Genomic DNA, 55,045 nt, shown 5'->3' with positions numbered 1-55,045 from the left:
CCTGCTGCCCGAAGCGCTGGATACGAACGAGACGGAGACGTTCGGGGTCCCTGTCCCGTTGCTTCTTTTCATCGCCGGTTTCCTCGTACTGCACATAACGGAACGCTGTGTGGCCATCCACCGCGCGCATGAGAAGGAGTACGCGCCTCACTCGCACCCGTTCTCACCGCCTCATCACCACGGTCACGCATCGTCGGACAGACCGGTCCACGGACTGGGAATCGTCGCCGCGGGCGCGTTGGTGGGACACAGCTTTCTTGACGGATTCGCGATCGGAGCGGCGACTCAGGCGGGCGGGACCACGGGCACTGTGGTCGCCATCGCCGTGATCTCCCACGACTTCGCGGACGGGTTCAACACCTTCACCATCACCCAGCTGTACGGCAATGACCGACGGAAAGGTCTCGCACTTGTCGCGGCTGATGCCGCGGCTCCGCTCGCAGGCGCGTCGGTGACGTTGGCCTTCACGATCTCCGAAAAAATCCTGAGCATATTCCTGGGCTTCTTCGCCGGTTTCCTTCTCTACCTGGCGACTTCGGACATTCTGCCCGAGGCGCACAGTCCGCATCCGACCCGGGCGACCCTCTTGTTCACGATTGCGGGAGTGGCGTTCATGTGGCTGGTCATCGGACTGGCCAGCTGATCTCGAGTCAGCCGGCGACGCGCCCCACAGTCGCCGCAGTTGACGCACAAAGGGCGGCACCCCCGCACAGGGTGCCGCCCTTCTTCGTGCTCCGGAGTCGCCGCCCATCGGTACTGAGGGTCGGGGACGGACGGCGACTCCGGGTTCGGGGTGGGTCAGCGGTGGTCGCTGCCCTCCGACTGGGTCGCCGCGCGGCCGGCCTCCAGGCGGGCCACCGGGATGCGGAACGGGGAGCAGGAGACGTAGTCCAGTCCCACCTCGTGGAAGAAGTGGACCGACTCCGGGTCACCGCCGTGCTCGCCGCAGACGCCGAGCTTCAGGTCGGGGCGCGTGGCGCGGCCGGCCTTCGCGGCGGCGGCGACCAGGGAGCCGACGCCGTCCTTGTCGATCGTCTCGAACGGGCTGACGCCGAAGATGCCCTTCTCCAGGTACGCCGTGAAGAAGGAGGCCTCCACGTCGTCGCGGCTGAAGCCCCACACCGTCTGGGTGAGGTCGTTCGTGCCGAAGGAGAAGAACTCCGCCGCCTCCGCGATCTGACCGGCGGTCAGCGCGGCGCGCGGCAGCTCGATCATCGTGCCGATCGACAGCTTCAGCTTCGTGCCGGTCGCGGCCTCGACCTCCGCGATCACCGCGTCGGCCTCCTCACGCACGATCTCCAGCTCCTGGACGGTGCCGACGAGCGGGATCATGATCTCGGCGCGCGGGTCGCCCTTGGCGTTCTTGCGCTCGGCGGCCGCCTCCGCGATGGCCCGGACCTGCATGGTGAACAGGCCGGGGATGACCAGGCCGAGGCGTACGCCGCGCAGGCCCAGCATCGGGTTCTGCTCGTGCAGGCGGTGCACGGCCTGGAGGAGGCGCAGTTCGTTCTCGTGGGGCTCCTGGCGGGACTCCGCCAGCGCCACGCGGACCGACAGCTCGGTGATGTCCGGCAGGAACTCGTGGAGCGGCGGGTCGAGGAGGCGGACCGTCACCGGGAGGCCGTCCATCGCCGAGAACAGCTCGACGAAGTCCTTCTTCTGCAGCGGCAGCAGCTCCGCGAGGGCGGCCTCGCGGTCCTCCTGCGTGTCCGCCAGGATCAGGCGCTCGACCAGCTCGCGACGGTCGCCGAGGAACATGTGCTCGGTGCGGCACAGGCCGATGCCCTGGGCGCCGAACCGGCGGGCGCGCAGCGCGTCCTCGGCGTTGTCGGCGTTGGCGCGCACCCGCAGGCTGCGCTTGCGGTCGGCGAACGCCATGATCCGGTGCACGGCCTCGACGAGCTCGTCGGCGTCGCTGGCACCGGCGTGCATCCGGCCCTCGAAGTACTCCACGACCGGGGACGGGACGACCGGGACCTCGCCCAGGTAGACCTTGCCGGAGGAGCCGTCGATGGAGATGACGTCGCCCTCCTCGACCACGTGGCCGCCCGGCACCGTCATCCGGCGGCGCTTGGTGTCGACCTCCAGCTCCTCCGCGCCGCAGACACAGGTCTTGCCCATGCCGCGCGCCACGACGGCCGCGTGGGAGGTCTTGCCGCCGCGCGAGGTGAGGATGCCCTCGGCCGCGATCATGCCGTCGAGGTCGTCGGGGTTGGTCTCACGGCGGACCAGGATGACCTTCTCGCCCGAACGCGACCACTTGACGGCCGTGTACGAGTCGAAGACCGCCTTGCCGACCGCCGCGCCCGGCGACGCCGCGATGCCGCGGCCGACCTGCTGGACCTTGGCCTGCTCGTCGAACTTGGGGAACATCAGCTGCGCGAGCTGGGCGCCGTTCACCCGCTGCAGAGCCTCCGTCTCGTCGATCAGGCCCTGGTCGACAAGCTGCGTGGCGATGCGGAAGGCGGCGCCCGCGGTGCGCTTGCCGACGCGGGTCTGGAGCATCCACAGCTGACCGCGCTCGATCGTGAACTCGATGTCGCAGAGGTCCTTGTAGTGGTTCTCCAGCGTCTCCATGATCTGCATCAGCTGGTCGTACGACTTCTTGTCGATCGTCTCCAGCTCGGCGAGCGGCACGGTGTTGCGGATGCCCGCGACGACGTCCTCGCCCTGCGCGTTCTGGAGGTAGTCGCCGTACACGCCCTGGTGGCCGGAGGCGGGGTCGCGGGTGAAGGCGACGCCGGTGCCGGAGTCGGGGCCGAGGTTGCCGAAGACCATCGAGCAGACGTTCACGGCGGTGCCGAGGTCGTGCGGGATGCGCTCCTGGCGGCGGTAGAGCTTCGCGCGGTCGCCGTTCCACGAGTCGAAGACCGCCTTGATGGCGAGGTCCATCTGCTCGCGCGGGTCCTGCGGGAAGTCCCGGCCGGCCTCCTTCTTGACGATCTTCTTGAAGGCGGTGACCAGCTTCTTGAGGTCGGCGGCCTCCAGGTCGGTGTCGACCGTGACCTTCTTGGCCTCCTTGGCCTTCTCCAGCGCCTCCTCGAAGAGGTCGCCGTCGACGCCGAGGACGGTCTTGCCGAACATCTGGATGAGGCGGCGGTAGGAGTCCCACGCGAAGCGGTCGTCGCCGGCCTGCTTGGCGAGGCCCTGCACCGACTTGTCGGAGAGACCGATGTTGAGGACGGTGTCCATCATGCCGGGCATCGAGAACTTGGCGCCGGAGCGGACCGAGACGAGCAGCGGGTCGTCGGCCTGGCCGAGCTTCTTGCCCATCTTCTGCTCGAGGGCGTCGAGGTGCGCACTCACCTCGTCACGCAGTGCCGCCGGCTCCTCGCCGCTGTCGAGGTAGACCTTGCAGGCTTCGGTGGTGATGGTGAAGCCGGGAGGTACGGGAAGTCCCAGGTTGGTCATCTCGGCGAGGTTGGCGCCCTTGCCACCCAGGAGGTCCTTGAGGTCCTTGTTTCCCTCGGTGAAGTCGTAAACGAACTTCGTTACGTGAGGATCTTTGTTTTCCGACACGGCTCGACTCCCTCGAGGACGTGGTGGCTGCCCTGACGGCGAGGAACATACCCAGATCGAAGGCGCCTGGGTACGTCCACTGACGCGTCATGCGCCTGTAACCACCCGTCCGCCAGTGGATCGAAAGTCAAAGCTTGGCAAGCCGGGACGGGCGTATGTTTTCACTTCTTGAACGCAGGACCGCCCAGAAGCGGACTTCATTGCTCAGATGAGCGAGCTTGCCGCACGTCTGAGTTCGATCGATGAACGATCAAGGGGTGGCACCCAGTGCCACCCCTTGGAGAAGTGCAGCCGCTCAAGATCCGCTCATCTGAGCGTCACCCTTATCAGGGGTGGCGAGAATCACGCTGTCACACCGCCGCGGATTTCACCATGCGGACGTGTCGCGGAGTGGAAACGCGGCCGTCACACCCCCAGCGCCACCAGCCGCTCCTCCACCCGCTCCGGCGCGTACAGATGCTCCACGACCAGCGCCCCGGCGCCCACCAGCCCCGCCCGCTCCCCCAGCCGCGAGGTCATCACGTGCAGATGAGCGGTGGAGCGCGGCAGGGCCCGCTGGTACAGCAGCTCCCGCACCCCCGTGAGGAACGCCGTTCCGGCCAGATCTCCGGCGATCATCAGCACCCCGGGGTTCAGCAGCGTCACCACCGTCGCCAGGACGTCCCCGACCTGCCGCCCGGCCTCCCGGGCCAGCGCGGACGCCGCCGGGTGCCCGGCCGCGAGCAGGTCCCGCACGTCCGAGCCGGAGGCGGCCGGCACCCCGTCCTCGGCTAGCCGCCGGGCCACGGCACCCCCGCTCGCGACGGCGGCGAGACAGCCGTACGAACCGCACCGGCACCGCGCCTCCGCGCCGACCCGGATGTGCCCGATGTCGCCGGCGCCGCCGTCGACGCCCCGGAAGAGCGAGCCGTCCACGACGACCCCGGCGCCGATTCCGGTCGAGACCTTGACGAGCACGAACGCCGAGCAGTCCGGGAAGCCGGTGCGCTGTTCGCCGTACGCCATGAGGTTGGCGTCGTTGTCGACCAGGACCGGGACCGGCGGAGCGCCCGTGGCCTCGGTGAAGGCCCTGGCCAGCCGCTCTCTCGTGTCGTAGCCGTCCCAGCCCGGCATGATCGGCGGTTGGACGACGCGTCCGGACGCGGTGTCGACGGGGCCGGGGACCGCGAGCCCGATGCCGCAGACCTCCTCGGCGCGGTGCCCGGCCTTCTCCAGCAGTTCGCCGAACCAGCGGCCGAGGTCGCCCAGCACCACGTCCGGCCCGTCCTCGACGGCCAGGGTGCCGCTGTGCTCGGCGAGGATCTCTCCGGTCAGCGACAGGACGGCGGCGCGCGCGTGCCGGGTCTCCAGGTCGGCGGCGAGGACGACGGCGTGGGAGTCGTCGAACTCCAGGGTGATGGAGGGGCGCCCGCCGAGCGGCGAGTCCACCGGCCCTCCGGCGCCCTCGCGCAGCCAGCCCGCCCGGAACAGCCGGTCGAGGCGCTGTCCGACGGTGGCCCGGGACAGCCCGGTCGCCTGCTGGAGCGCACCGCGTGTGACGGCCCGTCCGCTCCGCACCAGCTGGAGCAGCTCGCCGGCGCTGACCTGACCCCGTGCGCTCATGCACACCCCCTTGTGCTTCTCAAGTTTGCACCACATATTGAGTTTTGCGTGTTAAATGGACGTAACTCTACGGTGGCCCTGACCGAACCCGGTCGGCCGGACGTCTTTCGGGGAGTCCCGAGTGGATCGCACCGCCCAACTCACGGCGCTTCGCGCGGCAGCTGACATCGCATACGATCCACCCCCGGACGCGGACGCGCCGCACATCAGGGCGGCCCGCGTGCTGGCGGACAACTGGACCGGCGCCTCCACCGTGCCCGCCCGCAGCCTGTATCCCCACCAGTGGTCCTGGGACTCGGCGTTCATCGCGATCGGCCTGCGGCACGTCTCGCCGTTACGGGCGCAGACCGAGCTGGAGACGCTGCTCGACGCCCAGTGGGGCGACGGGCGGATCCCGCACATCGTGTTCAACCCCTCCGTACCGCTCGACGCGTACTTCCCGAGCCCCGACTTCTGGCGCTCCTCCACCGCGGGGCGCGCGGCGGGCTCCCCGCGCACGGTACAGACCTCCGGCATCGTGCAACCACCGGTGCACGCCCTGGCGGCCTGGCTGGTGCACCGCGCCGACCCCGGGCTGTCCCGCGCGCGCGGCTTCCTCACCCGGGTGTATCCCCGGCTCGCCGGCTGGCACCGCTATCTGCTGCACCGCCGCGACCTGGGCGGCGGCGGTCTGGCGTCGGTCGTGCACCCGTGGGAGCAGGGCATGGACAACAGCCCGGCCTGGGACGCCCCGCTCTCCCGGATCACCCCGGCCCCGGCCCGTACGTTCCGGCGTGCCGACCTCGACCACGGCGCCCCGGAGGACCGTCCGACGGACCTGGACTACGGACGGTACGTGCGGCTGGCCGCCGGCTACCGGGACGGCGGATACGCCGACGGCGGCGGGGAGTTCGCCGTCGAGGACCCGGCGTTCAACGCCCTGCTGATCGCCTCCGAGCAGGCGCTCGCCCGGATCGCGCGGGAGCTCGGGGCGACCGGCACGGCCCGGTGGGCGCGCGCCGAGCGGCTCACGGCGGCGCTGATCGAGCGGACCTGGGACCCGGCGCGCGGGATGTTCCTCTGCCGCGACGTGCGCGGCGGCGGCCTGATCCCCGAGCGCTGTGTGTCCGGGCTGATCCCGCTGCTGCTGCCGACGCTGCCCCGGGACATCGCCGCCCGGCTGGTGCGCACGGCCCACGGGCCCCACTTCGGCCTCGGCACCACGACCCGCCTCGCCCCGTCCTACGACCTGCTCGGCGAGGCCTTCGACCCGCACCGCTACTGGCGCGGCCCGGCCTGGTTCAACACCAGCTGGCTGCTGGAGCGGGGCCTGCGCGTCCACGGCGAGCACGAGCGGGCCGGCGCCCTGCGCACGGCCCTGCTGGACCTCGCCGCCGCCTCGGACTTCGCCGAGTACGTCGACCCGTACACCGGCGCCGCCTGCGGGGCCACCGGCTTCGGCTGGACCGCCGCGCTCACCCTCGACCTGCTCCACGACGAGGCCGACGGGGCCGGCGGTGCCGGCACGTCCGCCGCCGTCGGGGAGCTCGAGGACGTCAGGGAATTCAGGGGAGTCAAGGGAGGGGACCGGCGATGACGGACCGGCATCATCTGCTCGTGTACGGAGGGACGTTCGCGGCCGTCGGCGACGGCGGGGACATCAGCGGGGTGCGAGGCATGGGGTCCCCGGACGGGCTGTTCGTCCGTGACGCCCGGCACCTCAGCCGCTGGCAGCTCACCGTCGACGGGGCGGTGCCCGAGGTGCTGACCCCGGTCGCCGAGGGGGACACCACGCGCTGTGTCCTCGTTCCGCGCGGCGGGCGCTCCGAGCCGCCCGCGTACACGCTCTTCCGTGAACAGGCCGTGGGGGACGGGTCGTTCGTGGAGTGCCTGCGGGTGACCAGCAACCGGCCCGTCCCGACCACGATCCGTCTCGCGGTCACCGCCGACGCCGACTTCGCCGACCAGTTCGAACTGCGCTCCGACCACCGCACGTACGTGAAGTCGGGAGCCACGCGTTCCCGTCACGTCCTCGACCACGGCGTGGAGTTCGGCTACCGGCGCGGCACCTGGCGGTCGACGACGACCGTGACGGCCGAGCCGGAACCGGACGCCGTCGAGGAGACCGGGACCGGGGCCCGCCGTCTGGTCTGGTCCCTGGACCTGGAGCCGCACGGCACGACCGAGCTGACCCTGCGCGTGATGGCCCGCCCGCACGGCGACACGCGGGCCTTACGCGTGCCCCGCTCCCCCGGCGCGCTCGCCGAACAACTGCTGGCGCAGGAGGGCGAGTTCGCGGAGGGCGTGGCCTTCCCCACCGGCTGGCCCGAGCTGGCCGCCGCCTGCGCCCGGGGGCTGGCGGACCTGGCCGCGCTCCAGGTCCCGGCGACCGGTCTCGACGGGGAGGACCTGCGGGTGCCGGCGGCCGGTGCCCCATGGTTCCTGACGCTGCTGGGCCGGGACGCGCTGCTCACCTCGCTGTTCGCGCTGCCGTACCACCCGCGCCCCGCCGCCGCCGTGCTGTCCGCCCTGGCCGCGACGCAGGCGACGACGACCGACGCCGAGTCCGTCGCCCAGCCCGGCAAGATCGTGCACGAGGTGCGGCACGGCGAGCTGGCGCACTTCGGGCAGGTCCCGTACGCCCGTTACTACGGCTCGGTCGACGCCACGCCTCTCTTCCTGGTCGTCCTCGGCTCGTACGTGGAGCGGACCGGGGACGCCGCTCTGGCCCGGCGGCTGGAGCCGCACGCCCGCGCGGCCGTCGGCTGGATGCTGGACCACGGCGGGCTGACCTCGCGCGGCTACCTGGTGTACCGCGCCGACCGGGGCGGCCTCGCCAACCAGAACTGGAAGGACTCCCCCGGCGCCATCTGCTCCGCCGACGGCACCCGGCCCGGCGGCCCGGTGATGGCCGCGGGCGCCCAGGGCTACGCGTACGACGCCCTGCGCCGCACGGCGGTGCTCGCGCGCACGGCGTGGGCCGACGAGACGTACGCCGCGCTGCTGGAACAGGCGGCCGGTGATCTGCGCGACCGTTTCCAGCGGGACTTCTGGATGCGGGAGCACGACTTCCCCGCGCTGGCCCTGGACGGCGACGGCAACCGGCTCGACGCGCTGGCGTCCGACGCGGGGCATCTGCTGTGGTCGGGGCTGCTGGACAAGGAGTACGGGGAGGCGGTGGGGCGGCGGCTCCTGGAGCCGGACTTCTTCTCCGGCTGGGGCGTGCGCACCCTGGCCTCGGGCCAGGCCGCCTACCATCCGCTCTCCTACCACCGGGGTTCGGTCTGGCCGCACGACAACGCGCTGATCGCCCTTGGCCTGGCCCGCTACGGGCTGCACGACGAGGCGCGCACGGTCGCGCACGGGCTCGTCGACGCGGCGACGGCGAGCGGGCACCGGCTGCCGGAGGTCATCGCCGGGTACGGCCGCGACACACATCCGGCGGGCCCGGTGCCGTACCCGCACGCGTGTGTCCGCGAATCCCGGTCGGCGGCGGCCCCGTTGGCGCTCCTGACCGCGGTCGGGGGTGCCTGACACCGGGGAGCCGCCGGAGTTGGCCGAGTGTTTGCGCGCTGTTTGCCGGGTTCCGGCCCAGCCGCCTGAACGCCCCCGGTCACCCGCCCGTACGGACTGACGGCGGACCCGGGCCCCCACGCCGGGTCCGCCACCCCACCGGGTTTCGTACGGGAAGGACCTCCGGGTGCCTGTCTTCACACGCCTCAGCCGACGCCGCCCCGACGACGACTCCGGCGGAGCGGCGGCCTCGGCGGACGGCGGGAGCTCGGACGGGGCCGTGGGGGCGGCCGAGGAGGGCCCGCTCCCCTCCGGGTCCCGTCTCGCCCGCCTCCGCGCCTGGCGCATCCGGTATCCCACGGCCGCCCGGGTCCTGAGCCTGTCGGTCACGGCGCTCGCCGCGCTCCTCGTGCTCGGTGCGCTGCTCCTGCCGAACACGTTCCCCGGGCTGCGGCCGGACCGGTTCACCCGGATCCCGGCGGAGGCGATCCTCGGCGTCGCCGTGATGGTCGTGCTGCCCCGGCGGCCACGGCTGGTGGCGGCGGTGCTGTACGGGGTGGGGCTCGCCGTGGTGACCCTGCTGAACCTGCTCGACATGGGGTTCAACGAGTACCTGGGCCGCGGCTTCAACGCGGCGCTGGACTGGAGCCTGCTGCCCGACGCCAAGTCGTACGTCGCCGACACGCTGGGCGGTGCCGTGGCGACCGGCGCCGCGGTCGGTCTCGCCGTGCTGGCGCTGCTGCTGATCGCCGTGATGGCGGCGGCGACGGTCCGGCTGGCGGAGGTGCTGGCCCGGCACCGGGTCCGGGCCGGCCGGGGCGCGCTCGCCGCCGGGGTGGTCTGGGTCGTCTGCGCCGCGCTCGGGCTGCGGATGGCGGGGCTGCCGGTGGCCTCCGACCGCGCGGCCGGCGTCCTCAAGGCGCACGCGGTGCGGACGGTGGAGTCGCTGCGGGACGAGGCCGCGTTCGCCGAGACCGCCAAGGCGGACACGTTCGGGAACACCCCGCCCGATCAGTTGCTGCGTGATCTGCGGGGCAAGGACGTGATCTTCACGTTCATCGAGAGCTACGGCCGCAGCGCGCTGGAGGACCCGGTCATGGCGCCCGGCGTGGGCCGTACCCTCGACGCGAGCACGGAGGAGCTGGCGGCGGCCGGCTATCACGCGCGCAGCGGCTGGCTGACGTCGGCGACGTACGGCGGCGGCAGCTGGCTGGGGCACTCCACGACCATGTCGGGGCTGTGGATCGACAATCAGCGGCGCTACCGCACCGTCACCGCGGGCGACCACCTCACGCTGACCCGCGCCTTCCAGAAGACCGGCGCCTGGGACACGGTCGGGGTGATGCCGGGGGTGCAGAAGGGCTGGCCGGAGTCGGAGTGGTACGGCCTGGACCGGGTGTACGACGCCCATCAGCTCGGGTACCGGGGGCCGAAGTTCAGCTGGTCGACGATGCCGGACCAGTACGCCCTGGAGGCGTTCCAGCGGCAGGTGCACGGCCGCCCGCACGACCGGCCGCTGATGTCGTTCGTCATCCTGACGTCCAGCCATCAGCCGTGGGCGCCGATCCCGGAGATGGTCGACTGGGACGACGTCGGCGACGGCTCGGTGTTCGGGCCGATCGAGAAGGCGGGGCGCAGGCCGTCGGACATCCTCACCGACTCCGGCGAGTCCCGGAAGGAGTACGGCCGGTCGATCCAGTACTCGGTCACCAGCCTCACGCAGTGGCTGGAGCGCTACGGGACGAAGGACACCGTGCTCGTCTTCCTCGGCGACCATCAGCCGATCGCCCGGGTCAGCGGCGAGCGGGCGAGCCGTGACGTCCCGATCTCCGTGGTGGCGAAGGACCCGAAGGTGCTGGACAGGATCGCCGGCTGGCACTGGTCGGAGGGCCTGAAGCCCGCGAAGGACGCCCCGGTGTGGCGGATGGACGCCTTCCGGGACCGGTTCCTGACAGCGTTCGGCTCGACCCCGCACCGGTCGAAGGGCTGACCCGGGGGGCCCTTCCCGAGGGCTGACCCGGGGGGCCGACCCGAGGGGCTGACCGAGGCGGATGGCCCGCAGGGCCGGCCCGAGGGGGCCGGTCAGCCGCCAGAGGTGTCCAGCTCGGCGTCCTCGCCGACGCCCGCGCAGTCGTAGGGGTCCTTCAGCCAGCCGTCGGGCAGGACGACCCGGTTGTTGCCGGAGGTACGGCCGCGGGGGCCGTCGGCGCCGGTGGGCCAGGGCTGGTCGAGGTCCAGCTCGTCCAGCCTCGCGCGCAGCTCCGCGAGGGAGGACGTGATGGCGAGCCGCTTGCGCATCTCGGAGCCGACGGCGAAGCCCTTGAGGTACCAGGCGACATGCTTGCGGAAGTCGATGACGCCGCGAGCCTCGTCACCGATCCACTCGCCGAGCAGGGTGGCGTGCCGGACCATGACGTCGGCGACCTCGCGCAGCGACGGGCGGGCGATGTCGTCGGTGCGCCCCTCGAAGGCGGCGACCAGGTCGGCGAAGAGCCACGGCCGGCCCAGGCAGCCGCGCCCCACCACGACTCCGTCGCAGCCGGTCTCGCGCACCATGCGCACGGCGTCCTCGGCGGACCAGATGTCGCCGTTGCCGAGGACGGGGATCTCCGGGACGTGCTCCTTCAGCCGGGCGATGGCGTCCCAGTCGGCGGTGCCGCCGTAGTGCTGGGCGGCGGTGCGGCCGTGCAGGGCGATGGCGGTGACGCCCTCCTCGACGGCGATCCGGCCGGCGTCGAGGTAGGTCATGTGGTCGTCGTCGATGCCCTTGCGCATCTTCATCGTGACCGGCAGGTCGCCGGCGCCGCTGACGGCCTCGCGCAGGATGGCGCGCAGCAGGTTCCGCTTGTACGGGAGTGCGGAGCCGCCGCCCTTGCGGGTCACCTTGGGGACCGGACAGCCGAAGTTCAGGTCGATGTGGTCGGCGAGGTCCTCTTCCGCGATCATGCGGACGGCCTTGCCGACGGTCGCCGGGTCGACGCCGTACAGCTGGATGGAGCGGGGCCGCTCGGTCGCGTCGAAGTGGATGAGCTGCATGGTCTTCTCGTTGCGCTCGACCAGGGCCCGGGTGGTGATCATCTCGCTGACGAACAGCCCCTTGCCGCCGGAGAACTCCCTGCACAGGGTGCGGAAGGGCGCGTTGGTGATCCCGGCCATGGGGGCGAGGACGACGGGCGGCCGGACGGTGTGCGGGCCGATCTGCACGGGCGGGACGATCGTGGGCATCCACCCATTGTCGCGTACGGCGAAGGGTGCCGAAGGATGCCCCTGTCATTAGTTAGACGCACTATTGAAGTCGGCGTACGCTGAGCCGCATGCCCGAGCTGTCCCACCGCCGACGTCTGCTGGTCCTCGCGATCTGCTGCATGAGCCTGCTGATCGTGAGCCTCGACAACACCGTGCTCAACGTCGCCCTGCCCGCGCTCCAGCGCGATCTGCACGCGAGCACGTCGGGCCTGCAGTGGACGATCGACGCCTACACCCTCGTCCTCGCCTCCCTGCTGATGCTGGCGGGCTCGACGGCGGACCGCATCGGCCGCAAGCGGGTCTTCATGGCGGGCCTCGTCGTCTTCACGATCGGCTCGGCCCTCTGTTCCCTCGCCCCGGACCTGAACGCGCTGATCGCCTTCCGCATGGTCCAGGCCGTCGGCGGGTCGATGCTCAACCCGGTCGCCATGTCGATCATCACCAACACCTTCACGGACCCGCGCGAACGGGCGCGGGCGATCGGGGTGTGGGGCGCGGTGGTCGGCATCTCCATGGCGGCGGGACCGCTGATCGGCGGCCTGCTCGTGGAGACGGTGGGCTGGCGGTCGATCTTCTGGGTCAACCTGCCGGTGGGGCTCGCGGCGCTCCTGCTGACGCTGCGCTTCGTCCCCGAGTCCCGGGCCGCGAAGCCGCGCCGTCCCGACCCGCTCGGGCAGGTGCTGGTCATGGTGCTCTTCGGCACGCTGACCTACGCGATCATCGAGGCACCGACCGCCCCGATGGCCGAGGTGGTGACGTTCGGCGCCATGGCCCTGGCGGCCCTGCTGACCCTCCTGGTCCACGAACCCCGCCGCGCCGAACCCTTGATCGACCTGCGGTTCTTCCGCTCGGCGCCGTTCAGCGGGGCGACGGTGATAGCGGTCAGCGCGTTCGCGGCGCTCGGCGGGTTCCTGTTCCTGTCGACGCTGTACCTGCAGAACGTGCGCGGCCTGGACGCCCTGCACGCGGGCCTGTGGATGCTCCCGATGGCCGCGCTGTGCTTCGTGTGCGCCCCGCTCGCGGGCCGCGTGGTCGGCAACCGGGGACCCCGCCTTCCCCTCCTGATAGCGGGCGTGTCGATGACGGTCTCGGGGGTGCTGTTCGCCGCGTTCGAGGCGGAGACGTCCGACGTGACCCTCGTCCTCGGCTACGTCCTGTTCGGCCTCGGCTTCGGCTTCGTGAACGCCCCGATCACCAACACGGCGGTCTCCGGCATGCCCCGCGCCCAGGCGGGCGTCGCCGCCGCCGTCGCCTCCACCAGCCGCCAGCTCGGCCAGGCCCTCGGCGTCGCCGTGGTCGGCGCGGTCCTCGCCTCCGGCGTCGGCACGGCCACCTACCGCACCGCCTTCGTCACCGCGGCCCGCCCCGCCTGGTGGATCGTCGCCGCCTGCGGCCTCCTCGTCCTCCTGGTCGGCCTCCTCACCACCGGCCCCTGGGCCCGCAGAACAGCCGCCCGCACGGCGAAGTCCCTGGAGGCCCCGGAGGTACGGGAGGCTTCCCGGGCGGGGGCGTAGCCGTAGGGGGGATCGCCCCGGTTGAAGCATCAATGACCGGGTGTGCAGGGGCTGTTACTGTTCCGCGCTGCCGATGATCACGAAGTCATCGCACGACCCAGGGCCCGGCCTGACCAGTCGGGGCCCTTTGGCCTTCGGGGGACACGATCAACAGCCGTGCGTCCAGTTCCATGTCCGGGTCCTCGCCCGTCCTGCGCGCTCAGGACGTCGCCTTGGCCTACGGCTCCACGCCTGCCGTGCGGGAGGCGGATCTCGCGCTCGCGCGGGGGGAGGTCGCGGCGATCACCGGGGCCAGTGGTTCCGGGAAGTCGTCGTTGCTCTACTGCCTGGCCGGGGTGCTGCCCGTGGACCGGGGGACGATCAGCTTCGAGGGCCGGTCGCTCGCGGAGCTGGACGACGACGGGATCAGCGCGCTGCGCCGGGAGCGGTTCGGGTTCGTCTTCCAGTACGGCGAGTTGCTGCCCGAGCTGACCATCGAGGAGAACACCGCCCTGCCGCTACGGCTCGCCGGCCGGCGCAGGCGGCCCGCGCTGAAGGCCGCCGTCGAGGTGCTCGACCGGCTCGGGATCGCCGATCTGCGGGAGCGGCGGCCGTCGCAGGTGTCCGGCGGGCAGAACCAGCGCGTCGCCGTCGCCCGGGCCCTGGTGCACCGGCCCGCCGTGGTGTTCGCGGACGAGCCGACCGGCGCCCTCGACAGCGCCAACGCCGGCACGGTCCTCGAGGAGTTCCTGGAGCTGGCCCGCTCGCAGGGCACCGCCGTGCTGCTGGTGACCCATGACCCGTCGGTGGCCGCCCGCGCCGACAGCCGCTACACGATGACCGACGGCGTGCTCGCCCCCGAGGGGTCGGCGCGATGAGGGAGTTCCTGCTCGGTCTGCGGCTGCTGCTGGGCTCCGGCAGGGGTAACCGCGCCCGGTTCGCGCTGATGGCGCTGGGCGGATCGCTCGGTGTGTGCTGTCTCGCCCTGGTGCTCACGATCCCGGCGATTCTCGACGCCCATGACGGCCGGGCCGCCGCCCGTTCGCCCCGCCTCCACATCGGCCAGCCCGGGGCCGGGCGCACCTGGGTGCAGGAGTTCCGGGACCCGCACGGCTCCCGGCCGTTCGGCCGCGTCTTCGTCGCCCTCGGCCGCGAGGACATCCCGGCCCCGCCGCCCGGCCTGGACCGGCTGCCCCGCCCGGGCGAGGTGTACGTCTCCCCCGCCCTGCACGAGCAGCTGCGGCGCGAGCCCGGTCTGAGCGGTCTACTGCCGGGCGTCGAGAAGGGCCTGATCGGCGCGGCCGGTCTGACCGGTCCCGACGAGCTGTACGCCTACGTCGGCGCGACGCGGTCCCAACTGGGCGCCGAGGCACGGGCGCTGAAGGGGTTCGGCAAGGACTACCCGCCCTCCCGGGTGGTCGACCCCTCCACCCTGGAGGCCCTCCGCTTCACCCTGGCGACCCTCGTCCTGCTGCCCCTCGCGGTCTTCCTGTCGGTGTGCGCGAGGCTCTCCGCCGCCAGCCGCAACCGCCGGCTCGCCGCGCTGCGCCTGCTGGGCATGAGCTCCAAGGGCACCCAGCGGGTCAACGCCGCCGAGACCGTCGTGGCGGCCCTGCTCGGCGCCGCGCTCGGCCTCGGCGAGTTCTGGCTGCTCAATCAAGTCGTCGCCCGGACCGGCCTGCCAGGCCTGAAGTGGTACGCCGCCGACGGCGCCGTGTCGGCGGGGACGGCGGCCGTCTGCCTTCTCGGCTGCCCGGCACTGGCCTGGTTCGTGGGCCGGGCGAGCGCACGCGCGGCGGCCCGCAACCCGCTCGCGACCCGCCGTACGGCGGCTCCGCGGGCGCCCCGTGTCCGCTGGGGCCTGCTGTTCGTCACCGGCCTCGGCATCACCGCCGGTTTCGCCGCGACCGGTCTCGGCGAGCACCCGGCGCGCAGCGACGGACTCAACGCCCTGTTCATGCCGGCCGGGGTCCTGATGACCGGCCTCGGTCTGATCCTCGCGCTGCCCCTGCTGTCGTACCTGCTGGCCAGACGTCTGGCGCGGTCCGGCAACCTCGCCCTCAGCCTGGCCATGCGTCGCAACGAGGTCGAGCCGGGCAGTGCCCTGCGCGTGGTCTCCGGCCTGGTCCTGCTGGTGTTCTCGGCGTCGCTCGCCCAGGGCGTCCTGGTGGAGCTGAGCCAGGTCTCGCGCACCACCTCGCCCACCCAGGAGTACGGGCTGCCGACGGCGCAGCTGAGCGGGGACCAGCAGCGGCGGCTGCGGGAGATCCCCGGCGTGGACGTCTCCACCGTCGTGATGGCCTTCGACGACGACCTGGACAGCGACACCGACGACGACCAGGCCGACGCCCTGGTCGCCACCTGCGCCCAGCTGACCGCGCTGACCCGGCGGGTGGAGGGCTGCAAGGACGGCGAGGTCATGCGGCTGCTCGACCCGAACACCGGGGACGAGCCGTTCGGGGCCTCCGAGTTCGCGCTGAAGAAGGACGGCAGGCGGCTGACCCTGCGGGTCCCGGTGCCGAAGGACGTCGTGCGCTACTCGGGCCGAGGCGTGACGCACGTGTCCAACGCCGCCCTGCTGGTCCCGCCCGGCAAGCTGCCGCCGGGGGCCGTCCCGACGGCCGCCACCCTGGTCCTGGCCTCGTCCTCGGACCCGTCCACGGTCCGTGCGGTGCTGGACGCGATCGGCGCGATCGCGCCGACCGCCGACGTGGACCCGGCGGGCATCAACATCGAGGCGCTGCGGCAGCTCACGGTCATCAAGACGCTCCTCGTGGCGGGCATGGTGATGGGGCTGGTCATCGGGGTCGCCGCGTTCCTGGTGTCGGTGACGGACCGTGCCGTGGAACGCCGGTCGCAGGTCACCGCGCTGGCGCTCATCGGCGCTCGGCCCCGGGTCCTGCGCGCGGTCCAGTGCCTCCAGGTCGTCCTGCCGCTCGCGGTCGGTCTCGTCCTGGCCCTGGTCGCGGGGAAGCTGGCGGAGACCGCCTACCTGGTCACGGGCGGCGGCGAGGTCTTTTGGGACGGGGCCGGCGTGCCGGTGCTGCTGGTCTGCGCCGGCGGTGTCCTCGTCGCCGCCGTCGTCGGCACGCTTCCCCTGACGGGCCGGCGTATCGACCCCGAGCTGATCCGCCGGGACTGACCCGGAGGGGTATCGCCCGTCCGGGGCGTTACTGCACACTCCTTGCTGCGCGGCCCCGCCCCACGGGCCGTTGTCCCCGGACGCTGGAGGCGTCATGCTGGAGATCAACACGAGCAAGGTGAGCCGCTGGGACCAGCACGGGCGGGTGCATGTCGTGCGGGTCGTGCGCAAGGGGCCGCAGCGCACGCTGAGATGCGAGACCTGCGGGTGGCGCAGAGCGGCGCAGTTCCTGCCGTGGCTGAAGGCCGAGGAGCACCTGGCGGAGGCCCACCAGGCCACCGTGGACCCGACGGAGACGCAGCGCGAATGACGAGTCATGTCCGCCCGTACGAGCCCGGTGACCGCGTGGCGGTCGAGGACATCTGTGTGCGCACGGCGCATCAGGGAGGGGACAGCCGGCCGCACTACACGGACCCCGGTGTCTTCCCGGCGGCCTTCGCGCTGCCGTACGTCGTCCTGGAGCCGGAGCTGGCGTTCGTGCTGGACGACGGCCGGGGGCGGGCCGTCGGCTATGTCGTGGGGACGGCGGACACCGCGCGGTTCGTGAAGGACTACCGGGCGGAGTGGCTGCCGCGGATCGCCGGCCGCTATCCGGACCCGGCCGAACCCCGCACCCCGGACGAGGAGATCGCGCGTCTGCTGCACACCCCGGAGCGCATGCTGGTGCCGGAGGTGGCCGCCTATCCGGCCCATCTGCACATCGACCTGCTGCCCGGCTGGCAGGGCAGGGGGTACGGGCGGACGCTGATGCACAGCCTGTTCGGGGCCTTGCGGGCACGGGGTGTTCCGGCGGTCCACCTGTGCATGGTCACCGCCAACACCGCCGCGCGGGCCTTCTACGACCGGCTGGGCTTCCACGAGATAGCGGTGCCGGACGCCGGTCCGGTGACCTATCTCGGGCGGACGACGGAGGTGCCCGGCGCCGGGTGACGGCTCAGGCGCGGGCCCGCAGTCCCCGCAGCAGCAGGCCCACCAGGGCGTCGAAGTCGTCCTGCACACCGGGCTGTTCCCACTCCCGGGCGTAGTGCGGGTCGTGGAAGCGGTCGGTCGCCCGGAACAGGGCACGGGCGGCGACGGACGGGTCCGCGGCGGTGAAGGCGCCGGACGCGACGCCGTCCCGCACGATCGCGGTGAGCTGGCCGGTGAGGTCGGCGATGTGCTCGCTCACGACCGTCTCGGCGGTCTCGGTGGTGAGCACCGAGTACGTGGCGAACAGCTCGGGGTCGTCGAACGCCTTGCGGCGCTTGGCGGCGAACAGCGCCGCCAGCCAGTCCCGCAGCCGGGTCTCCGCGTCGAGGCCGGGCGCGCCCGCGATCTCCGCCAGGAGGTCCGTCGTCCGGTCCAGCCAGCGCTTGGTCACGGCTTCCCGCAGTGCCGCCTTGGTACGGAAGTGCCGGTAGACGCTGCCATGGCTGACGCCGAGCGCGCGGGCCACGTCGACCACGGTGGCCTTGGCCGGGCCGTGGCGGCGCAGCACCTCCTCGGTCGCTTCGAGGATGCGCTCGGCGGTCAGGGTCGGAGACGTCGGTGGCATGTCCTAGACGGTACCCGGCGGCTCGTGCGGGGCCGTGGGCACTACTCGGATCCCAGGTGCGCCATCTGCTGGGTCGGGTAGCGGTCGCCGGCCGCGGCGCCCGGCGGCACCGCCTCCTCGATCGCCGTCAGGTCCGCCTCGTCCAGCGTGACGTCGAGGGCGCCCAGGGATTCGGTGAGCCGCTCGCGGGTGCGGGCGCCGACGAGCGGCACGATGTCCTCGCCGCGGGACAGCACCCACGCGATGGCGATCTGGGCGACGGAGGCGCCCTTGCGCTCGGCGATCTTCCGCAGCGCGTCGACGAGGTCCAGGTTGTGCCGGAGGTTGTCGCCCTGGAAGCGGGGCGAGTGGGCTCGGAAGTCGTCCGCGGCGAGCTGCCGGTCGCGGGTGAAGTGCCCGGAGATCAGGCCGCGGGAGAGCACGCCGTAGGCGGTGATGGAGATGCCCAGCTCGCGTGTGGTGGGCAGGATCGCCTCCTCGATGCCGCGGGAGATCAGGGAGTACTCGATCTGCAGGTCGGTGACGGGCGCGGTGGCGGCGGCACGGCGGATCGTCTCGGCGCGCACCTCGCTCAGGCCGACGTGCCGGACGTGGCCCTTCTCGATCAGCTCGGCGATGGCGCCCACCGTCTCCTCGATGGGCACGTCGGGGTCGAGCCGGGAGAGCCGGTAGACGTCGATGTGGTCGACGCCGAGGCGCTGCAGCGAGTAGGCGGCGAAGTTCTTCACGGCGGCGGGCCGGCCGTCGAAGCCGCTCCATTCGCCGTCGGGTCCGCGCAGCGCGCCGAATTTCACGCTGACCCGGGCCTTCTCGCGCAGTTCCGCGGGCGCAGAGCGCAGGGCCTCGCCGATCAGGAGTTCGTTGTGGCCCATGCCGTAGAAGTCGCCGGTGTCCAGCAGGGTCACGCCCGCGTCCAGGGCGGCGTGGATCGTGGCGATCGACTCGGCCCGGTCCGCGTCGCCGTAGAGCGCCGACATGCCCATGCAGCCGAGGCCGAGGGCGGAGACCTGGGGGCCGGTGGTTCCGAGGGGTCGGGTTGGCATCGTCATGTCCTCCACTCTGCCGTAACAGCTGACAGAATTCAATATCTGTCAGCTGTTACTTGTCAGTCGACTTCGAGAACACTGGTCCAGACCTCTTGACGAAAGGTCTGGACCACGAGCACTGTCATGCCTACGACACCTCACCGCACCCCCCACCGGGAGGCCCGTATGCTCCGCCGCGCCCTGCGCGTGCTCGCCGTCGCGCTGACGACGGCCGCTCTCGCCCAACTCCCCGTCGCCGCCCCCGCGTCCGCCGCCGACACCTGTGCCGTGAAGCCGAAACCGGCCGGCAAGGTGCTCCAGGGCTACTGGGAGAACTGGGACGGCGCCGCCAACGGCGTCCACCCGCCGTTCGGCTGGACCCCGATCACCGACTCCCGTATCGCGCGGCACGGCTACAACGTGATCAACGCGGCGTTCCCGGTCATCCGCTCCGACGGCACGGCGCTGTGGGAGGACGGCATGGACAGCGGGGTGAAGGTGGCCACGCCCGCGGAGATGTGCGCGGCGAAGGCGGCCGGCGCCACGATCCTGATGTCGATCGGCGGCGCCACCGCCGGGATCGACCTCAACTCGACGGCGGTGGCGGACCGGTTCGTCGACACGATCGTCCCGATCCTGAAGCGCTACAACTTCGACGGCATCGACATCGACATCGAGACGGGCCTGACCGGCAGCGGGAACATCGCGCAGCTGTCGGCGTCGCAGGCCAACCTGATCCGGATCATCGACGGCGTCCTGGCGCGGATGCCCTCCGGCTTCGGCCTGACGATGGCCCCGGAGACGGCGTACGTCACGGGCGGCAGCGTCGTCTACGGCTCGATCTGGGGCGCCTACCTGCCCATCGTCAAGAAGTACGCCGACAACGGGCGCCTGTGGTGGCTGAACATGCAGTACTACAACGGCAGCATGTACGGCTGCTCCGGCGACTCCTACCAGGCCGGCACCGTCCAGGGCTTCGTCGCCCAGACCGACTGTCTCGACAAGGGCCTTGTAGTGCAGGGCACCACGATCCGGGTCCCCTACGACAAGCAGGTGCCGGGCCTGCCCGCGCAGCCGGGTGCGGGCGGCGGCCACATGACGCCGGCCCAGGTCGGCGAGGCCTGGCGGCACTACGGCGGTGCCCTCAAGGGCCTGATGACCTGGTCGCTCAACTGGGACGGTTCGAAGAACTGGACCTTCGGCGACAACGTCAAGGCGCTGCAGGGCCGTTGATCAGCCCAGTTCCCTGACGTACCGGTCGAACAGCGTCCCGTCGTCCGCGAACCGCTGCCCGCCGGGTGCGAACCCCGCCCGGCGGGCCACGGCGACGGACGCCGCGTTGCCGGGCTCGACCTGGATGACGGCCGCCCGCGCGCCCGCGGCGGCCGCGTACCCGCAGACCAGGAGGACGGCCCGGGTGGCGAGGCCCCGCCCGCGCCAGGCCGGGTAGAGGCCGTAGGCGACGTTGACCTGCCCCGGGGTGAGGCCCTCCGCCGCGAAGCGCAGGTCGATCGTCCCCGCGAGCGTCCGGCCGCCGTCCACACGGACACCGAAGGCCCGCAGGGAGCCGCCGTCGGCCCATTGCCCGGCGCAGTGCCGCACGTAGGCCGCGACGCCCTCGGGGGTGCCGGGGCCGCCGCTGAGCCAGCGGATCAACTGCTCGTCCTCGCCCGCGAGATGGGCGGACGCGTCGTCCGGCCCGAGCGGGGTCAGGGTGATCACCCCGTCGGAGAGGTGCGCGCCGGGCGTGGGCGTCTCCACAGGGCTCAGTCCTGGCCGGTTCCGGGGTGCAGGGTGACGAAGAGGCCGTGGGCGCGGGTGCCGTCGGGCAGGCTCCAGACGCCGCCGACGTGCCCGAGGGCACCGTCGGGCAGCTCAGGGGCGCCCTGCGGGGCCGGGCTCAGGGCGCGGTGCAGCAGGAGCGAGCCGTCGGCCGTGGCGACGCGGGTGCCGTGCGCGGAGTCCTCGGCGACGGGGAGGCCGGCCTGCTCGCCCTTGAGGGCGGGGCCGGTGCGGGAGCGGGTGACGTCCCGGTCGACGGCGTCGGAGACGCTCTGCGCCTGTGCCTCGGCCCGCCCGTCGATCAGGGCGAGCAACTCGGCGACCAGCACCGGGTCGTGGCAGCCGTCGTACACCCAGCGCCGGCCCAGGACACCGTGCTCCGTGGTCCCGATGAGGGCGTGATCGGCCCCGTCGAGGGGGGCGCCGCGGTAGGTCATCGGGACGAGGTACCCGGCCGTCGCCGGGCCCGACGCGTCGGTGATCACCATGAACTCGATCCCGACCTCGCCCCGCGGGTCGTCCAGCCGGAAGCCGCCGGCCTTCTCCGGCCGGGGCTCACCGGAACCGGCGTACCAGGGGCGCGAGGGCAGCCAGGCGGCGAGCAGTTCCAGTTTCGTCGGCGTGAGGGTGGTGCGGTGGATGATGGCCATGCCGCAGATTCTCACGGACGCGCGGTGGATACGACGCGGGGTCCCCGCCGCCCATGACGGACGACGGGGACCCCGTGACGGTGTTCCGGGCGGTCAGGCGCCGATCAGGCGGCTCGCCAGGTAGCCCTCGATCTGGTCGAGGGAGACGCGCTCCTGCTTCATGGAGTCGCGCTCACGAACGGTGACCGCGTTGTCCTCCAGCGTGTCGAAGTCGACGGTGACGCAGAAGGGCGTGCCGATCTCGTCCTGGCGGCGGTAGCGGCGGCCGATGGCGCCGGCGTCGTCGAACTCGATGTTCCAGTTCTGGCGCAGCGCCTGGGCGAGGCCCTTGGCCTTCGGGGACAGGTCGGCGTTGCGGGAGAGCGGCAGGACGGCCACCTTCACCGGGGCGAGGCGCGGGTCGAGCCGCAGCACGGTGCGCTTCTCCATCTTGCCCTTGGCGTTGGGGGCCTCGTCCTCGATGTAGGCGTCGAGGAGGAACGCCAGCATCGCGCGGCCGACACCGGCCGCGGGCTCGATGACGTACGGCGTCCAGCGCTCGCCGGCCTCCTGGTCGAAGTAGGAGAGGTCCTGGCCGGAGGCCTTGGCGTGGGCGCCGAGGTCGTAGTCGGTGCGGTTGGCCACACCCTCCAGCTCGCCCCACTCGTTGCCGCCGAACTGGAAGCGGTACTCGATGTCAGCGGTGCGCTTGGAGTAGTGGGAGAGCTTCTCCTTCGGGTGCTCGTACCACCGCATGTTCTCCTCGCGCAGGCCGAGACCGGTGTACCAGTTCCAGCGCTGCTCCATCCAGTACTCCTGCCACTTCTCGTCCTCGCCCGGCTTGACGAAGAACTCCATCTCCATCTGCTCGAACTCGCGGGTGCGGAAGATGAAGTTGCCGGGAGTGATCTCGTTGCGGAAGGACTTGCCCATCTGGGCGATGCCGAACGGCGGCTTGCGGCGCGAGGTGGTCTGCACCTGGGCGAAGTTGGTGAAGATGCCCTGGGCGGTCTCGGGGCGCAGGTAGGCGACGGAGCCGGAGTCCTGGGTCGGGCCCAGGTGCGTCGACAGCAGACCCGAGAACTGCTTGGGCTCGGTGAACTGGCCCTTGTTGCCGCAGTTCGGGCAGTTGATGTCGGCGAGGCCGTGCTCGGGGGCGTGGCCCTTCTTGGCCTCGTACGCCTCCTCCAGGTGGTCCGCGCGGAACCGCTTGTGGCAGGAGGTGCACTCGGTCAGCGGGTCCGTGAAGGTGGCGACGTGACCGGAGGCGACCCACACCTCGGGGGCGAGGATCACGGACGAGTCGATACCGACGACGTCCTCGCGCGAGGTCACCATGTAACGCCACCACTGGCGCTTGAGGTTCTCCTTGAGCTCGACACCCAGCGGTCCGTAGTCCCAGGCGGCCTTCGTGCCGCCGTAGATCTCACTACTGGGGAATACGAAGCCACGGCGCTTGCTCAGGCTGACGATGGTGTCGATCTTGTCGGCGGCCACGGTGCTCTCTTCATTACGACGACGGGCGACGAAGCGAGGCGCTTCTACAGCGAATGCTTCAGGGTACCGGCGGGGGCTCCCCTCCAATCAAATCGGTAGCGCTCCGTGGACGTCCCAACACGCTTGTTGACAATGGTTTCCAGTGCAGTTGAAAATGAGTGTCATGAACGTACGACGACCTCACATATCCGGGGCCGCCCTCGCGGCTGTCGCCGTCCTCGGGATCGGCTCCCTGTCCGCCTGCTCGACGGACAGTGCCGCCGCCGGCGGCGGGAGGTTCGACGTCGTCGCGTCGTTCTATCCCATGCAGTTCCTCGCCGAGCGCATCGGGGGGGACCATGTGCACGTCACCACGCTCACCGAACCCGGCCAGGAACCGCACGAGCTGGAGCTCAGCCTCCACCAGCGGGCCGAGCTGGAGGAGTCCGACGCGGCGCTGTTCCTCAGCGGACTCCAGCCGTCCGTCGACGAGGCCATCGAGCAGTCCGGTCTGAAGACGAAGATCGACGCCGCGGACCTCACGAAGCTGGAGGACCACGGCGACGTCGAACACGACCACGGCCACGGCGGGGGGCACTCCGGCGAGGAGCACTCCGCGGAGGAGCACTCCGAGGAGGACTCGCACCACCTCGACCCGCACGTCTGGCTCGACCCCGTGAAGTACGCGGAGATCGCCGAGGGCGTCGGGACCGCGTTCGCCAAGGCGGACCCGGAGCACGCGACCGACTACCGCGAGAACACCGACGCACTGGTCGACCGGCTGCACGCGCTGGACACCGAGCTCCGCGACGGCCTGAAGAACACGAAGACCAAGGTCTTCTTCACCAACCACGCCTCCTTCGGCTACTTCGCCGAGCGCTACGGCCTGACCCAGGAGGCCATCTCCGGTGTCGACCCGGAGAGCGAGCCGAGCCCCGCCCGGATCAAGGAACTGCGCGACGAGGCCCGGGCGGACGGGGTGACCACCGTGTTCTACGAGACCCTGGTGTCCGGCAAGACCGCGAAGACCCTCGCCCGCGACGCAGGGCTCAGGACGGACGTCCTCGACCCGCTGGAGGGCATCACCGGCAAGTCCCGGGGCGACGACTACTTCGCGGTCATGGAGGCCAACCTCACGGCCCTGAAGAAGGCGCTGGGCGCCCGATGACCCACTCTCTGGAGGACGGCATGAGCGAGTCCGTCATTTCGCTGCGCGGCGTCCGTGCCGAGCTGGGCTCGCGCCCGGTCCTGCGCGGCATCGACCTCGCGGTGCGCCGCGGCGAGGTCGTCGCCCTGCTCGGCGCCAACGGCTCCGGCAAGTCGACGGCCGTGCGCAGCGTCATCGGCCAGGTGCCGGTCAGCGCCGGCGAGATCGAGCTGTTCGGCACCCCCCGGGCCCGCTTCCGCGACTGGGCGCGGGTCGGCTACGTCCCGCAGCGCACGACGGCCGCGGGCGGCGTGCCCGCCACGGTCGGCGAGATCGTCTCCTCGGGCCGGCTCTCGCGCACCCGCTTCGGCCTCTTCCGCAAGGCCGACCGCACGGCCGTACGGCACGCCCTGGAGCTCGTCGGCATGGCGGACCGCGCCAGGGACTCGGTCGACGCGCTGTCCGGCGGCCAGCACCAGCGGGTGCTCATCGCACGCGCCCTGGCCGCCGAGCCGGAGCTGCTGATCATGGACGAGCCGATGGCGGGGGTAGACCTGGCGAGCCAGGAGGTCCTCGCGCACACCCTGCGCGAGCAGGTCGGGGCCGGTGCCACGGTCCTGCTCGTCCTGCACGAACTGGGCCCGCTGGAGCCCCTGATCGACCGGGCGGTCGTGCTGCGCGACGGCTGTGTCCTGCACGACGGCCCGCCCCCGAAGGCGGTCGGCCAGCACGCGCTGCCCGGCCACGACCACGTCCACCCGCACGCGGCTCACGACGCCGAACCGATCCGGACGGGACTGCTGAGCTGATGGAATTCCTGAACTACGACTTCATGCAGCGGGCGCTGCTCGCCGCGATCCTCGTGGGCATCACCGCACCGGCGATCGGCATCTACCTCGTGCAGCGCCGCCAGGCGCTCATGGGCGACGGCATCGGCCACGTCGCCATGACCGGCGTCGGCCTGGGCTTTTTGCTGTCCTGGTCGCCGGTGTGGACGGCCACGCTGGTGTCGGTGGTCGGCGCGGTGCTCATGGAGCTGATCCGCTGGTACGGCAAAACGCGCGGCGACATCGCCCTGGCGATGCTCTTCTACGGCGGCATGGCCGGCGGCGTGCTGCTGATCAACCTCGCGCCCGGAGGGGCCAACGCCAACCTGCTGTCGTTCCTGTTCGGGTCGCTGTCCACGGTGTCCGAGTCGGACGTGACGGCGATCTGCATTCTCGCGGCGTTCGTGGTCCTCATCACACTGCTGCTGCGCCGCCAGCTGTTCGCGGTCAGCCAGGACGAGGAGTTCGCACGGGTCACGGGCCTGCCGGTGCGGGCGCTGAACCTGCTGACGGCGGTGACGGCGGCCGTGACCGTGACGGTCGCGATGCGGGTGGTCGGGCTGCTGCTGGTGAGCGCGCTGATGGTGGTGCCGGTGGCGGCGGCCCAGCAGCTGTCCCGCAGCTTCGCGGCGACGTTCGCGATCGCCGTGGCGATCGGTGTGACGGTGACGATCGGGGGCACGGTCACCTCGTACTACCAGGACGTCCCGCCCGGCGCGACGATCGTGCTGCTGACCATCGGCGCGTTCATCGTGCTGACCGCGCTGGCGACGCCGCTGGCCCGGCGACGCGCTCGGGCCCTGGCGGCGGCGCAGCCGGCCGGGGACCCTGTGGAGTGCGCGGTTCCGGACAGCGGGGACGGCGCGGGCAAGGTCGGCGTCTGACCGGGCACAGGTCGGGCTGGCACAATGGCCCGGGCAAGGCGCAGACGTGAGGAGGCAACGGTGACGACGGCAGGACCGCCCGTGAAGGGCCGAGCCACCCGGCAGCGCGCCGCCGTGGCGGCAGCCCTCGACGAGGTCGACGAGTTCCGCAGCGCCCAGGACCTGCACGACATGCTCAAGCACAAGGGCGACTCGGTCGGGCTCACCACCGTCTACCGCACCCTGCAGTCCCTCGCCGAGGCCGGCGAGGTCGACGTCCTGCGCACCTCCGAGGGAGAGTCCGTCTACCGCCGCTGCTCCACCGGCGAGCACCACCACCACCTCGTCTGCCGGGTCTGCGGCAAGGCCGTCGAGGTCGAGGGCCCGGCCGTCGAGAAGTGGGCGGACGCCATCGCCGCCGAGCACGGCTTCGTGAACGTGGCCCACACGGTGGAGATCTTCGGCACCTGCGCGGACTGCGCTTCCGCCAGCTGCTGAGCCGTGCCGGGCAGTTGCCCGGATCACATATCCAAGTGACCTGTTTTCGATCATGTGTTTGTATGATCGTCATGGCTCCTGCGACCACAGGAGTCACACAGAAAACAGGGGAGTACAACTTGAAACTGGGACGTATCGCTGGTGTGACCGCCGCGAGCGCCGCCATGGTGCTGGCCGTCGCCAATTCGGCGGTGGCCGCGGACCACACCATGCACACGGGGGATGCCTGGGGGAACGTGCCGGGTGTCGACTGGAGCGGCACCGGCTTCTTCAACGAGTACGGTGACGTTGTCACGATCAAGGACAACGACGCCGACGGCCGCGGTGTGACGATGAACGTCTACATCGGCAGCCCGAGCGGCAACCCGCGCTACTCGTTCACCGTCGGCGGCGAGGGCAACACCGCCACCCGCAAGGCCAGCATGGGCGGCAATTTCGACCTGCCGGAGAACACCCGCATCGGCTTCAAGTTCTGCCGGGCGCCCGACGGCGAGTGCAAGGACTACACGTTCCTCAACGACCACTAAAGGTCCGACGGAACCGCGAACGGCCCCGTCCCGCCTCGGTGGGACGGGGCCGTTCCCGTGCGACGGGAAAGGTCAGGCCTCCTCGGGGCGGCCCTTCATGGCCAGCAGTTCCTCGTTCGGGATGGCGCCGCCGAAGCGGCGGTCGCGGGAGGCGAACTCCAGACAGGCGCGCCACAGGTCACGCCGGTCGAAGTCCGGCCACAGCACGTCCTGGAAGACCATCTCGGCGTACGCGCTCTGCCACAGCAGGTAGTTGGAGGTGCGCTGCTCGCCGCTGGGTCGCAGGAACAGGTCCACGTCCGGCATGTCCGGGTAGTACAGGTACTTCGCGAAGGTCTTCTCGGTGACCTTGGACGGGTCGAGCCGCCCGGCCCGTACGTCCTCGGCGAGCGCCTGCGCGGCGTCCGCGATCTCGGCCCGGCCGCCGTAGTTCATGCAGAAGTACAGGGTCAGCCTGTCGTTGTCCTTGGTCTGCTCCTGGGAGATCTCCAGCTCCCGGGCGACCGACTTCCACAGCTTGGGCATCCGGCCGACCCACCGCACCCGCACGCCCAGCTCGTCGAGCTGGTCGCGGGTCTTGCGGATGAAGTCCCGGTTGAAGTTCATCAGGAAGCGCACCTCGTCGGGCGAGCGCTTCCAGTTCTCGGTGGAGAAGGCGTACAGCGAGATGGCGCCGACACCCATCTCGATCCCGCCCTGGAGGACGTCCAGCACGCGCTCCGCGCCGACCTTGTGTCCCTCGGTGCGCGGCAGGCCCCGCTCCTTGGCCCAGCGGCCGTTGCCGTCCATGACGATCGCCACATGGTTCGGGACCAGCTCGCCCGGCAGCTTGGGCGGGCGGGCACCGGACGGGTGCGGCTCCGGCGTCCTGTACTCACGGCGCCGGCGCCCCAGGAACCCACTCACGGCCATGTGTTTCTCGTCTCCCTCTGACTTCTTCTACTTCTCGACGTACCGGAGCGAGCGCAGCCCGCGCTCCAGGTGCCAGTGCAGATAGGCGGACACCAGCCCGCTGCCCTCCCGGACGTACCGCGGCTCACAGGCGTCCGCGGTCTCCCAGTCACCGGTGAGCAGCGCGCCCAGCAGGTCCAGGGTCTGCGGCGACGGTACGACGCTACCGGGCACCCGGCAGTCGACGCAGACCGAGCCCCCCGAGGCCACGGAGAAGAAGCGGTTCGGTCCCGGCATGCCGCATTTGGCACAGTCGCCGAAGCTTGGGGCGTATCCGTTGACGGCGAGGGAGCGCAGCAGGAAGGCGTCGAGCACGAGGTGCGGTTCGTGCTCCCCGCGCGCGAGGGTGCGCAGCGCCCCGACCAGGAGCAGGTACTGCTGGACGGCCGGCTCGCCCTCGTGGTCGGTGAACCGTTCGGCGGTCTCCAGCATGGCCGTCCCGGCGGTGTAGCGGGCGTAGTCGGTGACGATGCCGCCGCCGTAGGGAGCGATGGTCTCGCTCTGCGTGCACAGCGGCAGCCCGCGTCCGATCAGCTCGCTCCCCCGCGCGAAGAACTGCACGTCGACGTGGGAGAACGGTTCGAGCCGCGCCCCGAACTTCGACTTGGTGCGCCGCACGCCGCGTGCCACGGCCCGCACCCGCCCGTGCCCGCGGGTGAGCAGGGTGATGATCCGGTCCGCCTCACCCAGCTTCTGGGTGCGCAGCACGATGCCGTCGTCGCGGAACAGACTCATGCCCTCATTGTCGCGTACGCGGGTGACCGGCGGGTGCGGTCGGGGTCCCCCCCCGCCCCGCCGGTGCGGACGGTGCCGGGGTGGTGGCGCTGTGTGCCGGGGGCACCCCCTCAGGGCACCTCGCCCCTGCTGCGGGCGTTCGCGTACGCCGTCGCCACGCGCAGCCGCTCGGACGGGGTGGCGGGGCGCACGGACGCCGGGTCGGCGTCCCACTCCCTGCCGCCACCGTGCGGCCGCAGCTGGACGTACGGTCCCTCGTGTCCCATCACCACGCCGATTCGACCCGAAAGAGTGTCATAGACATACGACCCGATGGACGGCTTCACCGCAGCACCGCCGCGAGGCGCCGCGCGGTGTCCACCGGGCAGCGTCCCAATTCGACGAGCGGGCACGGCGCCTCACGCGCGAGACTCGCCGGATCGATCCGGAGTGTCGGGAGCGTAATTCCTGCCTTCTCCAGCGCGGCCCGCAATTCCTTCACCACTTCCTCCGCTTCTTCGACGCAGTGCGCCGAGTGCCGTTCCGTCACCTTGCTCCCCTCGAATTCGGATTTCACGCATCTCCGGTCCATAGTGACGCGTGGCGCCTACACTCGGCGGGAGTCCGTGCACTACAAGTGCACCGCAGGGCTGGGGGGTTGCCATGGCCAACGGTTCACGTCAGGCGGCGTGGGAGTTCTTCGGGGCGGAGCTGAAGAGGCGCCGGGAGAACGCCGGTATTACGCAGTCGGAACTGGGGGCGCGGGTTTTCGTGTCCGGCGGATACGTCGGCCAGTTCGAACAGGCGATTCGAAAGCCTCAGCTGGATATCGCTCAGAGGATTGACGACGCCCTGCAAACCGACGGTATTTTCGAGCGCCTCTGGCAGAACCTCATCAGGGACCGGCGGTACGCGGATTACTTCGCGAAGACGGCAGAGCTGGAGAGACTGGCGACGAGGATCTGCGACTGGGAGCCCTCCGTCGTTCCGGGGCTCCTCCAGACACCGGCGTACACGAGGGCACTCGTCGTGGCGACGCAGCCGTTCGCGACCGACGACCTCGTCGACGAGCGGGTCGCGGCGCGCGCCGAGCGGTCGGCGATCCTGGAGGACGCCGCACGGCCCGAGTACTGCGCGATCGTGCACGAGACGGTGCTGCGTGTGCCGGTCGGCGGCACGGAGGTCGCGGCGCGTGCGCTGGAGCATCTGGCGGCGGCCGCGCGCAGCCGCAAGGTGCTGCTCCAGGTGCTGCCCTTCGCGGCGGGAGCGGCCGCTAACAACGGCTCGCTGCGCCTCATGGAGTTCGATGACGCACCGCCAACTGCCTATACGGAGACGTCCTTTTCGGGCAGTGTCCTGGATGACCCGGCGGTGGTGAAGCGTGCGAGCCGCGCCTACGATCTGCTCAGGGGCGCCGCGCTGTCTCCGGACGCTTCCCTGGCCTTGATCGAGTCGGCAGCTGAGGACTTCAGACGATGCACACGGACGACCTGAGCGGCGCTCACTGGCACCGGAGCAGTTACAGCAACGGCGACGGAGGCAACTGCCTCGAGATCGCCGCCGGAGTCCCCGGTACCGTGCCCGTCCGGGACTCCAAGCTCGCCTCGGACGGCCCCGTCCTGCTGTTCCCCGCTCACGCCTGGGAGGGCTTCCTCACGTCTCTGAGGTGACCCTCGGCGTCTGCTGGCGCTCCGCCTCCGCCCACAGGTCCGTGAACTGCGTGACGTGGTCCTCGATGTGGTCCGGGTCGGCACTCAGCAGGGTGCTGTCCGGGTTGTTCTCCTGGTCCGGCTTGGTCTCGTGGCACAGCTCGCCGTCGAAGACGATGAAGTCGCTCACCCTCGGGTTGGACTCCATCAGCGACCGCACCGCGATCCGCGCGTCGATGCCCCGCCTGCGGTGGTCCTCGCACAGCGCCCGCAGCTCCGGGGTGACCTCGTCCTCGGTACGGACGATGAACAGGCGGCGGATCTCCACGCCCCGCCTCCTGATGGCCTTCTCCTGCGCCGCGAGATACCGCACGGCCGGTCCGCTGTACCAGAACTCCCGGTCCACCGAGGTGCTGGTGGCGTCCAGGGTCATCTTGGTGCAGTCGGTGAGGTCGATCAGCCACTCGTGGTTCTCACCGGGGCAGTCCGCGGTGCCGCTGCCCAGCCCCTCCATCATCCGTGCGAGACGCCCGAGTTCCTTCTCCGCGAAGGCCTGCATGATGTCGCCGCCCTGCTCCCGGACCCGGGTGTAGCCGAGGACGAGCCGGGTCACCTCCTCGGAGCGCAGCACCGATCCGTCGACCTGGCTGAACAGTTCGGTGGCGGAGAGGATCTCGGCGAAGCCCTGGTCGACCTTCTCGAACCGCTCGCCGAAGTCGACCAGGTACTGCACGATCAGCACCGTGCAGCCCAGGGAGATGGACATCGTCCACTCCCACAGGTTGTCGTCCTCCTGGTTCAGCAGACCGCTCAGGAGGAAGGTCACGGCGCCCGCGACGCCCGCGACCAGCACTCTCAGCAGCACCTTGTGCCGCCCCGCGTTCTGCGTCTGCGGCTGGTTCCTGCCGCCGTTCCCGTTCCCTAATGACGTCGTGCTCATCTGTCATCCCCCGTCGGTTCCGGTTGTGCTGCGGTGACACCCCTCAGCGCGCGTCGCTGAGCGCCTGCTGCGGCGCCGCGACGGCCTGCAGGGCCAGTCGGTCCCTGATGCGCCGGCTCAGGTTCTCCCACTGACGGGAGAACCCCGGCCGCTCTTCCAGTACGTCCCACAGGTGGGCCAGCGCGGGGTCCACGTGGGCCCGCGGCATCCACAGATGCAGCAGGTGGACGACGACCGGTTGCAGGGTCTCGATGACGGACGGGCCCCCCGCCGCGCCGAGCCTGCTGTTGTCCAGCATGTGCTGAACGGTCGTCAAAAGCCAGTCGTGCAGGGCGAGATCCTCGCAGAGGCCGGCCGCGGACGCGGCCGGCACGTCGGCCGGGAGGCGCAGTTCCATCGTGCGCAGTCCGGCCTCGGCGAGCGTGAAACTCGTCAGCGAGGCCCGCTCCCCCGCCGGTTCCCGCCGGGCCACCCAGCGCAGCCGGGTGGGGCTGGACTTGAACGGCACCCGGCGGTCGAGCAGCGCGTGCCGCCGCAGCTGGGCCAGCAGTCCCTCGGCGATCACGCCGAGGTCGAGCTCGCCGCGTCCGGCGCCGCGCAGCACCCCGTCGGCGGTGGCCTGTTCGGGCAGTTTGCCGAACGGTTCGACGAGGCCCGGCCGCACCAGGTACTGGCCCCAGGGCCGGCGCAGGTCGGGACCGGTGGCCGGCACGCTGAACCAGGCGGTCGCCTGCAGGAGCCGGCCCTCGGTCAGCGCGGCGCGGGCGGCGACCGTGCCGACGCCCCGGACCTTGCTGCCGTTGGACGAGGGCAGCCGGCAGTCCACGCCGGTCAGCATCGCGGGCGAGAGCGCGTGCATGGAGGGCCGCTCGGAGAGCCGTACGGGTTCGTCGGCGCGGAGCCGGAGCAGTTGGGCGGCGGCCCGGATGTCGAGGGCCTGGAGCGACGGCAGCAGACAGGTGCGCACCTCGCCGCAGGCGAGGACCGAACGCGCCGGGTGGACCGGGGCCGCCGTCATCTCAGGTCTCCTCGGCCTCGGAGGAGTCGCCGGGCTCCTCGTAGAAGACGTAGGTGGCGCGCTGGGCGACGGCGGCGGGCACCGGCATCCCCTCGGCGGCGGACCGTTCGGCGACCTGCCGCAGCGCCCCCGCGTCGACGTCTATCTGGTCGAGGACGAGCCGTACGGCGTCCTCCACGGCGACGAAGCGGTTCGGCATCAGGCTGCACGTGCGGTAGGCGCTGAACGCCGCGTTGGTGTCGCTGAGCTTGACCACCGGCGGCAGCCGGTCCCACTCCTGCGGGAAGTCCGAGCCCGCCCACACCGTGGGCACCAGGACCGGCTCGCCCAGGTGCCGCAGCAGGCCGAGCCGGGCGAGCTGCCACACGGCGGCCAGGAAGGGGCAGGACCACAGGCGCCGGCCGTCCTTCTCCGACCACAGCTCGACGTCCATGAAGATGGAGTGGTTGCGGGCGGCCGTCTCCTGCGGCGGCTGCCAGCCCTTGACCGCGCCGAGGGCGCTGCGGGACGTCGAAGGGCTGCGCTCGCCGTTGGCCAGCCAGCCGGTACGGCTGACGGGCGGGCGGGAGCCGTGGCTGCCGGGTGGCGGCGACTCGACCAGGCGGTGCATGACGGACTCGGCGAGCTCGACCCGGTCGGCGACCGCGCAGGCCGACTCGCGGGCCAGGTAGTCGATGACCAGGCCCGCCTTCTCGGCCTCCTTGAGGATCATGGGGACGAGTTCGGCCGGTGTGGAGAAGCGGCTGAAGTAGTCGTCGATCAGGAAGCATGTGCTGATGCGCGGGCGCTTGCCGCGCCGGGCCGCGGAGGCCCGTACGGCGTCCGCCCAGACGCGGACCTCCGCGAAGTGCTCGCCCAGCCGTTTGGGCCCGGCCTCGTAGTCCTCCATGTAGAGGTGACCGATCTCCAGGGAGAGATGGGCCAGCGGCACGGACTGGGTGCGCGGCTGAGCGGTGGTCTCCTGGAAGACGGCGTCGCTCATGCCGGCTCCCAGTACTTGTCGTCGGTCAGGCGTCCGGCGAGGCGGCTGAGGGCCTGCCAGGTCTCCTGGTTGGCGATCTGGCTGTCGAGCACGTCCTCGTCGGTGATGAGCTGCTCCCGCCACTGCAGGACCGGTTCGAGCGGCACGGACCCGAGGACCATGCTGTAGCCGATGCCGTGGGTGGAGGCGAGCTGCTTGAGGTCGCCGTCGGTCTTTCGCATCCACGCCGACTGGGTGGGCGAGACCTGGGACCACAGCGGCGACTCGGGGTCGGGCACGGCGGCCCGGACGAAGCGGATGGCGTTGCGCAGCTCCTCCTCGCCGTGCCCGCGTTCCACGCCGCCGGCGAGGATGCCGCGCTTGCCGAAGACCAGGCTGGCGGCGGCCGCCACATGCTGGCGGGTCCAGCGGTGGAAGACCAGCCAGCGGGCGGTGACCTCGCTCATCTCGGGCTGGGCGGTGGCCTCCAGGACCATGTCGACCGCGTAGGAGCGGCCGGCGCTGAGGTCCACGATGACCAGGTCGAACTCGTAGGAGAGGTTCATCAGGAGGTCGACGCAGCGGTGCAGGTTGTCCTCGCTGGTGGCGAACTCGCCGCCGCTGACGTCGCCGGGCATCAGCACCAGCCGGCCGGAGCCGGGCGGCGGGAAGCGCAGCACCTGGTGCTCGGTCTCGGCCCAGACGTCGATCCGGGCGGGTTCGCCGACCTCTCCTATCAGGTAGGCGTGCAGACCGTGGTCCTCGGTGGCCTGGCGGGCGTCGGCCACGTCGAAGACGGCCGCCGCGGTCGGCGAGCCGAAGTCGAAGTCCAGGTAGCAGACGTCGTCACCGGCCATGGCGCGGTGGTAGGCCAGGTTGGCGCTCGTCACCGAGCGGCCGGTGCCCCCCTTGTCGGAGGCGGAGAAGATCAGCACGTCTCACACTCCCCGGTCCGCGGCCTCGCGGGCGCGGGCGAGCGAGTCGAGCTGTCCGAGGACGTCGAGGGTGAGGGCGTAGGCCGTGCCGGGCTGCTCCTCGACGAGGCTGCGGGCGCGGCGCAGCTTCACCTCGATGTTGCGCAGCTGCATGCCGTGCCGGCCGGCGTCGGCGGGGGCGGGCTCCATCTGTTCGTTGCCCAGCAGGTGGGCGGACTCGCTGAGCAGCGCCCGGGCCAGTTCGGTCAGGTCGTTGCTGCGGATCGGGGGCTGCCGGTACATGACGTTGGCCTGCACCATGACCTCGGTGACCCGCTCGGTGATGCTCCAGGAGACCGGCACGCGCCGCTGGTGGATCTCCGCCTCCGGGTAGGCCGCGTGGATGTTGTCCCACAGGCCGACACCCTCGCCGTCGCGGATGCGCCGGCGCCACATGTGGTCGAAGACGTCCTCGGCGAGGCGCAGCAGCCGGTCGTGGGAGGCCAGGTTGCGTGAGAGGGTGCACAGCTGGACGGTCCGCTTGAGGAGCTGTGCGGAGAAGTCGGTCATGGCCCAGGTCATGGGCGGGCCGAGGCGCTCGCTGCCCTGCAGCGGCAGGGAGACGCCGACGTTGTGCAGGTCGTGGACGATCGGGTCGTCGCGGACCATGCGGCTGGTGATGCGGCCGCGCTCGGCGAGACGTTCCATGACGCCGACGGTGCGGGTCAGGTCGTCGTCGGTGGCCCGGCGGCGCATCAGGTCGTGCACGAGGATGGCGGCGACGGAGAGGGAGAAGTACTCGGACTCCAGCTTCTGTCCCGTCGTGCGCCAGGGGATGTCCTCCAGGGGCCAGCGGTCGGCGTCGAAGCGGGCGATGCCGGACCAGTACTGCTGGGTCAGCTCCCACCGCAGGCGCAGCGACTCGGCCAGTCTCTGCTGTTCGGTGTTGAGCAGGCCGAGGGTGAGGGTGCGGTCGGAGAACAGGTCCTGGATACCGTCGAGGGCGACCACGGTGAAGTACAGGTACGGCACCGGGTTGGCGACCCCTTCGGGCTGCGGCCCGATGGGTTCGCTGGTCTCGACCTCGGGGGCGTCCTTGACCATGGTCCAGGAGAAGCCGCACTCGAAGAGCTGGTTCTCGTCCTTGAGGCCTTCCTGGACGTCGATGCCGAGGAACACGCTCTCGTTGATCGCCGCGCGCAGGGGGCGGAAGCGGGTCTGGAACTTGTTCAGCACCTGGCGCTGCGACATCCGCTGCTGGCCGAGGAGTTCGGTGAGGGTGCGGCCCTGGGAGGAGTCGGTGTCGAAGACGTTGACGACGAAGGAGCGCAGCAGGCTCACCATGGCGGCGGTGAGGCGGTTGCTGGTGGCGTTGCGCAGTTCGGCGATGGTCTCCTTGATGTCGCTGCGCCGGGTCCTGGTCTCGTAGACCTTGAGGAAACCGAGCAGGGCGAGACACAGGGTGATCGACATGGAGTAGGAGTCGACCACGCCCAATTGGCGCTGTTCCTCCGTGAGTTCCTTCTTCTTGTCCCCGGAGCCGAAGTAGTAGCCGCCCGCGAACGTGGGCCTCTTGTCGTCACCGGTGTGCGTCCGCATGAAATCGGCCGCGGCGGTCACGAGGTTGGCCGGGATGTCCAGACGTCCTCCGGCCTTCTTCAGGACCTGCTGGACGTCCTCCTGTGTGGTGTCGGGGTCGTCGAGCCGGAAGGCGGGGATCTCGGTGGCGGGATAGAGCAGGCAGAGCAGCCGCTCGGCGTCGGCGACGCTGCTCTCCTTGCCCCATTCGCCCCATTGCCACTCTCCCCCGTCGAAAGAGTGGCGGGCAATCGCCTGCCAGATGTCCAGCAGATGCTGGCGTGGCTTGATCTGCATCCCATGCCCCTCACACAGGCCGCACTGCCATGACTTGAGGAATACCGCTGTGCTGTTGTGAAGCCTCGTCGATCAGCCGACCGGAATGGTTGAATCCGAATTCGCCCGCCAGCCGTAGGCCACGATCATCCCCGAATATCCGTCGCGTACGGCTGCCGCGGATTCGAGTCGTTGGACCTTGAAGTCACCCGCGAATGCCTCGAGGCTCGCGCGCACCTCGGATTCTCCCACGTCACACGCCGGGAAGAAATGCTCTCCCGCGTGGTAACCCTTCGAATGTGCCATGAAGGCCGTGGCGAAGGGGGCGCCCGGGGCGAGCGCGCGCATGAATCGCTCGACGCCGAGCGCGAACTCCTCGTGCACGGCGGTCATCGACTCGGCGACGAAGAACATGGTGCCCACGGACCAGCGTCCCTCGTGCCGCCAGAGGTCGAAGATGTCGCCCTGCTCGACCCGGACGACCTTGCGGAAGCGCTCACGCGGGTCCATGTCCAGGGAGCGGTAGCAGTCTTTGAGGCAGAGGGCGGACCAGAACGGGTCCCAGGTCTCGTCGTAGCCCTCGATCTGGCTCGTCAGGTAGTCCACGTTGGACACCGAGCGCTCGAACAGGGTGATCTCGTCGCACCAGGGCATCATCGCCAGGGCCGGGTACAGGTTCACCCCCGCGCCCACGTCGATCCCGCTGACCGGTCCGGCGCCCTGCTTCCGGAAATGGTCGCCGAAATGGTCCCGGATGATGTGCAGGATCTCCGCGTCCTCCGCCTGTAAGGCGCGGTAATTGTGATCAAGGTAGGCGATCGAGTCGAATGCCGCGTCCCATGGCACATCGGCATTCATCACCTGGACGCCCCCCGACGATCTCTGGGTCATTCCACCAACGGTACCAAAAGGAGGCGCACCGGGAGCGCGTTGGGGCATAGGCACAGTGCGGTCTTGTCCAGCGGGAACGGCGCTGCTCAAGATGGGGCGGACCTCGGTGGGCACCAGAAACGGCGGGCAACGGGTACTCACCTGCACGAGTGACGGCATTCCATCACACAGGGGGCGGCTGATGGCGCTACCGGAGGAACGTTTCCCTTTCCCGGGACACCACACCGACCAGGCGTTGTTCGCCAACCGCGCCGAACGGCACCTGACCATGCGGGGCGTCACCGAGGCCGATCTGCCCGAGCTCCTGCGCGTGGACCGGGAGGTCTTCCCCGAGGAGCCGTACCCGTACTTCGTCCTCCGGCAGCACATCGACGTGCACGGGGACCGCATCCTCGTCCTCGACGACGGGGAGTGCCTGCACGGCTATGTGCTGTTCGTGACCACCTCGGACGGCTATGTGTGCTGGGTCCTCAGCCTCGCCGTCAGCGCCGACCAGCGGGGCCGGGGCCTCGGCAGACGGCTGATGCTGGAGGTGCTGCGGCAGCTGCGCCGGGAGCGGGTGCACGAGGTCCGGCTGACCGTGGAGCCGACGAACGCGGCGGCGATCACGCTCTACCGCACCCTGGGCTTCTCCACCGACGGCCGCGTGCACCGCGGCTACCTCGGGCCCGGCGAGGACCGGCTCATCATGGTGCTGGAGATGGGGCCGGGCTAAGGGTGTTCCGGGGCGGGGGCACCGGGCGGCAGGCGATCGTCCGGGGCATCGCAACCAAGGGACGGGCGAGCGGCGTCGATGATCAGTAGATCGTCGACGTCCCTCGAACGAAGGAGAGCACGATTCCCTCCCCCACACCCTCCCCTCTGAGCCGCCGCCGCGCCCTGCTCCTCACGGCGGGCACCGCGGCCGCCGCCCTGGCCGCCGGGCCGGCCCACGCCACGGCCGGCGGTGACGTCCGGGCCCGGCTGCGCGAACTGGAGCGCGGCCACGGTGCCCGGCTGGGCGTGTTCGCCCACAACGTGGCCACCGGCCGGACCGTGGCCCACCGCGCCGACGAGCGCTTCCCGGTGTGCTCGCTGTTCAAGCCGCTCGCCGTCGCGGCCGTGCTGCGCGACCTGGACCGCGACGGCGAGGTGCTGGCCCGGCGGATCCACTACACCGAGGCCGACCTGGTGGCCAACTCCGACGTCACCCGGGCGCATCTGGAGACCGGCATGACCGTCGCCGAACTCGCGGACGCGGCGATCCGGTTCAGCGACAACACGGCCGGCAACCTGCTGCTGCGCCAGATCGGCGGCCCCACCGCGGTGACCCGTTTCGCCCGCTCCCTCGGCGACCGGGTGACCCGGCTCGACCGCTGGGAGACCGAGCTGAACTCGGCGGAGCCGTGGCGGGTCACCGACACCACCAGCCCGCGCGCCATCGGCCGCGACTACGCCCGGCTGGTCCTCGGCGACGCCCTCGGCGCCCGCGACCGGGCCCGGCTGACGCACTGGCTGCTGCACAACACCACCAGCGCCAACCGGTTCCGCGCGGCCCTGCCGCCGCCGTGGACGGTCGCCGACAAGACCGGCGGCGGCTCCTACGGCGCGAACAACGACGCCGGGATCGTCTGGACGGAGGCGGGCGTCCCGCTCGTCCTCGCGGTCATGACGACCCGGCCCGAGCAGGACGCGGCGTACGACCACGCGCTGATCGTCGAGGCGACGCGGCTGGTGGCGGACGCCCTCACCTGAACACCGCTCACCTGAAGGTCCGCACGTAGCGCCGCTGCCACGGCGTCTCCACGGCGTGCCGGTCGTAGTGCCGCCGCACGAAGTCCACGGCCTCCCCGGCCGGTACGCCGTCCAGTACCGCCAGACACGCCAGCGCCGTCCCCGTACGGCCGCGTCCGCCGCCGCAGGCGATCTCGACGCGCTCGTGCGGGGCCCGCTCCCAGGCCGCCGCGAGCGCCGCGCGGGCGGCGGCCCGGTCGGCGGGGAGGCGGAAGTCGGGCCAGCGGATCCAGTGCGTCTCCCAGTCGGCCTCGGGCGGTCTGCGGCCCAGCAGGTAGACGCCGTAGGTGGGCGGCCGTGCCGCCGGGTCGAGGGGGCGGCGCAGGGCGCGGCCCCGCACGAGCCGCCCGGACGGCAGCCTCAGGACCCCGGGGTCGCCCTCGTGCCATTGCTTCTCGGTCTCCACCGTCCCATTCGAACCGGGCGCCGCGCGCCGGGCAACCGATTCCGGGGCGGTGGTGGTCTGTGGGGCGAGGGAGGGTGCTTGATGCAGGCCGAACTAGAGGCCCAGTTCCAGGAATTCGTCAGAGCGCGCTGGTCGCACCTCGTGCGGACCGCGTATCTCCTCACCGGGGACGCGCACCACGCGGAGGACCTGACACAGACGGCTCTGGCGAAGGCGTACCGCTCGTGGCGGCGGGTGTCGCGCGCCGACAGCCCGGAGGCGTACGTCCGGCGGATGCTGGTCAGCTGCAACAGCGACCGGTTCCGCAAGCGGCGCGTCTCCGAGTCGCTGACCGACGCCCCACCGGAACGCGCGGGACGTGACGAGGGCTACGCGGGGGTCGACGAGCGGGGTGCGCTGCTCGGCGCCCTGGCCCAACTGCCGCCCAAACAGCGGGCGGTGGTGGTCATGCGGTACTGGGAGGACCTGTCCGAGACGGAGGTCGCCGAACTGCTCGGCTGCTCCGTGGGGACGGTCAAGAGCCAGGCGTCCAAAGGGCTGGCGAAGTTGCGTACGTATCCGGGGCTCGCCCGGAGGACCCCGTCCGGTCAGGGAGGCAACCGGTGAACGACGACGAGAAGCGGCAAGCGGCGCACGACGAGCGGGAGTTCGAGGAGGAACTGAGGGAACTGCTCGCCGAGGACGCCTACACGATCCGGCCGTCCGCGGCCCCCTACCCGCGGATCCGGCGGCGGGGCGCGCTGGAGCGGCGGCGCCGGGTGGCGGTGGCGGGCGCGGCCCTGGCGACGCTGGCGGCGGTGCCGGCCGCGGTGTACGGACTGGGGGCCGGGAGCGCGCAGGGCAGCACGGCGGCGGCCCCGAAGCCGTCGGCTGCGGCTTCGGCTTCGCCTGGCGCGTCCTCGACGCCGAGCGCCGAGCCGGACCGGGCGACGGCGGCCCTGTTCGACGGGATCACCTACCGGCAGGCCAGGGAGGGACTGGGGAACTGCCTGGACTCGGAGTTCACCCGCGACCGGCCCGGCGGCCCGGGTCTCGCCCCGCCGGACACGTACGCGATCGTCCTGGCGATGCGCAGCACCGGTGACTCCAACACGGGGGGCGACGGCGTCTTCGTGGTCGCGCAGGCCGACGACGAGGAGCGGTCCTCGCTGATCTGCCGGCTCGAGGACGGGGTGACGCAGGGCATCACCGGGTTCACCGACGACAGCGAGGACATCCCGGACGCGGGCGCGGTGCTGGTGAACCCCAACGGCAACCGGCTCTTCAAGCAGACGGTCCTGGACCACGGCCGCTGGCGGCTGCCGTTCCGCTGGGCGGTGATCGGCACGGCCGAGCCGTCGGTGGCCCGGGTGACCGTCTCCTACGGTGACTCCAGCGCGGAGGTCACCGTGCACGACGGCCGGTTCGTCGCGTCCGGGGTGCTGAACGAGCAGGTCACGCGGGCTCCGCACATCAAGGGCTACGACGCCGGGGGCGAGCTGGTCTACGACTCCGACGACGACAAGTACTGGGACAAGGCCCTGTAGGACGTACCGCGAAGGTGGTGGGCCGGGGGCGCCGCGCCGGGGAGGGCGCCCCCGGCCCTCCGTCATGTGGCGGCGCGGGCGCCCGCCGGTGCCGTGCCGTTGACGGCGGCGGCCAGGGAGAACGGCGCCTCCCGGTTCCGCATCGGCCGCGTCACCTGCTTGGCCACGCAGGACGGGATGCCGGCCACGGCGCCGGTCTCCTGCCGCCGGTAGGCGCTCGGCGACATGCCGACCAGCTCCGTGAAACGGGTGCTGAAGGTGCCGAGGGACGAGCAGCCGACCTCGAAGCAGACCTCGGTGACGCTGAGGTCGCCGCGGCGCAGCAGGGCCATCGCGCGCTCGATGCGCCGCGTCATCAGATAGCCGTAGGGCGATTCTCCGTAGGCGGTCCGGAACTCACGGCTGAGGTGGCCGGCCGACATGTGGACGCCGCGGGCGAGGGCCTCGACGTCGAGTGGCTGCGCGTACTCCCGGTCCATCCGGTCGCGGACGCGACGCAGCGCGACCAGGGTGCGCAGGCGCTGTTCGTCGGGTGTGGAGCGCTGGGACGTCACCCTCACATCTTGGCCGGGCGCCTCCTGGGACGTCCACTCCCGCAGCCGGCGGGAGCGGGACGTCAGCAGGGCCATGGCCGGTGATCCGGTCAGGCACATCGGCGCTCAGCCGCCCACGTAGGCCGCGAGGTGCTCACCGGTGAGGGTGGAGCGGGCCGCGACCAGGTCGGCGGGGGTCCCCTCGAAGACGATCCGGCCGCCGTCGTGGCCGGCTCCGGGGCCGAGGTCGATGATCCAGTCGGCGTGGGCCATGACCGCCTGGTGGTGCTCGACGACGATGACGGACTTGCCGGAGTCCACCAGCCGGTCCAGCAGGCCGAGCAACTGCTCGACGTCGGCCAGGTGCAGACCGGTCGTCGGCTCGTCGAGGACGTAGACGCCGCCCTTGTCGGCCATGTGCACGGCCAGCTTGAGGCGCTGGCGCTCACCGCCGGACAGGGTGGTCAGCGGCTGGCCGAGGGTGAGGTAGCCCAGCCCGACGTCCGCGAGCCGCTGGACGATCCGGTGCGCGGCGGGGATGCGGGCCTCGCCCTCGCGGAAGTACTCCTCGGCCTCGGCCACCGACATCGCGAGCACCTCGCTGATGTCCCGGCCGCCCAGGCGGTACTCCAGCACCGAGGCGTCGAACCGCTTGCCGCCGCAGTCCTCGCAGGTGGTGGCGACGCTCTGCATGATCGCCAGGTCGGTGTAGACGACCCCGGCGCCGTTGCAGGTGGGGCAGGCGCCCTCGGAATTGGCGCTGAACAGGGCCGGCTTGACGCCGTTGGCCTTGGCGAACGCCTTGCGGACCGGCTCCAGCAGCCCGGTGTAGGTCGCCGGGTTGCTGCGGCGCGAACCGCGGATCGGCGTCTGGTCGACGGAGACGACACCCTCGGGCGCCGGGATGGAGCCGTGCACGAGGGAGGACTTGCCGGAGCCGGCGACGCCGGTGACGACGCAGAGCACGCCGAGCGGGATGTCGACGTCGACGTTCTGGAGGTTGTTGGCGTCCGCGCCGCGGATCTCCAGGGTGCCGCTGGGGGTGCGCACCGTGTCCTTCAGCTTGGCGCGGTCGTCCAGGTGCCGGCCGGTGACGGTGTCGGACGTCCGCAGGCCGTCGAGGGTGCCCTCGAAGCAGACGGTGCCGCCGGCCGTGCCCGCGCCCGGGCCGAGGTCGACGACGTGGTCGGCGATGGCGATGGTCTCCGGCTTGTGCTCCACGACGAGGACCGTGTTGCCCTTGTCCCGCAGGCGCAGCAGCAGGTCGTTCATGCGCTGGATGTCGTGCGGGTGCAGTCCGACGGTGGGCTCGTCGAAGACGTAGGTGACGTCGGTGAGCGAGGAGCCGAGGTGGCGGATCATCTTGGTGCGCTGCGCCTCGCCGCCGGAGAGCGTGCCCGAGGCGCGGTCCAGGGCGAGGTAGCCGAGGCCGATCTCCACGAACGAGTCGAGGGTGTGCCGGAGCTTGGCGAGCAGCGGCGCGACCGACGGCTCGTCGAGGCCGCGCACCCACTCGGCGAGGTCGCGGATCTCCATGGCGCAGGCGTCGGCGATGCTCAGCCCCTTGATCGTGGAGGAGCGGGCCTGCTCGCTGAGCCGGGTGCCGTCGCACTCGGGGCAGACGGCGAAGGTGACGGCGCGGTCCACGAAGGCGCGGATGTGGGGCTGCATCGACTCGCGGTCCTTGGACAGGAAGGTCTTCTGCAGCTTGGGGATCAGGCCCTCGTATGTCAGATTGACGCCGTTGATCTTGACCTTGGTGGGCTCGCGGTAGAGGAAGTCGTGCCGTTCCTTCTTGGTGTACTCGCGGATCGGCTTGTTCTTGTCGAAGAAGCCGGACTCGGTGATCACCCGCACGACCCACCCGTCTCCCGTGTAGGTGGGGATGGTGAAGGGACCTTCCGCGAGCGACTTCGAGTCGTCGTAGAGCTGCGCGAGGTCGATGTCGGAGACCCGTCCCCGGCCCTCGCAGTGGGTGCACATGCCGCCGGTGCGGCTGAAGGTGACCTTCTCGGTCTTCGTCCGGTCCGTGCCCCGGTCGACGGTGAGGCCGCCGCTCGCGGAGACGGAGGCGACGTTGAAGGAGTAGGCGGAGGGCGGCCCGATGTGCGGCTCGGCGAGCCGGCTGAAGAGGATCCGCAGCATCGCGTTGGCGTCGGTGGCGGTGCCGACGGTGGAGCGCGGGTCGGAGCCCATGCGCTGCTGGTCGACGGTGATGGCGGTGGTCAGTCCGTCGAGGACGTCGACCTCGGGCCGGGCCATGTTCGGCATGAAGCCCTGGACGAACGCGCTGTAGGTCTCGTTGATCAGCCGCTGCGACTCGGCGGCGATGGTGTCGAACACCAGCGAGCTCTTGCCGGAGCCGGAGACACCGGTGAACACCGTCAGCCGGCGCTTCGGGATCTCGATGCTGACGTCCTTCAGGTTGTTCTCCCGCGCCCCGTACACACGGATCAGATCGTGGCTGTCGGCGGCGTGCGGCTCGGTCATCGTGAGGTCTCCATCTGCGGCTGCGGCTCGGTGAGGGGACGGCGTCCGGTGGGGCGGTGGGCCGGTTCAGCCCCTGGCCTGGATGCGGATCAGGTTGCCCGCGGGGTCGCGGAAGGCGCAGTCGCGGATGCCGTACGGCTGGTCGGTGGGCTCCTGCACGACCTCGGCGCCGGCGGCCTGCACCTTCTCGAAGGTCTCGTCGACGTCGGCGGTGGCCAGCAGCAGCCAGCCGTAGGTGCCCTTGGCCATCATCTCGGCGATGACGCGGCGCTCGTCGTCGGTGACACCGGGGTCGGCGGCCGGCGGCGCGAGCAGCAGCGAGGTGCCGGGCTGCCCGGGCGGCCCCACGGTGATCCAGCGCATCGTGCCCTGCCCGACGTCGTTGCGGACCTCGAAGCCGAGGACGTCACGGTAGAAGGCGAGGGAGGCCTCCGGATCGTCGTGCGGGAGGAAGCTGGCGTGAATGCTGATGTCCATGCCCGTCACGCTAGCGGCGGGCGGGGGGCGGCGCTTCTCGATTCCTGACCTCGTCGCCGGAGCACCCGGTTCCGGCTCAGGAGGGCGTCCGTGCCGCCGCCGCCAGCAGGCCCGCCACGTCGTCCGCGCACAGGGTGAGGGCGGCGCCGACCGTCGCGAGGGTGTCGCGTTCGGCGGGGGTGTAGGGGCCGTCGGCCAGGGCGATGCGGGCGCCCTGGAGGAGGATCGACTCGCGGCCGGCGGGCGCGAGGTGCGGGGCGAGCGGGTCCAGGGCCTCGTGGAGCTCTATGGCGAGCCCGGGGCCGCCGGGCTCGGACAGGACCCGGCCGGTGTCGGCGGCCAGCGCGTCCACCAGGGCGCTGAGCTGTTCCTCGGTGCAGTCGTCGAAGCCGGCCGCGCTCACCGTGGCGGCGGCGGTCTCCAGGGCGGGGCGGGCGCAGGTGCCGCCGGCGGACAGCACCGCGAGGGCGACGGTGTGCACGGCGTCGCGGAGCATCGCGGAGAAGCGGGTGGTGGTCGGGTGGTCCAGGGCGTCGGTGCCGAAGTGGCGGCGGCAGGCGGCGCACTCGACGACGGGGCCGGTCTCGCCGCGCGGCAGCACCGGGACGCCGAGCAGGGTGAAGCGGCGGTGTCCGGTCAGCCGCTGGTAGTTGCGGTCGCCTCCGCACCCCGGGCAGAAGAACTCGCCGTCGCCGGCGGCCGTCCACACGGTGCGGGTGCCCAGGAGGCGCGCAAGCCTGGCGGCACGGCCGTCTCGTCCCCGTCCTGGCAGCACGTCGCACCTCCGTAACGCCACGGCAACATCGCCGCGCTTGCGTGATGTTAGCCACATCTTGGACGTGGAGTCAGTACCCCGGAAGAGACCTCTCCGTGACCTGCACGTTCGCCTGGCCGGAAATGAGCGTGGCCCCACCCGCCGGAGCACGGCGGGCGGGGCCACGGTTCCCCGTGTGGGGGACCGTCAGCGGGCGGCCCGGTTGACGGCCGACACGACCGCCTTCAGCGAGGCGCGGGTGGTGTTGGCGTCGATGCCGATGCCCCACAGGACCTGGCCGTCGATGGCGCACTCGATGTACGAGGCGGCCTGCGCGGAGGCGCCCTCGCTCATCGTGTGCTCCTGGTAGTCCAGCAGTCGCGCGTCGATGCCGATCTTCGCCAGGGCGTCGAAGAAGGCCGAGATCGGACCGTTGCCGCTGCCTTCCAGGATCGTGTCGGTGCCGTCGACGGTCGCCTCGACCTTGAGGGTGTCCACCCCGTCGGTGTCGGTGGTCGACTGGCCGTTCCTGACCTGCAGCCGGCCCCAGGGGTTCTCCGGGTTCGGCAGGTACTCGTCCTGGAAGGTGGCCCAGATGTCGGCGCCGGTGATCTCGCCGCCCTCGGCGTCCGTCTTCGCCTGGATGATCTTGGAGAACTCGATCTGCATCCGGCGCGGCAGGTCCAGCTTGTGGTCGTTCTTCAGGACGTAGGAGACACCGCCCTTGCCGGACTGCGAGTTGACGCGGATGACGGCCTCGTAGGAGCGGCCGACGTCCTTCGGGTCGATCGGCAGGTACGGGACCGCCCACTCGATGTCGTCGACGGTGACGCCCCTGGCCTTCGCGTCGGCCTCCATGGCGTCGAAGCCCTTCTTGATGGCGTCCTGGTGGGAGCCGGAGAAGGACGTGTAGACCAGGTCGCCCACGTACGGGTGGCGCGGGTGGACCTCCATCTGGTTGCAGTACTCCCACGTACGGCGGATCTCGTCGATGTCGGAGAAGTCGATCTGCGGGTCGACGCCCTGGGAGAACAGGTTCATGCCCAGGGTGACCAGGTCGACGTTGCCGGTGCGCTCGCCCTGCCCGAACAGGCAGCCCTCGACGCGGTCGGCGCCGGCCATCAGCGCCAGCTCGGCGGCGGCGACGGCGGTGCCGCGGTCGTTGTGCGGGTGGACGGACAGGCAGACGTACTCGCGGCGGGACAGGTTGCGGTGCATCCACTCGAAGCGGTCCGCGTGCGTGGACGGCGTCGAACGCTCCACGGTGGCGGGCAGGTTGAGGATGATCTCGCGGCCGGGGCCCGGCTGGTAGACGTCCATCACCGCCTCGCAGACCTCCAGGGCGAAGTCCAGCTCGGTGTCGGTGAAGATCTCGGGGCTGTACTGGTAGCCGAATTCGGTCTCGGGGCCCAGCAGTTTCTCCGCGTACTCCATCACCAGGCGGGTGCCGTCGACGGCGATCTGCTTGATGTCGTCCTTGGAGCCGCGGAAGACCACGCGGCGGAAGACGGGGGCCGTGGCGTTGTACAGGTGGACGGTGGCCCGCCTGGCGCCCTTCAGGGACTCCACCGTGCGCTCGATCAGGTCCTCGCGGGCCTGCGTCAGTACGGAGATGGTGACGTCATCCGGGATGGCCTCGGGGTCCTCGATGATCGACCGTACGAAATCGAAGTCCGTCTGGCCCGAGGCGGGGAAGCCGACCTCGATCTCCTTGTAGCCCATCTTGACCAGCTGGTCGAACATCCGGCGCTTGCGCTCGGGCGACATCGGGTCGATCAGGGCCTGGTTGCCGTCGCGCAGGTCGGTGGAGAGCCAGCGGGGAGCGGTGGTGACACGCTGGTCCGGCCAGGTCCGGTCAGGGATGTCGACCTGCTCGTAGCGGCCGTACTTGTGGATCGGCATGGTGCTGGGCTGCTGGCGGTTCGCCATGTCTGCGGGGCTCCTCAGGATGTCCGGAAGGACGGCCGACGACGCAACGCGAAGCTCCGCGGGGAGGGAGTCGACCTGGACTACAGGCCCTCGCCGCGGCAGCTAAGAAGAAGCAGCCCGAAAAACATGATGCGAAGCATGCTAGCCGAGCCCTCCGGTATGCGGCGGTCCATATCAGTATGCGGGACCGACGGCCTCGCGGGAGCCCCGAGAGCTTGTGCGAAAAGCCACAATCCGGACACCGATCCATAACACAGAGCGACCACGCAGGGTGACCAGATCCGCTTATTTCACCAATCATGGTCGCCGCTAGTGACACCGCCCTCACGCAGTGCGATGGTGCCGCACATGACGACCAACGGGGGCTTCGAGCCCGTCTTCTGCACCGTCGTACCGCCGCACGTCCTCGACCGGCTGGCCCGCAACGACGACCCCGCGCTCTCCGGCCCGGCCCGCAGGACCCTGGTCCGCGACAGCGAGCTGCGCGGCAGGCGCCGCGTGACGACCGAGTTCGCGCTCGCCTCGGCGCCGCTCGCGAAGGCGCCGTCCGACCAGCCGCTGCGCACGGTCTACGACGCCGGGCACGGAACCGCCCTGCCCGGTACCCAGGTCCGCGGCGAGGGCGACGACCCCGGCCGGGACGCCACCGTCAACCGCGCCTACTCGGGGCTCGGCGCCACCTTCGAGCTGTTCCTGAAGGCGTACGGCCGGCACTCCATCGACGGCGACGGGCTGCCGCTGGACGCCACCGTCCACTACGACGAGGACTACAACAACGCCTTCTGGAACGGCGAGCAGATGGTGTTCGGCGACGGGGACGGGGAGATCTTCCTCGACTTCACCATCCCGATCGACGTCATCGGCCACGAGCTCACCCACGGCGTCACCCAGTACACGGCCAACCTCACCTACTACGGACAGCCGGGCGCGCTGAACGAGTCGATGTCCGATGTCTTCGGCGCCCTGATCAAGCAGTACACGCTCGGCCAGACCGCCGCCGAGGCCGACTGGCTGATCGGCGCCGGCCTGCTCGCCCCCGGCGTCACGGGCAAGGCGCTGCGCTCGATGAAGGAGCCGGGCAGCGCGTACGACGACGACGTCCTCGGCAAGGACCCGCAGCCCGCCACGATGGACGACTACGTCCGCACCGGCCGGGACAACGGCGGCGTCCACATCAACTCCGGCATCCCCAACCACGCCTTCTACCTGGCCGCCACCGCCCTCGGCGGGAACGCCTGGGAGCGGGCGGGGCAGATCTGGTTCGACGTCCTCACCGGCGGCGAGCTGCCGGACCGGGCGATGTTCACCGACTTCGCGGCGCTCACCGTGAAGGCGGCGCGGGAGCGCTTCGGTGACGCCGGTGACGAGTTCCGGGCCGTGGCGAAGGCGTGGGAGCAGGTGGGGGTGCGGATCCCGTAGCGGCGTAATAGACAGGTCCCATGCGTATTCAGGTACGGCGCACGGGCGGGTTCGCGGGCATCGAGCGGCACGCGGAGGTGGACACCGCCGGGCGGCCGGACGCCGAGGAGTGGCACGCCCTGGCCGAGGACGTGCTGGCGTCCGGCCGGGGCACACCGCCCGTCGGGGTGCCCGACGGCTTCAGCTATCAGATCACCGTGGACGGCCGGACGGTGTACTGCTCCGACCCCCGCCTCACCGACGAGCAGCGCGCGCTCGTCTCCCGGGTGCTGAAGGAGGGCGCCTAGGGGGTGCCGGACACCCCCCACACGGGAACGGCCGTTTTCCGTGCGGGCGTTGACTTACCGCGCCGCCGGTGCCGATGATCCGGCGCATGGCGATCGACGAGCGCGGTGCGACCCGGCCGGTACCCCGTTTCCCGGACGGCTTCCTGTGGGGGGTGTCCACCTCGGCCCATCAGATCGAGGGCGCGGCGGATCTGCGTGAGCGGTCCGTGTGGGACGCGTTCACGGCCGAGCCGGGGCGGGTGAAGGACGCCTCGACGGCCGAGGTGGCCTGCGACCACTACCACCGCTACCGCGAGGACGTGGCGCTGCTCGCCGGTCTCGGCGTGGACGCGTACCGGTTCTCGGTCTCCTGGCCGCGGGTGAACGCACCGCAGGGGCTGGACTTCTACGACCGTCTGGTGGACGAGCTGTGCGCGGCCGGCGTGCGGCCGGTGGCGACGCTCTTCCACTGGGACCTGCCCGTCGCGCTGGACTGGCTGGAGCGGGACACGGCCGCCCGGTTCGCCGCGCACGTGTCCCGGGTCGCCGACCGCCTCGGCGACCGGGTCGACAAGTGGATCACCCTGAACGAACCGGCCGAGCACACACTGCTGGGCCACGCCCTGGGCACGCACGCGCCCGGCCGGCGGCTCCTGTTCGACGCCCTGCCGGTCGCCCACCACCAGCTGCTGGCGCACGGGCTCGCCGTGCGGGCGCTGCGCGCTGCCGGCGCGACGGACGTCGGGATCACCAACTCGCACGGGCCGACCTGGCCGGCGTCGCGGGAGCAGGCGGACCTGGAGGCGGCGGACTTCTACGACCTGCTGCTGAACCGGCTGTTCGCCGACCCGCTGCTGCTCGGCCGCTACCCGGACGGCATCGAGGCGCTCATGCCGGGGGACGTCGAGGCCGACCTGAAGGTCATCGCCGAGCCGCTCGACTTCTACGGCGTCAACTACTACGCGCCGACCCGGGTGGGAGCGCCGCAGGGCACCGAGATCGAGTTCGGCGGGATCAGCATGCCCGCCGAACTGCCCTTCTCCGTAAGGGACATCGAGGGCGTGCCGACGACCGACTTCGGCTGGCCGGTGGTGCCGGAGGGCCTGACCGAACTCCTCACCGGCTTCAGGGACCGCTACGGCGACCGCCTCCCGCCGGTCGTCGTCACCGAGAACGGCTGCTCCTACGAGGGTGTCGACGACCAGGAGCGGATCGACTACCTCGACGGGCACGTCCGCGCGCTGCACGAGGCGCTGGAGGCGGGCGTCGACGTGCGCGGCTACTTCGTGTGGTCCCTGCTCGACAACTTCGAGTGGGCGGAGGGCTACGCGCGCCGCTTCGGCCTGGTGCACGTCGACTTCGCCACGCAGAGGCGCACCCCCAAGGCGTCCTACCGCTGGTTCCGCGACCTGGTGCGGGCCCAGCGGCAGGAGGGGACCCGGACCGGCTGACCGGTCCGGGCCGGGGTCACAGCGCTCCGGCGTCCCGGGCGGTCCACACGCTCGGGTAGATCGGCCGGAAGCCGAGCTCACGGCGGATGCGCCGGGTGTCCACGATGTTGTGCCAGGGGTCGGGGTCGGTGTTGTCGTACAGCTCGGCGGGCACCTCCATGCCGTTGAGCTGGTACAGCTCCACGGTGGTGACAGGGGCGTCGTCGCCGACGTTGTAGATCCGGCCCCCGATGCCCGGCGTGTACAGCAGCCGCGACAGGGCCTGGGCGACGTCCGCGTGGTGGGCCATGTGCAGCCGCTGCTGCGGGGCCCAGCGCGGCGCCCACGCCATGACGTTCGCCAGGTGCGGGTCGCCCTCGCCGTAGACGAACGGGAGCCGGGCGATGCGCACGTCCAGGCCCTCCATCCCGAGCAGCGCCCGCTCGGCCTCCGCCTTGGAGGCGGGGTAGGCGCCCCACATGTGCCCGCCGGGCCTGCTCTCGTCCTCCTCGACCAGCGGGCGCCCGCGTCCGGTGCCGTACACGTTGTTCGTGCTGATCTGCACGAACCGCTCCACCCCGGCCGTCCGCGCGGCCCGGCCGAGCGCCACCGCGGCGTCCCGGTTGACCGCCCACGCCTCCTCGTCGGGCACGCCCCGGAAGGACGCCGCCACGTTGACGACCGCGTCGACGCCGGCGACCGCCTTGCCGAGCGCCTCGGCGTCCCGCAGGTCGCCGACGACGACCTCGGCGCCCAGCTCGGCGAGCCGCTCGCCGCGGGCCGCGTCCCGGACCAGGACCCTGACCCTGTCCCCCGCCCCGGCCTGCGCCAGCAGCCTCGGCACGAAGCGCCGCCCGACCTGTCCCGTCGTACCCGTCACCAACGTCTGCATGATCTGCTCCTCTCGTCACCCACCACCCTCGGTGGGGTTCGGCGCGGGCGGGAGAGACCCGTCGATCGGGGGATCGGCGGTCCCTGGATACGGGGCGCGCCATGGAGCACGCTGGAGGGATGAACCGAGCGGAACTCGCCGACTTCCTGCGCCGCGGCCGCGCCCGGCTGGCCCCGTCGGACGTGGGTCTCACCCCCGGCTCCCGGCGCCGTACGCCGGGGCTGCGCCGCGAGGAGGTGGCGCAGCTGGCGGGCATGTCGGTGGACTACTACACCCGGCTCGAACAGTCCCGCGGCCCGCGCCCGTCCCGTCAGATGCTCACGGCGCTGGCCCGCGCGCTGCGGCTGACGGACGACGAGCGGGATCATCTGTTCCACCTGGCCGGCGAGGAGCCGCCGCGGCACGAGACCGCCTCGGAGCACGTGCGCCCGGGGCTGCTGCTGATCCTGGACCGGCTGCACGACACACCGGCCCAGGTGGTGAGCGACTGCGGTGAGGTGCTGGCGCAGAACGCGCTGGCCCGGGCGCTGGTCGGGGACGTGATGTCCCGCCCGCGGCGCGAGCGCAACCTCACCCGGAACTTCTTCCTCGACCCGGACTCGCGCGCGCTGTTCCCCCCGGAGGACTTCGACGGCCTCGCACGGTCCCAGGTGGCCAACCTGCGCGCGGTCGCCGCGGCCCGCCCCGACGACCCGGAGCCGGCCGGGCTGGTCGCCGAACTGCGGTCGGGCAGCGCGGAGTTCGCGCGGCTGTGGGACGAGCACGAGGTGGCGCGGCGCGACCACGCGACCAAGCGGTTCGTGCACCCGCTGGTCGGTGTACTGGAGCTGGACTGCGAGGTCATGGTCAGCCACCAGCACCGCCACCTGCTGGTCGTGCACTCCGCCCGCCCCGGCACGGAGGCGCACGAACGCCTTCAGCTGCTGCGTGTGGTGGGGCTGCAGGACATGACGGCCGGCGCGAGGTAGGGGGTACTACAGGGCGTCGGGGCCGCGCTCGCCCGTGCGGACCCGGACGACCGTCGCGACGGGCTGCACCCAGACCTTGCCGTCGCCGATCTTCCCCGTGTGCGCGGCCCTGAGGACGGCGCCGACGACGTCGTCGGCGACCGCGTCCTCGACGACCACCTCGATCCGTGTCTTCGGTACCAGGTCGACCTGGTACTCGGCGCCCCGGTACACCTCGGTGTGCCCGCGCTGGCGGCCGTGACCGCTCGCCTCCGTCACGGTCAGACCGTGCACGCCGAGCTCCCTCAGGGCGCTCCTGACCTCGTCGAGCCGGTACGGCTTGACGACCGCGGTGATCAGCTTCATGCCTGCTGGGTGGCCTTCCGGGCGGGGGACGGACACGGGACGTGGCCGGGGCGCGGGGCACCGGGGGCGCCGGGCCCCGTGATCGTAGGCGCTCCGCGCGCGCGGCGTAAGAGCCCGGGTGTGCGGCGGGGCTCCGGGGATCAGGGACAATGGGCGCCATGAGCGTTCGCAGCAAGTCTTCCGAGCCGTCGGCCCAGTCCGAGGCCCCCCACCGCGCGGGCTTCGCCTGCTTCGTGGGCCGTCCCAACGCGGGCAAGTCCACGCTGACGAATGCTCTGGTCGGCCAGAAGGTGGCGATCACCGCCGACCAGCCGCAGACCACGCGGCACACCGTGCGCGGCATCGTGCACCGGCCGGACGCGCAGCTGATCCTGGTCGACACCCCTGGCCTGCACAAGCCGCGCACCCTGCTGGGCGAGCGGCTGAACGACGTGGTCCGCACCACCTGGGCCGAGGTCGACGTGATCGGCTTCTGCCTCCCGGCGAACGAGAAGCTCGGTCCCGGTGACCGCTTCATCGCCAAGGAGCTCGCGTCGATCAAGAAGACGCCGAAGATCGCGATCGTCACGAAGACCGACCTGGTGGACGGCAAGACGCTCGCCGGGCAGCTCATCGCGATCGACCAGCTCGGCAAGGAGCTGGGATTCGAGTGGGCGGAGATCATCCCGGTGTCGGCGGTCTCCGGCACGCAGGTGGACCTGCTGGCCGACCTGATCGTCCCGCTGCTCCCGGAGGGCCCCGCCCTCTACCCGGACGGCGAGCTCACCGACGAGCCCGAGCAGGTCATGATCGCGGAGCTGATCCGCGAGGCCGCGCTGGAGGGCGTCCGCGACGAGCTGCCGCACTCCATCGCCGTCGTCGTGGAGGAGATGCTGCCCCGCGAGGACCGGCCCGCCGACAAGCCGCTCCTGGACATCCACGCCTTCGTCTACATCGAGCGCCCCAGCCAGAAGGGCATCATCATCGGCCCCAAGGGCAAGCGCCTGAAGGATGTCGGCATCAAGTCCCGCAAGCAGATCGAGGCGCTGCTGGGCACGCCGGTCTTCCTGGACCTGCACGTCAAGGTGGCCAAGGACTGGCAGCGCGACCCCCGGCAGCTGCGCAAGCTGGGGTTCTGAGGGCCCCTCCTTTCCTCTGCTCTCCTTCCTCCTCCTCCCACGGCGCCCCGGTAAAAGCCCTACGGCGTTGTCGGTCCCCCGGCGTACCCTGGAAAACGCCAGGCCGCCCATGTGGCGGGCGAGTCGTTTCGAGGAGGACGAGCAAGGCCTTCAGAGCCGGCCCATGACTCAGACACCCACATCGCACACACCCGCGCAGGGGCAGGCGAGAGCACAGTTCACCGTCCCCGCCCAGCACCCCATGGTGACCGTGCTGGGGTCCGGCGACTCCCTGCTGCGCGTGGTCGAGAAGGCCTTCCCGGCGGCCGACATCCATGTCCGGGGCAATGAGATCAGCGCGGTCGGCGACGCCGCGGAAGTCGCCCTCATCCAGCGCCTGTTCGACGAGATGATGCTGGTGCTCCGCACCGGGCAGCCGATGACGGAGGACGCAGTGGAACGCTCGATCGCCATGCTCAGAGCGAGTGACAACGGCGAGGGGGACGGCCAGGAGACCCCGGCCGAGGTGCTCACGCAGAACATCCTGTCCTCGCGCGGCCGCACCATCCGCCCCAAGACGCTCAACCAGAAGCGGTACGTCGACGCCATAGACAAGCACACGATCGTCTTCGGCATCGGCCCCGCCGGTACGGGCAAGACCTATCTGGCCATGGCCAAGGCGGTGCAGGCCCTGCAGTCCAAGCAGGTCAACCGCATCATCCTGACCCGGCCGGCGGTCGAGGCGGGCGAGCGGCTGGGCTTCCTGCCGGGCACGCTCTACGAGAAGATCGACCCCTATCTGCGCCCGCTGTACGACGCGCTGCACGACATGCTCGACCCCGACTCGATCCCGCGGCTCATGGCGGCGGGGACGATCGAGGTCGCGCCGCTCGCCTACATGCGCGGCCGCACGCTGAACGACGCCTTCATCATCCTGGACGAGGCGCAGAACACCAGCCCCGAGCAGATGAAGATGTTCCTCACCCGCCTGGGCTTCGACTCGAAGATCGTCATCACCGGTGACGTCACCCAGGTCGACCTCCCTGACGGCACCAAGTCCGGTCTGCGGCAGGTGCAGGACATCCTGGACGGCGTCGACGACGTGCACTTCTCGCGTCTGTCCTCGCAGGATGTCGTCCGGCACAAGCTGGTGGGCCGTATCGTCGACGCCTACGAGAAGTACGACAGCACGCACGGCACCCAGAACGGCACCCACAAGGGCCCGGGCCGGGGCAAGTCCGCGCACAAGGGGAAGTAGACCGAGCACCAGCATGTCGATCGACGTCAACAACGAGTCCGGCACCGAGGTCGACGAGCAGGCGATCCTCGACATCGCCCGCTACGCCCTGGGGCGGATGCGCATCCACCCGCTGTCCGAGCTCTCGGTGATCGTGGTGGACGCCGACGCCATGGAGCAGCTCCACATCCAGTGGATGGACCTGCCCGGGCCCACCGATGTCATGTCGTTCCCCATGGACGAGCTGCGGCCGCCGTCCAAGGACGACGACGAGCCCCCGCAGGGGCTGCTCGGCGACATCGTGCTGTGCCCGGAGGTCGCCGCGAAGCAGGGCGCCGAGGCGCCCACGCAGCACAGCATGGACGAGGAGCTGCAGCTGCTCACCGTCCACGGTGTGCTGCACCTGCTCGGCTACGACCACGAGGAGCCCGACGAGAAGGCCGAGATGTTCGGTCTGCAGGCGGCCATCGTGGACGGCTGGCGCGCGGAGAAGGGCCTGACCGGCCCCTCGCCGGCCCCGACCGTGTCATGAGTCTGCCCCTCGTCGCCGGCGCGATCGCCCTGGTCGTCGTCGCCTGGCTCGCCGCCTGCGCGGAGGCGGGCCTGGCGCGCGTCTCCAGCTTCCGTGCCGAGGAGGCCGTGCGCGGCGGCCGGCGGGGCAGCGCGAAGCTGGCCCAGGTCGCCGCCGACCCGACCCGCTATCTGAACGTGGCGCTGCTGGTCCGCGTCACCTGCGAGATGGCGGCGGCCGCCATCGTCACGTACGCCTGCCTCCAGGAGTTCTCCGGTACGACGCAGGCCCTGCTGGT

Annotated in this window: 55 protein-coding genes (2 of these 55 only partly in view); 29 read left to right on the top strand and 26 right to left on the bottom strand. The window is 71.3% G+C overall.

Features of this window, described 5'->3' with window-relative positions:
* On the top strand, window positions 1-643 hold the 3' portion of the coding sequence (locus ADL34_RS33275) for a ZIP family metal transporter (RefSeq protein WP_062669472.1). It extends 140 nt beyond the left edge of the window; only the last 643 of its 783 coding nucleotides appear in the window; its start codon lies off the left edge, out of view; the stop codon is at window positions 641-643.
* 155 nt (window positions 644-798) lie between these two features.
* Here ADL34_RS33275 and ppdK read toward each other — a convergent pair whose 3' ends face one another.
* Both ppdK and ADL34_RS33265 read right to left on the bottom strand, forming a co-directional pair.
* Window positions 799-3,519, bottom strand: a complete 2,721-nt coding sequence (ppdK, locus tag ADL34_RS33270) for a pyruvate, phosphate dikinase (RefSeq protein WP_062669325.1) — start codon at window positions 3,517-3,519, stop codon at window positions 799-801.
* 405 nt (window positions 3,520-3,924) lie between these two features.
* Window positions 3,925-5,121 (bottom strand): ROK family transcriptional regulator, encoded by a 1,197-nt coding sequence (locus ADL34_RS33265; protein ID WP_062669327.1) that lies wholly within the window; start codon window positions 5,119-5,121, stop codon window positions 3,925-3,927.
* Window positions 5,122-5,242: 121 nt separating this feature from the next.
* On the opposite strand from ADL34_RS33265, the gene ADL34_RS33260 reads away from it, so the two are divergent.
* The 3 genes from ADL34_RS33260 (at window position 5,243) to ADL34_RS33250 (ending at window position 10,603) form a co-directional block, all read left to right on the top strand.
* On the top strand, window positions 5,243-6,697 hold the full coding sequence (locus ADL34_RS33260; RefSeq protein ID WP_062669329.1) for an MGH1-like glycoside hydrolase domain-containing protein: 1,455 nt from the start codon (window positions 5,243-5,245) through the stop codon (window positions 6,695-6,697).
* Window positions 6,694-8,634: a glycogen debranching N-terminal domain-containing protein gene (locus ADL34_RS33255; RefSeq protein ID WP_062669331.1), complete on the top strand. Its 1,941-nt coding sequence runs from the start codon at window positions 6,694-6,696 to the stop codon at window positions 8,632-8,634. The genes ADL34_RS33260 and ADL34_RS33255 overlap by 4 nt, the downstream gene beginning before the upstream one ends.
* A gap of 166 nt (window positions 8,635-8,800) precedes the next feature.
* Complete coding sequence (locus ADL34_RS33250; protein ID WP_420714265.1) at window positions 8,801-10,603, top strand: CDP-alcohol phosphatidyltransferase; 1,803 nt, start codon at window positions 8,801-8,803, stop codon at window positions 10,601-10,603.
* 92 nt (window positions 10,604-10,695) lie between these two features.
* Here the strand turns inward: ADL34_RS33250 and dusB are convergent, their stop codons facing one another.
* A complete protein-coding gene (gene dusB, locus ADL34_RS33245) occupies window positions 10,696-11,838 on the bottom strand; it encodes a tRNA dihydrouridine synthase DusB (RefSeq protein WP_062669334.1) in 1,143 nt (380 codons plus the stop codon).
* A gap of 89 nt (window positions 11,839-11,927) precedes the next feature.
* Between dusB and ADL34_RS33240 the strand changes: the two genes are divergently transcribed.
* The 5 genes from ADL34_RS33240 to ADL34_RS33220 all read left to right on the top strand — a co-directional run bounded on the left by ADL34_RS33240 (window position 11,928) and on the right by ADL34_RS33220 (window position 17,424).
* The gene (locus tag ADL34_RS33240; RefSeq protein WP_062669337.1) at window positions 11,928-13,373 is read left to right on the top strand and encodes an MFS transporter; all 1,446 of its coding nucleotides are present in this window, start codon (window positions 11,928-11,930) and stop codon (window positions 13,371-13,373) included.
* Window positions 13,374-13,543: 170 nt separating this feature from the next.
* The gene (locus tag ADL34_RS33235) at window positions 13,544-14,230 is read left to right on the top strand and encodes an ABC transporter ATP-binding protein (RefSeq protein ID WP_062669340.1); all 687 of its coding nucleotides are present in this window, start codon (window positions 13,544-13,546) and stop codon (window positions 14,228-14,230) included.
* Complete coding sequence (locus ADL34_RS33230; RefSeq protein ID WP_062669342.1) at window positions 14,227-16,494, top strand: FtsX-like permease family protein; 2,268 nt, start codon at window positions 14,227-14,229, stop codon at window positions 16,492-16,494. The genes ADL34_RS33235 and ADL34_RS33230 overlap by 4 nt, the downstream gene beginning before the upstream one ends.
* A 94-nt stretch (window positions 16,495-16,588) precedes the next feature.
* On the top strand, window positions 16,589-16,804 hold the full coding sequence (locus ADL34_RS33225; protein ID WP_062669344.1) for a hypothetical protein: 216 nt from the start codon (window positions 16,589-16,591) through the stop codon (window positions 16,802-16,804).
* Window positions 16,801-17,424, top strand: coding sequence for a GNAT family N-acetyltransferase (locus ADL34_RS33220; RefSeq protein WP_062669346.1), 624 nt, complete (start codon window positions 16,801-16,803; stop codon window positions 17,422-17,424). Before ADL34_RS33225 ends, ADL34_RS33220 begins: the two co-directional genes overlap by 4 nt.
* 4 nt (window positions 17,425-17,428) lie before the next feature.
* Here the strand turns inward: ADL34_RS33220 and ADL34_RS33215 are convergent, their stop codons facing one another.
* Both ADL34_RS33215 and ADL34_RS33210 read right to left on the bottom strand, forming a co-directional pair.
* The gene (locus ADL34_RS33215) at window positions 17,429-18,028 is read right to left on the bottom strand and encodes a TetR family transcriptional regulator (RefSeq protein WP_062669348.1); all 600 of its coding nucleotides are present in this window, start codon (window positions 18,026-18,028) and stop codon (window positions 17,429-17,431) included.
* A 41-nt stretch (window positions 18,029-18,069) separates the two neighbouring features.
* The gene (locus tag ADL34_RS33210) at window positions 18,070-19,077 is read right to left on the bottom strand and encodes an aldo/keto reductase (RefSeq protein WP_062669476.1); all 1,008 of its coding nucleotides are present in this window, start codon (window positions 19,075-19,077) and stop codon (window positions 18,070-18,072) included.
* A gap of 162 nt (window positions 19,078-19,239) precedes the next feature.
* Here ADL34_RS33210 and ADL34_RS33205 point away from each other — a divergent pair, with 162 nt between their 5' ends.
* The gene (locus ADL34_RS33205) at window positions 19,240-20,286 is read left to right on the top strand and encodes a chitinase (RefSeq protein ID WP_062669350.1); all 1,047 of its coding nucleotides are present in this window, start codon (window positions 19,240-19,242) and stop codon (window positions 20,284-20,286) included.
* On the opposite strand, the gene ADL34_RS33200 is transcribed toward ADL34_RS33205, so the two are convergent.
* The 3 genes from ADL34_RS33200 to ADL34_RS33190 all read right to left on the bottom strand — a co-directional run bounded on the left by ADL34_RS33200 (window position 20,287) and on the right by ADL34_RS33190 (window position 22,961).
* Window positions 20,287-20,814 carry a GNAT family N-acetyltransferase gene (locus ADL34_RS33200; RefSeq protein ID WP_062669352.1) on the bottom strand — a complete coding sequence of 176 codons (528 nt, stop codon included), beginning with the start codon at window positions 20,812-20,814 and terminating at the stop codon, window positions 20,287-20,289. It abuts the gene before it with no gap.
* A gap of 5 nt (window positions 20,815-20,819) precedes the next feature.
* Window positions 20,820-21,485, bottom strand: coding sequence for a maltokinase N-terminal cap-like domain-containing protein (locus tag ADL34_RS33195; RefSeq protein WP_062669354.1), 666 nt, complete (start codon window positions 21,483-21,485; stop codon window positions 20,820-20,822).
* 93 nt (window positions 21,486-21,578) lie between these two features.
* Window positions 21,579-22,961, bottom strand: coding sequence for a glycine--tRNA ligase (locus tag ADL34_RS33190; RefSeq protein WP_062669357.1), 1,383 nt, complete (start codon window positions 22,959-22,961; stop codon window positions 21,579-21,581).
* A gap of 163 nt (window positions 22,962-23,124) precedes the next feature.
* Here ADL34_RS33190 and ADL34_RS33185 point away from each other — a divergent pair, with 163 nt between their 5' ends.
* The 5 genes from ADL34_RS33185 (at window position 23,125) to ADL34_RS33165 (ending at window position 26,802) form a co-directional block, all read left to right on the top strand.
* Window positions 23,125-24,108: a metal ABC transporter substrate-binding protein gene (locus tag ADL34_RS33185; protein ID WP_062669358.1), complete on the top strand. Its 984-nt coding sequence runs from the start codon at window positions 23,125-23,127 to the stop codon at window positions 24,106-24,108.
* Window positions 24,105-24,896, top strand: coding sequence for a metal ABC transporter ATP-binding protein (locus tag ADL34_RS33180; protein ID WP_062669360.1), 792 nt, complete (start codon window positions 24,105-24,107; stop codon window positions 24,894-24,896). Before ADL34_RS33185 ends, ADL34_RS33180 begins: the two co-directional genes overlap by 4 nt.
* Window positions 24,896-25,798: a metal ABC transporter permease gene (locus tag ADL34_RS33175; RefSeq protein ID WP_062669362.1), complete on the top strand. Its 903-nt coding sequence runs from the start codon at window positions 24,896-24,898 to the stop codon at window positions 25,796-25,798. Before ADL34_RS33180 ends, ADL34_RS33175 begins: the two co-directional genes overlap by 1 nt.
* 60 nt (window positions 25,799-25,858) lie before the next feature.
* Window positions 25,859-26,275 carry a Fur family transcriptional regulator gene (locus ADL34_RS33170; protein ID WP_062669364.1) on the top strand — a complete coding sequence of 139 codons (417 nt, stop codon included), beginning with the start codon at window positions 25,859-25,861 and terminating at the stop codon, window positions 26,273-26,275.
* A 119-nt stretch (window positions 26,276-26,394) separates the two neighbouring features.
* The gene (locus ADL34_RS33165; protein ID WP_159039018.1) at window positions 26,395-26,802 is read left to right on the top strand and encodes a hypothetical protein; all 408 of its coding nucleotides are present in this window, start codon (window positions 26,395-26,397) and stop codon (window positions 26,800-26,802) included.
* A gap of 72 nt (window positions 26,803-26,874) precedes the next feature.
* Here the strand turns inward: ADL34_RS33165 and ADL34_RS33160 are convergent, their stop codons facing one another.
* The 4 genes from ADL34_RS33160 to ADL34_RS33145 form a co-directional block, all read right to left on the bottom strand.
* Window positions 26,875-27,714 (bottom strand): isoprenyl transferase, encoded by an 840-nt coding sequence (locus tag ADL34_RS33160; protein WP_062669368.1) that lies wholly within the window; start codon window positions 27,712-27,714, stop codon window positions 26,875-26,877.
* 27 nt (window positions 27,715-27,741) lie between these two features.
* Complete coding sequence (gene recO, locus ADL34_RS33155; protein ID WP_062669369.1) at window positions 27,742-28,488, bottom strand: DNA repair protein RecO; 747 nt, start codon at window positions 28,486-28,488, stop codon at window positions 27,742-27,744.
* A 110-nt stretch (window positions 28,489-28,598) separates the two neighbouring features.
* A complete protein-coding gene (locus ADL34_RS33150; RefSeq protein ID WP_062669372.1) occupies window positions 28,599-28,814 on the bottom strand; it encodes a hypothetical protein in 216 nt (71 codons plus the stop codon).
* Window positions 28,811-29,044 (bottom strand): hypothetical protein, encoded by a 234-nt coding sequence (locus ADL34_RS33145; protein ID WP_376726548.1) that lies wholly within the window; start codon window positions 29,042-29,044, stop codon window positions 28,811-28,813. The genes ADL34_RS33150 and ADL34_RS33145 overlap by 4 nt, the downstream gene beginning before the upstream one ends.
* Before the next feature lie 86 nt (window positions 29,045-29,130).
* Here ADL34_RS33145 and ADL34_RS33140 point away from each other — a divergent pair, with 86 nt between their 5' ends.
* Both ADL34_RS33140 and ADL34_RS33135 read left to right on the top strand, forming a co-directional pair.
* The gene (locus ADL34_RS33140) at window positions 29,131-29,961 is read left to right on the top strand and encodes a helix-turn-helix domain-containing protein (protein ID WP_062669375.1); all 831 of its coding nucleotides are present in this window, start codon (window positions 29,131-29,133) and stop codon (window positions 29,959-29,961) included.
* Entirely contained in the window at window positions 29,943-30,137 is a 195-nt protein-coding gene (locus tag ADL34_RS33135; RefSeq protein ID WP_062669377.1) for a DUF397 domain-containing protein, read from the top strand. The genes ADL34_RS33140 and ADL34_RS33135 overlap by 19 nt, the downstream gene beginning before the upstream one ends.
* Here ADL34_RS33135 and ADL34_RS33130 read toward each other — a convergent pair.
* From ADL34_RS33130 to ADL34_RS33105, 6 genes are all read right to left on the bottom strand, one after another.
* On the bottom strand, window positions 30,121-31,056 hold the full coding sequence (locus ADL34_RS33130; RefSeq protein ID WP_062669380.1) for a DUF6879 family protein: 936 nt from the start codon (window positions 31,054-31,056) through the stop codon (window positions 30,121-30,123). The two genes, ADL34_RS33135 and ADL34_RS33130, sit on opposite strands and share 17 nt — an antisense overlap.
* Window positions 31,057-31,099: 43 nt before the next feature.
* A complete protein-coding gene (locus tag ADL34_RS33125; RefSeq protein ID WP_062669382.1) occupies window positions 31,100-32,074 on the bottom strand; it encodes an SCO2521 family protein in 975 nt (324 codons plus the stop codon).
* 1 nt (window position 32,075) lies between these two features.
* On the bottom strand, window positions 32,076-33,056 hold the full coding sequence (locus ADL34_RS33120; RefSeq protein WP_062669383.1) for an SCO2522 family protein: 981 nt from the start codon (window positions 33,054-33,056) through the stop codon (window positions 32,076-32,078).
* Entirely contained in the window at window positions 33,053-33,970 is a 918-nt protein-coding gene (locus ADL34_RS33115) for an SCO2523 family variant P-loop protein (RefSeq protein WP_062669385.1), read from the bottom strand. The genes ADL34_RS33120 and ADL34_RS33115 overlap by 4 nt, the downstream gene beginning before the upstream one ends.
* Before the next feature lie 3 nt (window positions 33,971-33,973).
* Window positions 33,974-35,824 (bottom strand): SCO2524 family protein, encoded by a 1,851-nt coding sequence (locus ADL34_RS33110; RefSeq protein WP_062669387.1) that lies wholly within the window; start codon window positions 35,822-35,824, stop codon window positions 33,974-33,976.
* Between the two features lie 72 nt (window positions 35,825-35,896).
* On the bottom strand, window positions 35,897-36,694 hold the full coding sequence (locus ADL34_RS33105; RefSeq protein ID WP_234375163.1) for an SCO2525 family SAM-dependent methyltransferase: 798 nt from the start codon (window positions 36,692-36,694) through the stop codon (window positions 35,897-35,899).
* A 181-nt stretch (window positions 36,695-36,875) separates the two neighbouring features.
* On the opposite strand from ADL34_RS33105, the gene ADL34_RS33100 reads away from it, so the two are divergent.
* Complete coding sequence (locus ADL34_RS33100; RefSeq protein ID WP_062669389.1) at window positions 36,876-37,409, top strand: GNAT family N-acetyltransferase; 534 nt, start codon at window positions 36,876-36,878, stop codon at window positions 37,407-37,409.
* Window positions 37,410-37,531: 122 nt separating this feature from the next.
* Window positions 37,532-38,428 (top strand): class A beta-lactamase, encoded by an 897-nt coding sequence (gene bla, locus ADL34_RS33095; RefSeq protein WP_062669391.1) that lies wholly within the window; start codon window positions 37,532-37,534, stop codon window positions 38,426-38,428.
* Window positions 38,429-38,435: 7 nt separating this feature from the next.
* Here bla and ADL34_RS33090 read toward each other — a convergent pair whose 3' ends face one another.
* Complete coding sequence (locus ADL34_RS33090; RefSeq protein WP_062669393.1) at window positions 38,436-38,873, bottom strand: protein-tyrosine phosphatase family protein; 438 nt, start codon at window positions 38,871-38,873, stop codon at window positions 38,436-38,438.
* 81 nt (window positions 38,874-38,954) lie between these two features.
* Here ADL34_RS33090 and ADL34_RS33085 point away from each other — a divergent pair, with 81 nt between their 5' ends.
* Entirely contained in the window at window positions 38,955-39,479 is a 525-nt protein-coding gene (locus ADL34_RS33085) for a SigE family RNA polymerase sigma factor (protein WP_062669395.1), read from the top strand.
* Complete coding sequence (locus tag ADL34_RS33080) at window positions 39,476-40,399, top strand: hypothetical protein (RefSeq protein WP_062669397.1); 924 nt, start codon at window positions 39,476-39,478, stop codon at window positions 40,397-40,399. The genes ADL34_RS33085 and ADL34_RS33080 overlap by 4 nt, the downstream gene beginning before the upstream one ends.
* 62 nt (window positions 40,400-40,461) lie before the next feature.
* Here ADL34_RS33080 and ADL34_RS33075 read toward each other — a convergent pair whose 3' ends face one another.
* From ADL34_RS33075 to leuA, 5 genes are all read right to left on the bottom strand, one after another.
* The gene (locus tag ADL34_RS33075) at window positions 40,462-40,878 is read right to left on the bottom strand and encodes a helix-turn-helix transcriptional regulator (protein ID WP_234375166.1); all 417 of its coding nucleotides are present in this window, start codon (window positions 40,876-40,878) and stop codon (window positions 40,462-40,464) included.
* Between the two features lie 180 nt (window positions 40,879-41,058).
* The gene (locus ADL34_RS33070) at window positions 41,059-43,422 is read right to left on the bottom strand and encodes an ATP-binding cassette domain-containing protein (RefSeq protein WP_062669399.1); all 2,364 of its coding nucleotides are present in this window, start codon (window positions 43,420-43,422) and stop codon (window positions 41,059-41,061) included.
* A gap of 66 nt (window positions 43,423-43,488) precedes the next feature.
* Complete coding sequence (locus ADL34_RS33065) at window positions 43,489-43,899, bottom strand: VOC family protein (protein ID WP_062669482.1); 411 nt, start codon at window positions 43,897-43,899, stop codon at window positions 43,489-43,491.
* 76 nt (window positions 43,900-43,975) lie between these two features.
* Window positions 43,976-44,674, bottom strand: a complete 699-nt coding sequence (locus tag ADL34_RS33060; protein WP_062669401.1) for a TerB family tellurite resistance protein — start codon at window positions 44,672-44,674, stop codon at window positions 43,976-43,978.
* 186 nt (window positions 44,675-44,860) lie between these two features.
* Window positions 44,861-46,582: a 2-isopropylmalate synthase gene (gene leuA / locus ADL34_RS33055; protein ID WP_062669403.1), complete on the bottom strand. Its 1,722-nt coding sequence runs from the start codon at window positions 46,580-46,582 to the stop codon at window positions 44,861-44,863.
* Between the two features lie 348 nt (window positions 46,583-46,930).
* On the opposite strand from leuA, the gene ADL34_RS33050 reads away from it, so the two are divergent.
* The 3 genes from ADL34_RS33050 to ADL34_RS33040 all read left to right on the top strand — a co-directional run bounded on the left by ADL34_RS33050 (window position 46,931) and on the right by ADL34_RS33040 (window position 49,718).
* Window positions 46,931-48,001, top strand: coding sequence for a M4 family metallopeptidase (locus ADL34_RS33050; RefSeq protein ID WP_062669484.1), 1,071 nt, complete (start codon window positions 46,931-46,933; stop codon window positions 47,999-48,001).
* Window positions 48,002-48,021: 20 nt separating this feature from the next.
* Window positions 48,022-48,288, top strand: coding sequence for a protealysin inhibitor emfourin (locus ADL34_RS33045; protein ID WP_062669405.1), 267 nt, complete (start codon window positions 48,022-48,024; stop codon window positions 48,286-48,288).
* Window positions 48,289-48,362: 74 nt separating this feature from the next.
* Window positions 48,363-49,718 carry a GH1 family beta-glucosidase gene (locus ADL34_RS33040; protein WP_199835672.1) on the top strand — a complete coding sequence of 452 codons (1,356 nt, stop codon included), beginning with the start codon at window positions 48,363-48,365 and terminating at the stop codon, window positions 49,716-49,718.
* Window positions 49,719-49,734: 16 nt separating this feature from the next.
* On the opposite strand, the gene ADL34_RS33035 is transcribed toward ADL34_RS33040, so the two are convergent.
* Window positions 49,735-50,589 (bottom strand): NAD-dependent epimerase/dehydratase family protein, encoded by an 855-nt coding sequence (locus ADL34_RS33035; protein WP_062669409.1) that lies wholly within the window; start codon window positions 50,587-50,589, stop codon window positions 49,735-49,737.
* 119 nt (window positions 50,590-50,708) lie between these two features.
* Here ADL34_RS33035 and ADL34_RS33030 point away from each other — a divergent pair, with 119 nt between their 5' ends.
* Complete coding sequence (locus ADL34_RS33030) at window positions 50,709-51,557, top strand: helix-turn-helix transcriptional regulator (RefSeq protein WP_062669411.1); 849 nt, start codon at window positions 50,709-50,711, stop codon at window positions 51,555-51,557.
* Between the two features lie 6 nt (window positions 51,558-51,563).
* Here the strand turns inward: ADL34_RS33030 and ADL34_RS33025 are convergent, their stop codons facing one another.
* Window positions 51,564-51,902 (bottom strand): P-II family nitrogen regulator, encoded by a 339-nt coding sequence (locus tag ADL34_RS33025; protein ID WP_062669413.1) that lies wholly within the window; start codon window positions 51,900-51,902, stop codon window positions 51,564-51,566.
* A 149-nt stretch (window positions 51,903-52,051) separates the two neighbouring features.
* Here ADL34_RS33025 and era point away from each other — a divergent pair, with 149 nt between their 5' ends.
* The 4 genes from era to ADL34_RS33005 all read left to right on the top strand — a co-directional run.
* Complete coding sequence (gene era / locus ADL34_RS33020) at window positions 52,052-53,020, top strand: GTPase Era (protein ID WP_062739851.1); 969 nt, start codon at window positions 52,052-52,054, stop codon at window positions 53,018-53,020.
* 163 nt (window positions 53,021-53,183) lie between these two features.
* A complete protein-coding gene (locus ADL34_RS33015) occupies window positions 53,184-54,257 on the top strand; it encodes a PhoH family protein (protein WP_062669417.1) in 1,074 nt (357 codons plus the stop codon).
* Window positions 54,258-54,270: 13 nt separating this feature from the next.
* Window positions 54,271-54,768: an rRNA maturation RNase YbeY gene (ybeY, locus tag ADL34_RS33010; RefSeq protein ID WP_062669419.1), complete on the top strand. Its 498-nt coding sequence runs from the start codon at window positions 54,271-54,273 to the stop codon at window positions 54,766-54,768.
* Window positions 54,765-55,045 carry the 5' portion of a hemolysin family protein gene (locus tag ADL34_RS33005; protein WP_062669421.1) on the top strand. The gene runs 1,027 nt beyond the window's last position, so 281 of the gene's 1,308 nt are visible here — the first part of the coding sequence; the start codon lies at window positions 54,765-54,767; its stop codon lies off the right edge, out of view. Before ybeY ends, ADL34_RS33005 begins: the two co-directional genes overlap by 4 nt.

Source organism: Streptomyces sp. NRRL WC-3605 (assembly GCF_001509795.1).
In the GTDB taxonomy this organism is placed as follows: domain Bacteria; phylum Actinomycetota; class Actinomycetes; order Streptomycetales; family Streptomycetaceae; genus Streptomyces; species Streptomyces viridochromogenes.
This window is presented reverse-complemented; position numbering and strand designations above follow the sequence as displayed.

Excerpts from the sequence above, each read along its gene's own strand:
- ADL34_RS33265 (WP_062669327.1), bottom strand. The coding sequence starts at position 5,121 with ATGAGCGCACGGGGTCAGGTCAGCGCCGGCGAGCTGCTCCAGCTGGTG.
- ADL34_RS33255 (WP_062669331.1), top strand. The coding sequence starts at position 6,694 with ATGACGGACCGGCATCATCTGCTCGTGTACGGAGGGACGTTCGCGGCC.
- dusB (WP_062669334.1), bottom strand. The coding sequence starts at position 11,838 with ATGCCCACGATCGTCCCGCCCGTGCAGATCGGCCCGCACACCGTCCGG.
- ADL34_RS33240 (WP_062669337.1), top strand. The coding sequence starts at position 11,928 with ATGCCCGAGCTGTCCCACCGCCGACGTCTGCTGGTCCTCGCGATCTGC.
- ADL34_RS33235 (WP_062669340.1), top strand. The coding sequence starts at position 13,544 with ATGTCCGGGTCCTCGCCCGTCCTGCGCGCTCAGGACGTCGCCTTGGCC.
- ADL34_RS33230 (WP_062669342.1), top strand. The coding sequence starts at position 14,227 with ATGAGGGAGTTCCTGCTCGGTCTGCGGCTGCTGCTGGGCTCCGGCAGG.
- ADL34_RS33225 (WP_062669344.1), top strand. The coding sequence starts at position 16,589 with ATGCTGGAGATCAACACGAGCAAGGTGAGCCGCTGGGACCAGCACGGG.
- ADL34_RS33220 (WP_062669346.1), top strand. The coding sequence starts at position 16,801 with ATGACGAGTCATGTCCGCCCGTACGAGCCCGGTGACCGCGTGGCGGTC.
- ADL34_RS33215 (WP_062669348.1), bottom strand. The coding sequence starts at position 18,028 with ATGCCACCGACGTCTCCGACCCTGACCGCCGAGCGCATCCTCGAAGCG.
- ADL34_RS33210 (WP_062669476.1), bottom strand. The coding sequence starts at position 19,077 with ATGACGATGCCAACCCGACCCCTCGGAACCACCGGCCCCCAGGTCTCC.
- ADL34_RS33205 (WP_062669350.1), top strand. The coding sequence starts at position 19,240 with ATGCTCCGCCGCGCCCTGCGCGTGCTCGCCGTCGCGCTGACGACGGCC.
- ADL34_RS33195 (WP_062669354.1), bottom strand. The coding sequence starts at position 21,485 with ATGGCCATCATCCACCGCACCACCCTCACGCCGACGAAACTGGAACTG.
- ADL34_RS33185 (WP_062669358.1), top strand. The coding sequence starts at position 23,125 with ATGAACGTACGACGACCTCACATATCCGGGGCCGCCCTCGCGGCTGTC.
- ADL34_RS33180 (WP_062669360.1), top strand. The coding sequence starts at position 24,105 with ATGACCCACTCTCTGGAGGACGGCATGAGCGAGTCCGTCATTTCGCTG.
- ADL34_RS33175 (WP_062669362.1), top strand. The coding sequence starts at position 24,896 with ATGGAATTCCTGAACTACGACTTCATGCAGCGGGCGCTGCTCGCCGCG.
- ADL34_RS33160 (WP_062669368.1), bottom strand. The coding sequence starts at position 27,714 with ATGGCCGTGAGTGGGTTCCTGGGGCGCCGGCGCCGTGAGTACAGGACG.
- recO (WP_062669369.1), bottom strand. The coding sequence starts at position 28,488 with ATGAGTCTGTTCCGCGACGACGGCATCGTGCTGCGCACCCAGAAGCTG.
- ADL34_RS33140 (WP_062669375.1), top strand. The coding sequence starts at position 29,131 with ATGGCCAACGGTTCACGTCAGGCGGCGTGGGAGTTCTTCGGGGCGGAG.
- ADL34_RS33135 (WP_062669377.1), top strand. The coding sequence starts at position 29,943 with ATGCACACGGACGACCTGAGCGGCGCTCACTGGCACCGGAGCAGTTAC.
- ADL34_RS33130 (WP_062669380.1), bottom strand. The coding sequence starts at position 31,056 with ATGAGCACGACGTCATTAGGGAACGGGAACGGCGGCAGGAACCAGCCG.
- ADL34_RS33125 (WP_062669382.1), bottom strand. The coding sequence starts at position 32,074 with ATGACGGCGGCCCCGGTCCACCCGGCGCGTTCGGTCCTCGCCTGCGGC.
- ADL34_RS33120 (WP_062669383.1), bottom strand. The coding sequence starts at position 33,056 with ATGAGCGACGCCGTCTTCCAGGAGACCACCGCTCAGCCGCGCACCCAG.
- ADL34_RS33110 (WP_062669387.1), bottom strand. The coding sequence starts at position 35,824 with ATGCAGATCAAGCCACGCCAGCATCTGCTGGACATCTGGCAGGCGATT.
- ADL34_RS33105 (WP_234375163.1), bottom strand. The coding sequence starts at position 36,694 with ATGACCCAGAGATCGTCGGGGGGCGTCCAGGTGATGAATGCCGATGTG.
- ADL34_RS33100 (WP_062669389.1), top strand. The coding sequence starts at position 36,876 with ATGGCGCTACCGGAGGAACGTTTCCCTTTCCCGGGACACCACACCGAC.
- ADL34_RS33085 (WP_062669395.1), top strand. The coding sequence starts at position 38,955 with ATGCAGGCCGAACTAGAGGCCCAGTTCCAGGAATTCGTCAGAGCGCGC.
- ADL34_RS33075 (WP_234375166.1), bottom strand. The coding sequence starts at position 40,878 with ATGGACCGGGAGTACGCGCAGCCACTCGACGTCGAGGCCCTCGCCCGC.
- ADL34_RS33070 (WP_062669399.1), bottom strand. The coding sequence starts at position 43,422 with ATGACCGAGCCGCACGCCGCCGACAGCCACGATCTGATCCGTGTGTAC.
- ADL34_RS33065 (WP_062669482.1), bottom strand. The coding sequence starts at position 43,899 with ATGGACATCAGCATTCACGCCAGCTTCCTCCCGCACGACGATCCGGAG.
- leuA (WP_062669403.1), bottom strand. The coding sequence starts at position 46,582 with ATGGCGAACCGCCAGCAGCCCAGCACCATGCCGATCCACAAGTACGGC.
- ADL34_RS33050 (WP_062669484.1), top strand. The coding sequence starts at position 46,931 with ATGACGACCAACGGGGGCTTCGAGCCCGTCTTCTGCACCGTCGTACCG.
- ADL34_RS33045 (WP_062669405.1), top strand. The coding sequence starts at position 48,022 with ATGCGTATTCAGGTACGGCGCACGGGCGGGTTCGCGGGCATCGAGCGG.
- ADL34_RS33040 (WP_199835672.1), top strand. The coding sequence starts at position 48,363 with ATGATCCGGCGCATGGCGATCGACGAGCGCGGTGCGACCCGGCCGGTA.
- ADL34_RS33035 (WP_062669409.1), bottom strand. The coding sequence starts at position 50,589 with ATGCAGACGTTGGTGACGGGTACGACGGGACAGGTCGGGCGGCGCTTC.
- ADL34_RS33030 (WP_062669411.1), top strand. The coding sequence starts at position 50,709 with ATGAACCGAGCGGAACTCGCCGACTTCCTGCGCCGCGGCCGCGCCCGG.
- ADL34_RS33025 (WP_062669413.1), bottom strand. The coding sequence starts at position 51,902 with ATGAAGCTGATCACCGCGGTCGTCAAGCCGTACCGGCTCGACGAGGTC.
- era (WP_062739851.1), top strand. The coding sequence starts at position 52,052 with ATGGGCGCCATGAGCGTTCGCAGCAAGTCTTCCGAGCCGTCGGCCCAG.
- ADL34_RS33015 (WP_062669417.1), top strand. The coding sequence starts at position 53,184 with ATGACTCAGACACCCACATCGCACACACCCGCGCAGGGGCAGGCGAGA.
- ybeY (WP_062669419.1), top strand. The coding sequence starts at position 54,271 with ATGTCGATCGACGTCAACAACGAGTCCGGCACCGAGGTCGACGAGCAG.